This window comes from Arthrobacter sp. KNU-44, from assembly GCF_051843155.1.
Taxonomy (GTDB): Bacteria; Actinomycetota; Actinomycetes; order Actinomycetales; family Micrococcaceae; genus Arthrobacter.
In genome coordinates, this window is sequence record NZ_JBPXNG010000002.1 from 4597816 (window position 1) to 4655486 (window position 57671).

Annotated in this window: 49 protein-coding genes and 1 pseudogene (2 of these 50 only partly in view); 30 read left to right on the forward strand and 20 right to left on the reverse strand. The window is 64.3% G+C overall.

All coding sequences use genetic code 11. From position 1 onward, the window contains the following. Window positions 1-414 carry the 3' portion of an Hsp20/alpha crystallin family protein gene (locus ACSVHC_RS22585; RefSeq protein ID WP_437773839.1) on the forward strand. The gene continues 9 nt to the left of window position 1, outside the view, so 414 of the gene's 423 nt are visible here — the last part of the coding sequence; the start codon falls outside the window, past its left edge; the stop codon is at window positions 412-414. Window positions 415-558: 144 nt separating this feature from the next. Then, complete coding sequence (locus tag ACSVHC_RS22590) at window positions 559-777, forward strand: hypothetical protein (protein ID WP_437774015.1); 219 nt, start codon at window positions 559-561, stop codon at window positions 775-777. A 198-nt stretch (window positions 778-975) separates the two neighbouring features. Here ACSVHC_RS22590 and ACSVHC_RS22595 read toward each other — a convergent pair. From ACSVHC_RS22595 to ACSVHC_RS22615, 5 genes and pseudogenes are all read right to left on the reverse strand, one after another. Further along, window positions 976-1089 (reverse strand): annotated as a pseudogene (locus ACSVHC_RS22595) (universal stress protein); the annotation flags it as partial. An 83-nt stretch (window positions 1090-1172) separates the two neighbouring features. Continuing rightward, window positions 1173-1475: a universal stress protein gene (locus ACSVHC_RS22600; protein ID WP_437773838.1), complete on the reverse strand. Its 303-nt coding sequence runs from the start codon at window positions 1473-1475 to the stop codon at window positions 1173-1175. 123 nt (window positions 1476-1598) lie between these two features. Beyond that, window positions 1599-1919 carry a DUF3040 domain-containing protein gene (locus tag ACSVHC_RS22605; protein ID WP_437773837.1) on the reverse strand — a complete coding sequence of 107 codons (321 nt, stop codon included), beginning with the start codon at window positions 1917-1919 and terminating at the stop codon, window positions 1599-1601. 40 nt (window positions 1920-1959) lie between these two features. Beyond that, window positions 1960-3345: an MBL fold metallo-hydrolase RNA specificity domain-containing protein gene (locus ACSVHC_RS22610; protein WP_437773836.1), complete on the reverse strand. Its 1386-nt coding sequence runs from the start codon at window positions 3343-3345 to the stop codon at window positions 1960-1962. Window positions 3346-3613: 268 nt separating this feature from the next. Next, on the reverse strand, window positions 3614-4132 hold the full coding sequence (locus ACSVHC_RS22615; RefSeq protein WP_437773835.1) for a universal stress protein: 519 nt from the start codon (window positions 4130-4132) through the stop codon (window positions 3614-3616). 194 nt (window positions 4133-4326) lie between these two features. On the opposite strand from ACSVHC_RS22615, the gene ACSVHC_RS22620 reads away from it, so the two are divergent. Beyond that, window positions 4327-5025 (forward strand): response regulator, encoded by a 699-nt coding sequence (locus ACSVHC_RS22620; RefSeq protein WP_437773834.1) that lies wholly within the window; start codon window positions 4327-4329, stop codon window positions 5023-5025. Window positions 5026-5060: 35 nt separating this feature from the next. Here the strand turns inward: ACSVHC_RS22620 and ACSVHC_RS22625 are convergent, their stop codons facing one another. Then, complete coding sequence (locus ACSVHC_RS22625; protein ID WP_437773833.1) at window positions 5061-6776, reverse strand: sensor histidine kinase; 1716 nt, start codon at window positions 6774-6776, stop codon at window positions 5061-5063. Between the two features lie 167 nt (window positions 6777-6943). On the opposite strand from ACSVHC_RS22625, the gene ACSVHC_RS22630 reads away from it, so the two are divergent. The 4 genes from ACSVHC_RS22630 (at window position 6944) to ACSVHC_RS22645 (ending at window position 11041) form a co-directional block, all read left to right on the forward strand. Then, window positions 6944-7414 (forward strand): pyridoxamine 5'-phosphate oxidase family protein, encoded by a 471-nt coding sequence (locus ACSVHC_RS22630; RefSeq protein WP_437773832.1) that lies wholly within the window; start codon window positions 6944-6946, stop codon window positions 7412-7414. A 64-nt stretch (window positions 7415-7478) separates the two neighbouring features. Further along, window positions 7479-7943: a pyridoxamine 5'-phosphate oxidase family protein gene (locus ACSVHC_RS22635; protein ID WP_437773831.1), complete on the forward strand. Its 465-nt coding sequence runs from the start codon at window positions 7479-7481 to the stop codon at window positions 7941-7943. 53 nt (window positions 7944-7996) lie between these two features. Continuing rightward, window positions 7997-9064 (forward strand): zinc-dependent alcohol dehydrogenase family protein, encoded by a 1068-nt coding sequence (locus ACSVHC_RS22640; RefSeq protein WP_437773830.1) that lies wholly within the window; start codon window positions 7997-7999, stop codon window positions 9062-9064. A 75-nt stretch (window positions 9065-9139) separates the two neighbouring features. Beyond that, window positions 9140-11041, forward strand: coding sequence for a heavy metal translocating P-type ATPase (locus ACSVHC_RS22645; protein ID WP_437773829.1), 1902 nt, complete (start codon window positions 9140-9142; stop codon window positions 11039-11041). On the opposite strand, the gene ACSVHC_RS22650 is transcribed toward ACSVHC_RS22645, so the two are convergent. Next, entirely contained in the window at window positions 11038-11946 is a 909-nt protein-coding gene (locus ACSVHC_RS22650; RefSeq protein WP_437773828.1) for a universal stress protein, read from the reverse strand. The two genes, ACSVHC_RS22645 and ACSVHC_RS22650, sit on opposite strands and share 4 nt — an antisense overlap. A 176-nt stretch (window positions 11947-12122) precedes the next feature. Here ACSVHC_RS22650 and ACSVHC_RS22655 point away from each other — a divergent pair, with 176 nt between their 5' ends. After that, window positions 12123-13280, forward strand: coding sequence for an acetate/propionate family kinase (locus ACSVHC_RS22655; protein WP_437773827.1), 1158 nt, complete (start codon window positions 12123-12125; stop codon window positions 13278-13280). Window positions 13281-13284: 4 nt separating this feature from the next. On the opposite strand, the gene mgtA is transcribed toward ACSVHC_RS22655, so the two are convergent. Further along, window positions 13285-15963: a magnesium-translocating P-type ATPase gene (mgtA, locus tag ACSVHC_RS22660; RefSeq protein WP_437773826.1), complete on the reverse strand. Its 2679-nt coding sequence runs from the start codon at window positions 15961-15963 to the stop codon at window positions 13285-13287. A gap of 294 nt (window positions 15964-16257) precedes the next feature. On the opposite strand from mgtA, the gene ACSVHC_RS22665 reads away from it, so the two are divergent. Further along, window positions 16258-18666, forward strand: coding sequence for a phosphoketolase family protein (locus ACSVHC_RS22665; protein ID WP_437773825.1), 2409 nt, complete (start codon window positions 16258-16260; stop codon window positions 18664-18666). Between the two features lie 410 nt (window positions 18667-19076). On the opposite strand, the gene ACSVHC_RS22670 is transcribed toward ACSVHC_RS22665, so the two are convergent. Continuing rightward, window positions 19077-19325, reverse strand: a complete 249-nt coding sequence (locus ACSVHC_RS22670) for an SHOCT domain-containing protein (protein ID WP_437773824.1) — start codon at window positions 19323-19325, stop codon at window positions 19077-19079. Between the two features lie 209 nt (window positions 19326-19534). Between ACSVHC_RS22670 and ACSVHC_RS22675 the strand changes: the two genes are divergently transcribed. Both ACSVHC_RS22675 and ACSVHC_RS22680 read left to right on the forward strand, forming a co-directional pair. Further along, entirely contained in the window at window positions 19535-19978 is a 444-nt protein-coding gene (locus tag ACSVHC_RS22675; protein WP_437773823.1) for a pyridoxamine 5'-phosphate oxidase family protein, read from the forward strand. A gap of 63 nt (window positions 19979-20041) precedes the next feature. Continuing rightward, complete coding sequence (locus ACSVHC_RS22680; RefSeq protein ID WP_439181326.1) at window positions 20042-20920, forward strand: universal stress protein; 879 nt, start codon at window positions 20042-20044, stop codon at window positions 20918-20920. A 30-nt stretch (window positions 20921-20950) separates the two neighbouring features. Here the strand turns inward: ACSVHC_RS22680 and ACSVHC_RS22685 are convergent, their stop codons facing one another. Beyond that, the gene (locus ACSVHC_RS22685) at window positions 20951-21394 is read right to left on the reverse strand and encodes a pyridoxamine 5'-phosphate oxidase family protein (RefSeq protein ID WP_437773821.1); all 444 of its coding nucleotides are present in this window, start codon (window positions 21392-21394) and stop codon (window positions 20951-20953) included. Between the two features lie 312 nt (window positions 21395-21706). Here ACSVHC_RS22685 and ACSVHC_RS22690 point away from each other — a divergent pair, with 312 nt between their 5' ends. From ACSVHC_RS22690 to ACSVHC_RS22710, 5 genes are all read left to right on the forward strand, one after another. Then, complete coding sequence (locus ACSVHC_RS22690) at window positions 21707-22414, forward strand: cytochrome b N-terminal domain-containing protein (protein WP_437773820.1); 708 nt, start codon at window positions 21707-21709, stop codon at window positions 22412-22414. Continuing rightward, window positions 22411-23364, forward strand: a complete 954-nt coding sequence (locus ACSVHC_RS22695) for a hypothetical protein (RefSeq protein WP_437773819.1) — start codon at window positions 22411-22413, stop codon at window positions 23362-23364. The genes ACSVHC_RS22690 and ACSVHC_RS22695 overlap by 4 nt, the downstream gene beginning before the upstream one ends. 79 nt (window positions 23365-23443) lie before the next feature. Further along, a complete protein-coding gene (locus ACSVHC_RS22700; protein ID WP_437773818.1) occupies window positions 23444-24424 on the forward strand; it encodes an ABC transporter ATP-binding protein in 981 nt (326 codons plus the stop codon). 1 nt (window position 24425) lies between these two features. Next, window positions 24426-26048: an ABC transporter permease gene (locus ACSVHC_RS22705; protein ID WP_437773817.1), complete on the forward strand. Its 1623-nt coding sequence runs from the start codon at window positions 24426-24428 to the stop codon at window positions 26046-26048. Between the two features lie 20 nt (window positions 26049-26068). Then, complete coding sequence (locus ACSVHC_RS22710) at window positions 26069-26515, forward strand: GbsR/MarR family transcriptional regulator (RefSeq protein WP_439181327.1); 447 nt, start codon at window positions 26069-26071, stop codon at window positions 26513-26515. A gap of 23 nt (window positions 26516-26538) precedes the next feature. Here the strand turns inward: ACSVHC_RS22710 and ACSVHC_RS22715 are convergent, their stop codons facing one another. Further along, window positions 26539-27021 carry a DUF805 domain-containing protein gene (locus tag ACSVHC_RS22715; RefSeq protein ID WP_437773815.1) on the reverse strand — a complete coding sequence of 161 codons (483 nt, stop codon included), beginning with the start codon at window positions 27019-27021 and terminating at the stop codon, window positions 26539-26541. Window positions 27022-27278: 257 nt separating this feature from the next. Here ACSVHC_RS22715 and ACSVHC_RS22720 point away from each other — a divergent pair, with 257 nt between their 5' ends. Next, entirely contained in the window at window positions 27279-28139 is an 861-nt protein-coding gene (locus tag ACSVHC_RS22720) for a universal stress protein (protein WP_437773814.1), read from the forward strand. 191 nt (window positions 28140-28330) lie between these two features. Here ACSVHC_RS22720 and ACSVHC_RS22725 read toward each other — a convergent pair whose 3' ends face one another. Continuing rightward, window positions 28331-28987, reverse strand: coding sequence for a peroxiredoxin (locus ACSVHC_RS22725; RefSeq protein ID WP_437773813.1), 657 nt, complete (start codon window positions 28985-28987; stop codon window positions 28331-28333). A 109-nt stretch (window positions 28988-29096) separates the two neighbouring features. Between ACSVHC_RS22725 and ACSVHC_RS22730 the strand changes: the two genes are divergently transcribed. Further along, window positions 29097-30818 carry an AfsR/SARP family transcriptional regulator gene (locus ACSVHC_RS22730; RefSeq protein WP_437773812.1) on the forward strand — a complete coding sequence of 574 codons (1722 nt, stop codon included), beginning with the start codon at window positions 29097-29099 and terminating at the stop codon, window positions 30816-30818. 160 nt (window positions 30819-30978) lie between these two features. Here the strand turns inward: ACSVHC_RS22730 and ACSVHC_RS22735 are convergent, their stop codons facing one another. The 6 genes from ACSVHC_RS22735 to ACSVHC_RS22760 form a co-directional block, all read right to left on the reverse strand. After that, on the reverse strand, window positions 30979-31680 hold the full coding sequence (locus ACSVHC_RS22735) for an HAD family hydrolase (RefSeq protein WP_437773811.1): 702 nt from the start codon (window positions 31678-31680) through the stop codon (window positions 30979-30981). 111 nt (window positions 31681-31791) lie between these two features. After that, window positions 31792-32430 (reverse strand): bifunctional 4-hydroxy-2-oxoglutarate aldolase/2-dehydro-3-deoxy-phosphogluconate aldolase, encoded by a 639-nt coding sequence (locus ACSVHC_RS22740; protein WP_437773810.1) that lies wholly within the window; start codon window positions 32428-32430, stop codon window positions 31792-31794. A 53-nt stretch (window positions 32431-32483) separates the two neighbouring features. Further along, entirely contained in the window at window positions 32484-33446 is a 963-nt protein-coding gene (locus tag ACSVHC_RS22745) for a sugar kinase (protein ID WP_439181328.1), read from the reverse strand. Continuing rightward, window positions 33443-34345, reverse strand: a complete 903-nt coding sequence (locus tag ACSVHC_RS22750; protein ID WP_439181329.1) for a carbohydrate ABC transporter permease — start codon at window positions 34343-34345, stop codon at window positions 33443-33445. Before ACSVHC_RS22750 ends, ACSVHC_RS22745 begins: the two co-directional genes overlap by 4 nt. A gap of 2 nt (window positions 34346-34347) precedes the next feature. Further along, entirely contained in the window at window positions 34348-35352 is a 1005-nt protein-coding gene (locus ACSVHC_RS22755; RefSeq protein WP_439181330.1) for a carbohydrate ABC transporter permease, read from the reverse strand. 77 nt (window positions 35353-35429) lie between these two features. After that, window positions 35430-36725 carry an ABC transporter substrate-binding protein gene (locus ACSVHC_RS22760; protein WP_439181331.1) on the reverse strand — a complete coding sequence of 432 codons (1296 nt, stop codon included), beginning with the start codon at window positions 36723-36725 and terminating at the stop codon, window positions 35430-35432. A 270-nt stretch (window positions 36726-36995) separates the two neighbouring features. Here ACSVHC_RS22760 and ACSVHC_RS22765 point away from each other — a divergent pair, with 270 nt between their 5' ends. The 11 genes from ACSVHC_RS22765 (at window position 36996) to ACSVHC_RS22815 (ending at window position 51401) form a co-directional block, all read left to right on the forward strand. Then, window positions 36996-38018: a LacI family DNA-binding transcriptional regulator gene (locus ACSVHC_RS22765; RefSeq protein WP_439181332.1), complete on the forward strand. Its 1023-nt coding sequence runs from the start codon at window positions 36996-36998 to the stop codon at window positions 38016-38018. A gap of 10 nt (window positions 38019-38028) precedes the next feature. Then, window positions 38029-39039 (forward strand): Gfo/Idh/MocA family protein, encoded by a 1011-nt coding sequence (locus ACSVHC_RS22770; protein WP_439181333.1) that lies wholly within the window; start codon window positions 38029-38031, stop codon window positions 39037-39039. A gap of 18 nt (window positions 39040-39057) precedes the next feature. Next, entirely contained in the window at window positions 39058-40692 is a 1635-nt protein-coding gene (locus tag ACSVHC_RS22775) for an acyl CoA:acetate/3-ketoacid CoA transferase (RefSeq protein ID WP_439181334.1), read from the forward strand. Window positions 40693-40725: 33 nt separating this feature from the next. Then, window positions 40726-42993: a gluconate 2-dehydrogenase subunit 3 family protein gene (locus ACSVHC_RS22780; RefSeq protein WP_439181335.1), complete on the forward strand. Its 2268-nt coding sequence runs from the start codon at window positions 40726-40728 to the stop codon at window positions 42991-42993. Continuing rightward, window positions 42990-43802, forward strand: coding sequence for an enoyl-CoA hydratase/isomerase family protein (locus tag ACSVHC_RS22785; protein WP_439181336.1), 813 nt, complete (start codon window positions 42990-42992; stop codon window positions 43800-43802). The genes ACSVHC_RS22780 and ACSVHC_RS22785 overlap by 4 nt, the downstream gene beginning before the upstream one ends. A 44-nt stretch (window positions 43803-43846) precedes the next feature. Then, window positions 43847-45364 carry an aldehyde dehydrogenase family protein gene (locus tag ACSVHC_RS22790; RefSeq protein ID WP_439181337.1) on the forward strand — a complete coding sequence of 506 codons (1518 nt, stop codon included), beginning with the start codon at window positions 43847-43849 and terminating at the stop codon, window positions 45362-45364. Between the two features lie 28 nt (window positions 45365-45392). Next, window positions 45393-46607, forward strand: a complete 1215-nt coding sequence (locus ACSVHC_RS22795; protein ID WP_439181339.1) for a glycoside hydrolase family 88 protein — start codon at window positions 45393-45395, stop codon at window positions 46605-46607. 5 nt (window positions 46608-46612) lie between these two features. Next, window positions 46613-48250 (forward strand): GMC oxidoreductase, encoded by a 1638-nt coding sequence (locus ACSVHC_RS22800; RefSeq protein WP_439181340.1) that lies wholly within the window; start codon window positions 46613-46615, stop codon window positions 48248-48250. Next, the gene (locus ACSVHC_RS22805; RefSeq protein WP_439181341.1) at window positions 48240-49688 is read left to right on the forward strand and encodes an MFS transporter; all 1449 of its coding nucleotides are present in this window, start codon (window positions 48240-48242) and stop codon (window positions 49686-49688) included. Before ACSVHC_RS22800 ends, ACSVHC_RS22805 begins: the two co-directional genes overlap by 11 nt. Window positions 49689-49762: 74 nt before the next feature. Next, window positions 49763-50785 (forward strand): LacI family DNA-binding transcriptional regulator, encoded by a 1023-nt coding sequence (locus ACSVHC_RS22810; RefSeq protein WP_439181342.1) that lies wholly within the window; start codon window positions 49763-49765, stop codon window positions 50783-50785. Between the two features lie 64 nt (window positions 50786-50849). Further along, the gene (locus tag ACSVHC_RS22815; RefSeq protein WP_437773805.1) at window positions 50850-51401 is read left to right on the forward strand and encodes a heme-degrading domain-containing protein; all 552 of its coding nucleotides are present in this window, start codon (window positions 50850-50852) and stop codon (window positions 51399-51401) included. Between the two features lie 316 nt (window positions 51402-51717). On the opposite strand, the gene ACSVHC_RS22820 is transcribed toward ACSVHC_RS22815, so the two are convergent. Next, complete coding sequence (locus tag ACSVHC_RS22820) at window positions 51718-52386, reverse strand: TetR/AcrR family transcriptional regulator (protein WP_437773804.1); 669 nt, start codon at window positions 52384-52386, stop codon at window positions 51718-51720. Window positions 52387-52483: 97 nt separating this feature from the next. Between ACSVHC_RS22820 and ACSVHC_RS22825 the strand changes: the two genes are divergently transcribed. Continuing rightward, window positions 52484-53230: a maleylpyruvate isomerase family mycothiol-dependent enzyme gene (locus ACSVHC_RS22825; RefSeq protein WP_437773803.1), complete on the forward strand. Its 747-nt coding sequence runs from the start codon at window positions 52484-52486 to the stop codon at window positions 53228-53230. Window positions 53231-53666: 436 nt separating this feature from the next. Here ACSVHC_RS22825 and ACSVHC_RS22830 read toward each other — a convergent pair whose 3' ends face one another. Then, on the reverse strand, window positions 53667-57671 hold the 3' portion of the coding sequence (locus ACSVHC_RS22830; RefSeq protein WP_439181343.1) for a choice-of-anchor D domain-containing protein. The gene runs 30 nt beyond the window's last position; only the last 4005 of its 4035 coding nucleotides appear in the window; its start codon lies off the right edge, out of view — the gene reads right to left on this strand; the stop codon is at window positions 53667-53669.

The window sequence follows — 57671 nt, forward strand, 5'->3', positions numbered from 1 at the left end:
TTAATCAGGTGGTTCGATAACCGTCGCTCACCCATTGAGATGATCGAACGGCTTTTCGAAGGTGATGTGGCAGCATCCGGGATCCGGGTCGAACAATTGGTTGAAGGCACTACCTTGGTCGTTCGCGCCGAACTGCCGGGGATCGATCCGGAGAAAGATGTTGAAATCACGCTTGGGGACGGGTTCCTTGAAATAAAGGCTGAGCGGCAGGAGAAGACGGAACAAAAGGACAAGGGCAGCTACCGCTCGGAATTTCGTTACGGCTCCTTTGTCCGTAGGCTGCCTCTGCCGGACACTGTCCAACGGGACAACGTCTCCGCTTCGTACAAGGACGGTGTCCTCGAAGTGAGGGCTCCGATTCCGGAAAGGGTGCAACCCTCCTCCGCGCACAAAATTCCGATAACACGGGAGTAAGACACACGGTCCGGCCGCCCGGCTGGACCGTGCCTTTCCGGGGGGCGGGTCACGGACCGGGCCGTGACTTTCGGCCCTACAAACCGGAATCGCAACGGGTCACGCTAGCGGGTAGGGAATCCCCTTATCGCGGAAAGGAAAGTCATGGGCGGGGAAGCATCCAGGGCAAGGATCGTTGTTGGTGTTGATGGATCGGAAGCCTCTTTGGAGGCACTGAGGCAGGCCCAGAGCCTTGCGGTGCCTTTGGAACCTAGCCGGGAAGCCGACATGATCGATCTCGGCAGGCGTGGCCACGGAGGATTTGGCGGGCTGTTGCCCGGATCGCGCGCTATGTGCTGTTCTTGCGCTACGTGCTGTTCTTGACCCGGCGTACGCGGGTGATGATCGTCGGACAGGGCAACTGGGAAAGAACGGCATGGGCAGTTGACCGGCCACCGTTTCCGAAAGTGTGATCCGTTCTTCTTCCAGCAATTGCTCGGCTAAGTTGCCCTCCGACCGTGCCAATTTCACCCAGGGTCGAAACGCGCGGAAAACGTGCAGCACCGTCAACTCCTGCCCTTCACGGTCTGCTTCCGCGGCTGCGAATGCCACCGCTTGCGTCGACTCCTCCGAACCGTCAACCCCGACGAGAACCCCCTTACGGTTGGTCACCCCGCCCTCTCCGACGACGGCCACAGGGCACAGTGCTACTGCAGCGATCTGCAGCGCCCGGTCGGTGAGCCGACCTCCGGGCCTGACACGCGTGCCGGAACCAATAACTAAGAGCGACGCCTTCTTGGACCGCTTGCGGAGGGCATACCCGGGCTCCCCGAGATCAATAGTGTTTGGACATCAACACCAGGTTCCACGCCGGCGGCGTGGGCTTTTGCCTTGCCCAAGAGCTCGTTCGCCTCCTTCTTGGCCATCTCGTTGTAAGCAAGGGACTGTGACGTCCACCGGTCGTCCACCGCGTGCACGAGGTCCACGGGCAACTTCATTGCCGCGGCCCGGTGCATCGCCCAGGCCACAGCGGCCTCGTTCGCCCCGGAATCGTCAACACAGACAACTATTGGTACCTTCATGGCATGTCCGTTCTTCGCTGAGGTCGTCTCCGGCCAGTGCCCGGCCGTTGCACGTTCAGTGTCCGTCCGCTCGCCCCCGGCTGTTAGGGCCGGAAGTCCTGCAGGCTCATTCGGGCCACCCCGCTACCCCATTTCCGCCGACCCCATGGACGGGGAAGAGCTCGGACGCCGTCGGATCGCCAGGGAACCGACGCATTTAGATGCCAGGTACGCCCCCGTGCCCATGATGGCGAACCCGATGATTCCCAAAGCCGGGGCGCGGGCCGCGACGCCGGTCAGCAGGACAAGGCATCCGGCGAGTGCGGTGAAGATGCCGGACGCCAGGCGCCTCCCGTTAGCCGGCTGGGTCATCGACCTCATCTTTGACGCGAATTTCGGGTCATCGCGTTCGAGTTCCTGGGCCATCTGTTCCAGGGCCCTCTTTTCGTATTCGGAGAGAGCCATCACGGGCCTCCTTTGCCGGGGTGGGTGGAATTTATTGCTGCTAGAGCGGGTTGTCGAGCGGGACTGCTTCAAGATGTTCGGGGACTCTGGCGTTCCAGCCCAGTTCGCGCTTGATGCGGTGGCGCAAGGCATCGGAGGCCGTGGGTTCGCCGTGGGTGATGTACGTCATGAACGGTGCCTGGTTTGCCGTGTGCATCCAACGGATGATTTCGTCGGCATCGGCGTGCGCTGAGAATCCCTCAATGTGTATGACCTCGGCCTGGATGGGGACGTCCTGCCCGTAGATTCTGAGTTCCTTCGCTCCGGCGGCAAGATCGGCGCCGCGTGTTCCTCCGGCCTGGTAGCCACTGAGGACGATGGCGTTTTTCGGATCCGGACCGTAGGCCTCGAGGTGGTGAAGGATCCTTCCCCCTGTGAGCATGCCACTCGCCGAGATGATGATCATGGGCCCTCCCCTCAGGTTGAGAAGTTTGGAATCGTCGGCGGTACGCGTCATGGTGGCCAGCTTGTACATGTCTTCAAACTCGTCAACGAGGAGTCGGTGTTCGTCGGGGTGTTGCCGGTACATGTAGGAAGCGTCAATGGCCATGGGGCTGTTGAGATAGATCGGAATGTCCGGAATGAGGCCCTTGCGGCGAAGCCGGGAAAGATGGAGCATCAGAGTTTCTGCCCGGCCGACGGCGAATGCGGCGATCATGATGACTCCCCCACGTTTGGCGACACGGGACACGACCGCAGCAAGCGAAGCCGCCGGGTCCTGGTCCGGGTGGCTCCGGTTTCCGTAAGTGGATTCCGTGACAAGAATGTCGGCCTCCTCCAGTTCCCGGGGCGGGTACATGAGCGGATCGTCGGCACGGCCCAGGTCTCCGGTGAAGTGTATGGAATGCCCATCGACGTTAACATGGATCTGGGCGGCACCGAGAATGTGTCCGGCCGGAAGGAAGGTGGCCTCGATGCCATCTCCAACTTCAAGCGGAACGTCAAAGTCACGGGGCTCGAATGCGTTCAAGGACCTGACCGCATCGGCCGCCGTGTAGACCGGAAGCGCGGGAACATGCACCGAGGAACCCCGATGATCGGCGTAGCGGGCTTCCTCTTCCTGGAGGTGGCCACTGTCCGGTAGCAGTAGCTTGCATAGCTCACTGGTCCCGTGGGTGGCGTAGACCGGCCCGGTGAAGCCGTCGCGCACAAGCGCGGGAACGTATCCGGTATGGTCCAAATGCGCGTGGGTGAGCAGCACAGCATCGATCGAACCGGGCGGAACGGGAAACGGGATCCTGTTGCGGTCGCGGATATGTTTGAAGCCTTGGAAGAGACCGCAGTCGACCAGGATCCGCGTGTCCCGGGTTGCGAGGAGATAGCGGGACCCTGTGACAGTGTCCGTCGCCCCCAAAAACCGCAGACGGGCCGGGTGCGTGTTGTTCATCCTGGTCTCCTCGATATCGGCAGTGCCGGGCATCCGGCGGTTGCCGGATGCCCGTTCCGGGAATTGCACGGCTAAGGGGCCGGCATCACGTGGTGGTGACGGTGTTCCTCGGTGCTGGGCTTGATCGCAAAGGCCGTGACGACCAGGGCGACCGCGCCCGGAATCCACGCACTCCAAGCAGCCCCTGTCATGGAGGTGAAGCCTCAAGCCATGGCGCAAGGAGGAGGACCACAGCGAACGCGGCTTGCGCCCGGGTCCACTTCTTCATCTAGATTGTGCTCCTTTGATCGGTTTGGGTATTTCGGATGGCCGTCCCCGCTGCGCCGGGAAGGGGCTCGGGGTGCCTGGCGGCTTCGAGCTCGTGGACGACGAGAACGGGACAATGGGCATGCGCGACGCAGGCCGCGCTGACCGAACCAAGCAGCAGGCCTTTGAATCCGCCGTGGCCGCGCCGTCCGACGACCAGCAAAGACGCGAACCTGCTGGCGTCGACGAGCAACTGCCGGGCGGCGCCGAGGACAAGCCTGGTCCGGACGTTCCGGGGAAGGTCCGGCCCGAAGGCCCGGGCCATAGCGTCATGGAGTATCTCGGATGCCTGGTGGCTGAATCCATCCCGCCCCATCATTTCGTAGGCCTCATGACCCACGGGAAAGTCCCAACAGGTCCAGGCCTCGACGTTCGATCCCAGTGCCGATGCGAGGCGGTGCGCTTGGCGAAGGGCCTCGACGGAGGCATCCGAGCCGTCGACGCCGACGATGATCTTTTCGTGCCCGGTTCGCGTGGCCATGGGGTTCCTTTCCGTTCCCGCAGTTTCTCTAAGAATGGGCAGAAAGTGGGGCGGCCAAACAGGGCCGAAAGTCATGGCCCCGGATTGGGTCCTTCGGCCCTTGTTTGCCGTTGGCTGGCAATGAACAATGACATAGCCGGGCAAGCATGACGAACCGGCGGGACAGCGGCCACGGGCTGCCGGACAGGAGGATCATGGAACGCCCACTATCGCCCCCAAGCGACGCCCGGGTCCCTGGCGCGCCGCCAATCCGCGTCTATGTCCTTGACGATCATGAGCTTGTCCGCCGGGGGCTGCAGGAACTACTGGAAAGCGAAGGCTTTGTGGTGGTGGGCATGTCCGGTTCCGCGGAGGAAGCGGCCCGGCGCATTCCCGCTTTGCGCCCGGACGTATCAGTCTTGGACGCCCGGCTGCCCGACGGCACCGGCATTGAAGTCTGCCGTGACGTGCGCTCCGTCGATCCCACGCTGAATTGCCTGATCCTGACCAGTTACGACGACGAACAAGCCCTGCGGGGAGCCGTCCTTGCCGGCGCGGCGGGGTACGTCCTGAAGGAAATCGGCGGAACCGACCTGATAGGTGCGCTTCGCCGGGCCGCGCGGGGCGAATCCCTGTTTGACTCGTCAGTGAAGGCGAAAATCATCCAGGGACTCACGGAACCGCAGCGAGTGGACCCTAGGGTCGCCTCATTGACGCCCCAGGAGCGGCGGGTCCTTGACCTTGTAGGCCAGGGCCTGACAAACCGGCAGATCGGTGAAGTAATGCAGCTCGCCGAAAAAACCGTAAAGAACTACGTGTCCTCTATGTTGGCGAAGCTGGGATTCGAACGACGCACCCAGGCCGCTGTCTATGTTGCCCATGGAACAGAGATGCCGAGAGGACCGGTTCGCTGACGCACCGGCGGACGCAGCCTCGGCGGACGGCAATTTCAGCAGACCGGCACAGACCACAGCACGGTTGTCCCCTTCGTCGGGGCGCTGGTCACCTCAAACGAACCACGCAATTCCGACGCCCGCTGTTGCATGTTCACCAGGCCATTTCCGGGGACCGTATCCCTGAAGCCCTTGCCGTCGTCTTCGATGATCAAGGTCAGCATGCCGTCTTCCACCGACACTGAAACGCTGATTGTTTGCGCTTCGGAATGACGGACCGCATTGCTAAGGCCTTCGGAGATTACCGCGAGCGCGTTGGTGACTGTTTCGTCGTCGAGCACTGAATCGACCGCCCCAGTGAGCGTCAGGTGAGGGGCGAAGTGCAGTGACCTGGTGGCGGTGCGGACAGTCTGAAGTATCCGGCTGCTCAGCAACTCCTGCTCCCCGGAAGAATGTAGCGAGTAGATGGTGTTTCGGAGGTCCCTGATGGTTTCATCAAGTTCCGCCGTGACCGCATCGATCCGGGTCAGGGCAGGTTCGCCGGTGGTGAACCGCCGCAGGCTCTGGATACTGAGTCCGCAAGCGAAAAGGCGTTGGATGACGAGGTCGTGCAGGTCCCGGGCAATGCGGTCCCGGTCTGAGAAAACCACCAGCTGTTCACGGAGCCGGTGAATCCGGTCAAGCTCCAGGCCCAAGGCCACGTGTGAGCCAAAGACGGCGCCCATCTCCACATCCGTCTTCGCGAACGGCCCCGTTCCGGGGGCTCGAACCAGAATCAGAAGCCCATGATGGGCGCCTTGGGCGCTGAGATCGATCGCCAGGAGCTTTCCGAGAGACAAGCCGTCAGCCGGTCCCAGGATGTCTCCGGCCTCGTCGAAGCAGGCTGGCATCCCGGTCGCGGCGACTGACCTGATGACGCCGGAATCCATCGGCAGGATACTCCCGGCGAAATTTGCGCTGTCCGTTCCCGCGGCACCTGCGACGCCGTACGAACCTGCGCCTCCATCTGGAACAAGGATCAGGGCCAACTGGGAACCCGACTCCCGGAGCGCCCTGTCGGCAATCAGGTCAAGCCCCACATTCTCCGGCTCCGCCGCCCGGTCGTCGCCGAGCATCCGGCCGGTCACATCCATGCATGCTTCAAGCCAGGACGCACGGCGGCGGGCGTCCTCATAAAGGCGGGCATTCTCGATGGCCACGCCGGCGGCAGCCGCCAAGGCCACGGCAAGATCCTCGTCTTCCGGGGTGAAATCGCCACCGCCCTCTTTTTCCGTCAAGTACAGATTGCCGAAGACGACGTCCCGGACCCTCACCGGGACACCAAGAAAAGACTTCATCGGTGGATGGTTTTCGGGGAATCCGTAAGACTTCGGGTGCTCGCGCAAATCATGAAGGCGAAGAGGCGCCGGTTCGCTGATCAGCAGACCGAGAACCCCGTGTCCTGTAGGTAACGGTCCGATGCGGCTTGCAAGGTCCTCGTCGATGCCGACCGTGACGAAGTGGCTCAGCGATTTGTTTTCACCGATGACACCCAACGCGCCGTAGCGGGCATGCAGCAGCCGACACGCGGAATTGACCACTCGGTCCAGCACGGCTTCCAGGCTCAAGTCTTCGGCGACCGCCACAACCGCTTCCAGAAGTGCCCGCATCTGTTCCTGGGCATCCAAGAGTTCTCCGGCCCTGGCCAGAAAGTCCCTGAGCAGGTCTTCGATCCGGGTTCCCGTGACATGAAGACGATCAGGCCGCACAGGATCTGGAAGAGAGCCGTTCATTTACTGCCTTTCGAGCGGTGCAGCCCAGACGGGGCAGGTACCCGTGTCGTGGCAGCTGGCGTATCCGATGCCAGACTACTCCCGAGTCACGCGTTCGCCCAGCCGCCTCTGAGGCGAGGGCCTTTATGCCCTGTTTCCTGCTCGCGCCCGGGCGTAGCCTCTCCGACATGACGAAGAAACCATCAACACCGGAGCCAGAAGTCCTGCAACCTCAGCAATGCTGGGAACTGATGCGAGGCGTCTCGGTGGGACGCCTCGCAGTCTGGGTAACAGACCACCCCGACATCTTCCCGATCAACTACATGGTTGACCATGGCACCCTCGTTTTCCGGACCGGAGAAGGAACCAAGCTCCACTCGGCCCTCGGCGAAACACCTGTTGCGCTCGAGGCTGACGGCGTCAACCCGGACACCGGGGTGGCGTGGAGCGTGGTCGTGAAAGGTCACGCTGTTGCCATCAAGCTGACCCAGGAGGTGCTCGATACGGTCGGGCTGCTCCTTTTCCCTTGGCAAGCGGGCCGCAAAGACCACTTCGTCCGCATTGTCCCGACGTCGATCACCGGGCGCCGCTTCACGGTGACCCCTCCCCTGACGTGGTGGAGTCCCCTGGACGACGCCACCCGCGCCGGACTCGAATGATCGGGGCGCCCGGCGGGTCTAAAGCCCCTAACGACGGCGGACGGCCGCCAGTAGCGTCAGGGTCATGAACCCTCAATCAGCGGATGCGATCGAAAGACTGAGCCCTGACGAATGCTTTGAATTGCTTGGCCAAACCACTGTTGGGAGGCTGGCCGTGATTGTCGAGAACCATCCGGACGTTTTCCCCGTGAACTACGTCGTGGACCACGGATCCATCGTCTTCCGCACAGGCACCGGCACGAAATTCTGGAACACGATGCGCCATCCCTGCGCGCTCGAAATCGATGGTTTCGATGCGGGCACCACGAAGGCCTGGAGCGTCGTCGCCAGAGGGCAGGCGCACCTCATCGTCGACCTGCAGGAAAAGGCCGCAGCCGATGCCCTCCACCTGGATCCCTGGCAGCCGGGCAGCAAGAGCCACTATCTGCGTTTGAGCTTGGACGCTCTCACTGGTCGACGGTTCAAGGCCACCCGGCCCGATATCTGGAACACTCCCCTGTGGGATGCCCGGTCCGAGCTGTTCCACTGACTTTGCTGTCGGCATCGCCGACGGTACCTCTTGCAATACTTTGATGGAGCATCATGAAAGCACTCGTCTACGGCGGACCCGGACAAAAGTCCTGGACGGACGTCCCGGATCCCCACATCGTCAACCCCACCGACGCGATCGTCCGCATCGATACCACCACGATCTGCGGGACGGACCTTCATATCCTCAAAGGCGACGTTCCGGCCGTCCAGGAGGGACGGGTTCTCGGGCATGAGGGCGTCGGAACGGTCACCGAAGTGGGCTCCTCCGTCACCGGGCTCAGGACCGGAGACCGCGTCCTCATCTCCTGCATCAAGTCCTGCGGGCACTGCGCCAACTGCAAGAAGGGCCTCTACTCGCACTGCTCCGGGGAGGAAGGCCAGGCCGGAACAGGTTGGATATTCGGGCATCTCATTGACGGCACCCAATCCGAGTACGTACGCGTCCCCTACGCGGATAACTCGCTCTACAAACTGCCCCACGGGGTCACCGACGACCAAGCCGTCATGCTCTCCGACATTCTGCCCACGGCGTTCGAAATCGGCGTCCAAGCCGGTCACATCAAACCGGGTGACGTCGTCGCCGTCATCGGAGCAGGCCCCATCGGCCTCGCCGCAATAGCAACATCAGGCCTCCACGGCGCCGCCACGATCATCGCCATCGACCCGGACGAAGGGCGCCTTGCGCGGGCCCGGGAGTTCGGCGCAACAGGGGTCGTGAACCCCTCCGGTCCTGCTTGGATCAGCGACGTCATGTCTTACACCGACGGCGCAGGCGTGGATGTCGCCATCGAAGCAGTCGGAATCCCCGATACTTTCGACATGGCCTTGCGGCTCGTGCGCCCCGGCGGGAATGTGGCCAATATCGGCGTGCACGGAAAATCCGTTGAACTGCGCCTCCAGGACCTCTGGATCCGCAACATCAACATCAGCATGGGCCTCGTCAACACCAACACGACCCCGATGCTGCTACGTCTGGTGGCCCAGCACAAGATCCCCGCCGAGAAATTCGCGACCCACCACTTCACCCTCGCGCAGATCATCGACGCCTACGACACCTTCTCCAGGGCAGCTGAAACACATGCCCTGAAGGTCATCCTCAGCCGGGAATCCCACCACTAGGCAACCCCCAACACCTTCACTTCAACCTCCCTGACGCTCCTTCCCTGGAGAGGCACACCCAAGCGGGCAGCTCCCATGGCCTTGATCCTTCGTTTTCCCCTTGTAGCCTCCACGCTCCTCGCTGGAGCGTGCGTCGGGGTACTGCTGGGCCTCGGTCTAATGCCAGCGGCACAGGCAACAGCGACTATCTATGCACTGGCCGTGGCCGCGTACCGGGCCCTATCCATGCTGAGGGACCTCTTTCGGGGTCGGTGGGGCATCGACCTGCTGGCGGTGACGGCCATCGCCAGCACCCTCGTGGTCGGGGAATACCTTGCCTCCCTCATCATCGTCCTCATGCTCACGGGAGGAGACGCTTTGGAGGAATTTGCCCACGGCCGGGCTACGCACGAGCTGAAAGCCCTCCTGGAGCGGGCTCCCCGGACGGCGCACCGCGAGACCCCGGGCAACCCTGTGGAAGAGGTCCCCGTGGGGAGGGTCCGTTCCGGAGACACACTGTTGGTCAAACCGTCCGAAATCGTCCCGGTAGACGGTCTCTTGCTCTCCCCCGTCGGGACTTTCGATGAATCCTCCCTGACTGGCGAAAGCCTGCCGGTCGAGCACGGCAAGGGCGACACCGTTATGAGTGGATCAGTCAACGGCGAAGAAGCCATTCGCATGGTTGCAAGCGCCACCGCCGCAGACTCCCAGTACAGCCGGATCGTGGCCCTGGTCCAAGAAGCCGCGGCGAGCCGCGCCCCCACCGTCAGGCTTGCGGACCGATACGCCGTTCGCTTCACGATATTCGCCTTTCTGCTGGCCGGAATCGCTTGGTACTTCAGTCACGATCCAGAACGGTTTGCCCAGGTGCTCGTCGTTGCGACACCGTGTCCCTTGTTGATTGCAGCACCTGTGGCGTTCCTTGCCGGCACCAGCCGGGCAGCCCGCTCGGGGATCATCATCAAGAATGCCGGCACCCTCGAACAACTCGCCCGCGTCAGGACGGCGGTCTTCGACAAGACCGGGACACTCACGCACGGCCGCCCCGCCCTGCACGCGATACAGGTTTCCGCGACAGCCGCGCACGGCATGTCAGCCGATCGGATACTGCAACTCGCAGCGTCCGCTGAACAGTCGTCCTCCCATGTGCTGGCAGCCTCCGTGATTGATGCCGCACGGTCCCGCGGCCTCCATCTGTTGCCCGTCACCAGCGCCAACGAGCACGCAACCCAGGGGGTCACGGCTGTCTGCGGAAGCCAGACTGTAAAGGTGGGCAAAGCTGCCTTCGTCGGCCGAGCCACGAGCGGCTTCGAGACGGCAGACGTGGCCAGCGGACAACTTGGGATCTCCGTCGGCGTGGACGGGCGTTTCGCCGGCACGCTCATCATGAGCGACCCTTTGCGGGAAAACGCGGTGGCCACCCTGGCCCAGCTGCGACGCCTCGGCGTGCGGGAAACCATGCTCCTGACCGGTGACACCCGTTCCATCGCGTCACATATCGCGGCCGAAGCCGGGATAACCCGGGTCCTGGCCGATTGCCTGCCTGCCGACAAGGTGGCCGCCGTCGCCGAATTGAACGACCGCCCGGTCTTGATGGTCGGTGATGGAGTCAACGACGCCCCCGTCCTCGCCGCGTCCGACGTCGGGATAGCAATGGGTGCCAGGGGAGCAACCGCGGCCAGCGAATCGGCCGACGTCGTCATCATGCTCGATGACCTATCCAAGGTGGCCGCTGCCGTTGACATCGGCCGGCACACCGTCCACATCGCCCGAACCAGCATCTGGACAGGCATTCTCCTCAGCGTGGGGTTGATGGCCGCGGCGGCATGCGGCTTCGTCCCGGCAGTGGCCGGGGCTCTCCTGCAGGAGCTGGTGGATCTCGCGACGATCCTGAATGCGCTCCGGGCTTTGGGGCACAGCCGAAAGCCGGGGGTCGATTCGCCAGGGCGAGTCCCTCTTGACCGGCTCCGAAAATTGGACCGTGACTTTCGGCCCTAGCCTGTTTGAAGGTGCCGCTTCCTTCCCTGCTCAGGCCCGCCCGGTGCATCCCCTGGCAAGGCGGGGCGGGTTATCAGCGTCGGGCACTGGACGTTGAGCAGCACATGCTGAGCCACGGAGCCGACGAGCACGCGGGCACCCCCTCTTCCTTTGCAGCCCATGACCAGCAGCCGTGCACGTGTACTGGCGTCCAGGAGCGCTTCGGCCGGCGCGCGCTCAAGGTCCAGGATCTTGAGTATGACCAATCCCGGGTGCCGCCCCTCCAGTCCGTGGACCGATTTGGACAACAGCGCGTGCCCATCGAGTCCAGGTTCTGCAGGCCCGGTCCCGCGCCCCGATCTCCCGGACGGGGCAGGATCGCGGCCGCTACCGGCATGGACGATCACGAGTTCCTGCCCCATTCGCCGCGCCTCGTCAGCTGCACACTCGACGGCGAGTTCGGAGTCCCGGGAACCATCGACACCAACCACTACGCCGGATGACTCGCGCGTTGAGCGGGCTGGCACAATCGCGACGGCGCAATGGCTGATGACCGCGATCTGAAAGCTGACCGAACCAAATCCTTCGCCGTGGTTGCCAGGGCGTCTATCGGTTCCCACAACGACCATTTCCGCATCCGCAGAAAGCTTGCGCATGGTCTCGGCGGGCTCTCCGGAACTCAGTGTCGTCACTACCTCCAGGGAGGGGAACCGTGCGGTGACCCGCGCTGTCTCGCCTTTAAGCAGGTCCTTTGCTTGTGCAGTCGCACCGTCGTGGAGGGCCTTCCCCGGGAACGCCCATGGCTCAGGAACGGCATGGACGAGGTTGAGCTGAAGACCAAGATCACGTGCCCGTTCGGCAGCCCAGTCCGCGGCAGCACTGCCGACCACGGACCCATCGACACCAACGAGGATCTTGTTCTTCACGAGCACACGTGCCTTCCTGGAACCAGCAGCAATCTCTTCCCAGTTTCGTCGGCTGCATCGGTGACTCGCAAGGGCCGGAAGACCCTCCCAGCGAACCCAGTAGCAGGGTTATGGTCTTCGAGGGGTATCGCGTCCCAAAGCCCGGTACCGCGCGGTCTGCGTGAAAGGACATCGGCGTGCTGATCCTTGTATTGAATCCAGGTTCCTCATCCTTGAAGTATCAGCTGCGTCGAATCGGGCCATCTGAAGCCAAGCCCGTGATCCTGCTGGAACGGGCCATCGACGGCCCGCAAGGGGGCACGCTGGATCCCGGCTTCCTTGGCAACGTGTTCGACGAGATCGATGCGGCCGTCCGGGACATCACGGGCGGGGAACGCCCTGACGCAATCGGGCTCAGGGTGGTCCACGGCGGGGATCGCTTCAGTTCTCCGGTCCGCGTCACCGCGGACGTCATGGGGACCGTCGAGGAACTAGGCGAGTTTGCGCCGCTCCACAACGCGGCAAGCGTGGCGTGCATGCGTGCCGCGGCCGCCCGTTGGCCGCGCACGCCCCAGGTAGCCGTTTTCGACACGGCCTTTCACCGCACGATTCCCGACCATGCCTCCCGCTACGCCGTTCCGGAGGAGCTATATACGAAATACGGGATCAGGCGCTACGGCTTCCACGGGATCTCCGTCGAGATGGTTTGCCGCGATACGGGGACGTATCTCGGCGTCCCGCCGGGCTCCTTGAATGCGGTGGTGGCGCACCTTGGCAATGGCGCCTCGGTTACCGCTGTACGGGAGGGCCGCAGCGTCGACACGTCCATGGGCATGACCCCTCTGGAGGGGTTGGTCATGGGTACACGCTCCGGTGATCTGGATCCGTCCATTGTCACGCTGTTGCAGCGCCGAGGCCTTGGACCGGACGAAATCGATGACCTCCTCAACCATCAGGCAGGCCTGCTGGGCCTGGTCGGATCAGCCGATATGCGCGCAATCCAGGACGCTGTGCGGCAGGGGAACCCCCGTGCGATCCTCGCCTCGGACATGGCCACTTACCGGCTGGCCAAGTACATCGCGGCCTACAACATGGTGATCGGCGGGGCCGGAGCCTTGGTCTTCACCGGCGGCATCGGCGAACATTCCGGTGAGTTCAGATCCCAGGTCATCTCGCTGCTCGGACCGCTCGGCCTCTTCATCGACGAAGTGAGGAACCGCTCCGACGAAAGCGGCGTCCGCATCATCAGCACCGACGCATCGGCTTTTCCGGTCCTGGTGGTCCCGAGCGACGAGGAACGCGCCATCGCCGAGGCGACAGCCGCCGTCGTATTTTCGGAGGAATCAGCGATTTGAAGCCTCAGCGAAGAGTGACGGATGGACGCCTTGGCACAATCCCGACAACCGGTGCGCTGAAGCGGGCGGCGCGGCGGGAGATGTGGTGGGTATCCGGCCGACGGCGGACAGGCGTCGGAAGCTCCGGCAGCTGCTGCGCGGCCCGGGCGAAGAACCATTGCTTGGCGAATTCCACCAAGACCATGTAGACCACGATCATTCCCAGTAGTGACAGGAAGAACGGCACCGGCAATGGATCGAAGCCCAGCAGGCCCGCCATTGGAGACAGCGGCAGGAAGATCCCCGCGGCCACCACGCCCAAGGATGCACTCAATAGTCCAAGCGAGGGGCGGCTTCGCAGGAACGGAACCCGTCGGGTCCGGATGGCGAAAATGATGAGGGTCTGCGTGGCGATGGATTCGATGAACCAGCCTGCCCGGAACTCCCCCGGGACGGCGTTGAAGACGAAAAGCATGAGCGCGAAGGTCGCAAAGTCGAAGATTGAGCTGATTGGCCCGAAAAGGAACATGAAGCGCCGGATGAAGGCGATGTTCCAGTGCGAGGGTGCCAGCAACTGTTCCTTGTCCACGCGGTCGCCCGGGATGGCCAACTGACCGCTGTCGTAGAGCAGGTTGTTGAGCAGGATCTGCCCCGGCAGCATAGGCAGGAAGCTCAACACCACCGACGCCGTGGCGGCGCTGAACATATTTCCGAAGTTGCTGGACGTTCCCATCAGCACGTATTTGATGGTGTTCGCGAAGATCCTCCGGCCCTCCATCACGCCCTCGGCCAGGACGCCAAGGTCCTTTTCCAAAAGCACTATGTCGGCGGCGTCCTTGGCGACGTCGGTGGCGCTGTCCACGGAGATCCCGATGTCGGCTTTGTGAAGGGCCAGGGCGTCGTTGACACCGTCGCCCATGAATCCCACGGCTCCGCCGCTCTGGCGCAGCAGGGTGATGATCCGCGCCTTCTGCTCGGGCGAGACGCGGGCAAAGATGGTGGCTTCCCGGGCGGCGGCGGCCAGCTCGGTGTCGGACAGTGCGTCCACGTCCGCGCCGGTGAGGGTTCCGTCCGAAATGACGCCGAGTTCGGAGCATACTTTTTCGGCGACTTTGGCGTTGTCTCCGGTGGCGATCTTCACGGAGATACCCAGCGTGGCCAATTGTTCCAGAGACGCTTTCGCGTTTGCCTTGGGCCGGTCGAGGAAGACGAGGAAGCCTGCCAGGACGAGGTCCCTTTCGTCAGCAGGCGTGATCTTACTCAGCACCGCGGCTGGGCGGGTAGCCACCGCGACGACGCGCGATCCGGCGTCGAACTGTTCGTCAAGCATGGCCTGCACGTCGGGCGAAGTCGGCCCGCAGAGGGCGAGCACGTCCTCAGGGGCACCCTTGGTGACCAGGCGTGCGGGGCCGCCGGCTTCCCGCACCAGCACGCTGGTGCGGCGGCGTTGGTGGTCGAAGTCGATTAGGTCGAGGCGCTCAAAGTGCGCCGGATCAAAGGCTGCGGCCCCGGTGCTCTCCCACAGTGCGGCATCCAGCGGGTTCTGCCCGGCCGTGGATTGTTTGGCCTCGGAGTAGTCGGTTTCGGTGGCCAGCAGACCCAAGGTGAGGAGTTCGGCGTCGGACACTTCCGGGGAGGCGGGCAGCGCGCCGGTGAAGCTGATGCGCCCCTCGGTGAGGGTGCCGGTCTTGTCGGTAACCAGGATGTCCATGTCGCCCAGGTCCTCGATGCAGACCAGTCGTTTGACCAGGACTTTCCGCCGGGCCAGCTGGCGGGTGCCGGTAGCCAGGCTGGTGCTCACGACGGCGGGCAGCAGCTGGGGCGTAATGCCGACGGCGATTGCCAGGGAGAACAGCAGCGACTCGATGAGCGGGCGGTGCAGCAGCAGGTTCGCGATGAAGATCAGCGTGGTGAGCCCGATAGCCACCTGCAAAAGCAGGAACGAGAACCGCTTCAGCCCGAGCTGGAATTCGGTCTGGGGCTGCCGTTCTCCCAAGCCCAGCGCGATACGGCCGAATTCGGCGCGGCCGCCCGTGGCTACGACGACGCCGGTGCAGCCGCCGGACTGGATGACGGTTCCCATGAAGACGCAGGATGCGAGGTCGCCCAGGGACGAGCCGGGCGCCACGGGGGCCGGATCTTTGGCGGCTGGCAGGGACTCCCCCGTCAGGATGCTTTCGTCGCAGAGGAGGTTCTTGGTGCTGAGGAGACGGATGTCGGCGGGGATGATGGCGCCCAGACTCAGGTGTACGACGTCGCCCGGCACCAAGGCGGTGACGTTCACGTCCTGCGTGGTTCCGTTGCGCAGCACGACGGCGCGGTGGGTGACCCGGGAATGCAAGGCTTCGGAGGCACGTTCTGCGCGGAATTCGTTGGTGAAGCCCAAACCCACGCTGACCAGGAGGATCACGCCGATCACGATCGAATTCGTGGCATCGCCCAGGAAGAGGGAGAGCCCTGCCGTGATGATCAGCAGGATCAGGATGGGGCTGGCGAACTGCCGGCCCAACACTGCCCAGCCGTTGGCACGGTGCGTCCGCACGGCATTCGGGCCGAGTTCTGCAAGGCGTTCCGCGGCTTCTTGGTCTGTCAGTCCGGTCGGGCCGGAGCCGAGGTGTTCGAGCACTTGGTCCGGAGGAAGGCATGCGGCCTCGTTGATCGGCAGCTGGATGGAGTGCCGTTCCTTGACGTTGATATCTGACATGCCGTATCCGTTCGAATGCGTCGCCTGAGGGAGTCGCCCTGGGATAAGGGTAAGGCTTGGGGAGGGTGCCTTGAGCGGATGGGAAAGTGTTGTTTGCTGGGTTGTGTCGAGCGGTTGGAAATGGCTACGTGGAGTTGTGATAGCAGTGCCGTGGCGGCGCGGCCTAGGGCCCTATGGCCCTAACCGTCACGCCGCGTATCTGACACCGTGAAGACCAGCACGGTGAGGACCATGCAGTCCAGGTCCGGAAACGCGTGCATTCGGCACGCCGTCGAACCTGGAAGAGGCAAGCCCATGGAAACCGGAACCCCCGTCACCGCAGCGTCGGGCGAAGACTTGGAGCTGTTGAACCGGTATTGGTCCGCGGCCAATTACCTCACGGTGGCCCAGATTTACCTCCAGGAAAACCCGCTTCTGAGAGAGCCGCTGCTCCCGCGCCACATCAAGCCCCGGCTTCTGGGCCACTGGGGAACCAGCCCGGGGCTGTCGTTGATCTATGCCCATTTGAACCGCCTGATCAGGCGAACCTCGGCGGAAGTCTTGTTCGTCGCTGGTCCGGGCCACGGCGGTCCCGCCGTCGTCGCCAACGTCTATCTTGAGGGCACCTACTCGGAGATCTATCCCAAAGTGGGGATGGACCTCCAGGGACTCCGGCGCCTTGTCCGGCAATTTTCGACGCCGGGCGGGATCGCGAGCCATGTCGGCCCGGCCACTCCCGGATCCATCCACGAAGGCGGCGAGCTTGGCTACTCCTTGATGCACGCCACAGGCGCGGCCATGGACAACCCCGGACTGATTGTCGCCTGCGTCATCGGTGACGGCGAAGCCGAGACCGGCCCGCTTGAAGCATCATGGAAGGCGCCATCGTTCCTCAATCCTGCCCGGGACGGCGCCGTGCTGCCGATACTCCACCTGAACGGGCACAAGATCTCGGGCCCAACCGTCCTGGGCCGCAAATCCGACGAGAATGTGGAGGGGCTGCTCAGGGCCCATGGCTGGGATCCGGTGACAGTTTCCGGCGACGACCCGGTGCTTGTCCACCGCGCATTGGCCACCGCGATGGACGAGTCTTATGGGCGCATCCGCGAACTGCAATCCACGGCGCGTAGCCAGGGCGTGCACGGCCCGGCGCGATGGCCTGCCATCATCCTGCGGACGCCCAAAGGGTGGACCGGGCCAGCCATAGTGGACGGGCTTCCCATTGAAGGAACCTTTCGCTCCCACCAAGTGCCCCTGGCAAGCATTCGCGAGAATCCCGAACACCTGGCGCAGCTTGAGGCCTGGATGCGCTCCTACCAGCCGGAAACCCTCTTCGACAGCACAGGCCGGCTCGTCCCCGAATTGGCCGCACTCGCCCCGGAGGGCAGCCTCCGCATGGGCGCAACCCGTGCAGGACGCGGCGGGACCGGGACTGCCCTTGAGATCCCCGAGCTGGAACAATACGCGGTACCGGCGGCCCCGCGGGGGTCGGTCGTCCACGAAACCACCAGGCCGCTCGGGGAACTGCTCCGGGACATCTACGTCGCGACCATCCCGGATCCGCGGTTCCGGCTCTTCTGCCCGGACGAAACCAACAGCAATCGCCTCGGTGCTGTCTTCGAGGCCACCGACCGCTGCCTCCTGGAACCGGCCAGGGCCGGCGATCATGCCCGGGCCGAAGACCACGTATCGCCGGGAGGCAGGGTCATGGAAGTCCTGTCCGAACACCTGTGCCAGGGCTGGCTGGAGGGATACCTCCTCACAGGCCGCCACGGACTGTTCGCCAGCTATGAGGCCTTCGCAATGGTCAGCGCGTCGATGACCGTCCAACACGCCAAATGGCTCCAGCATGCGAGGGAACTTGAATGGCGAGCCCCCGTTCCGAGCCTGAACATTCTCCTGACCTCCACCTGCTGGCGCAACGACCACAACGGATTCAGCCACCAAGGGCCCGGACTGATCGACACGGTGTTGTCCCTGTCGGGCACCGTCACCCGTGTCTACCTGCCACCGGACGCAAATACCCTCCTCGTCACCGCCGACCACATCCTTCGCAGCAAGGACTACGTCAATCTGGTGGTCGTAGACAAACAGCCGCACCCGCAGTACCTCACCTTGGAGGAGGCGAGGCGCCACGCCGCGGCAGGAGCGTCCATCTGGTCTTGGGCAGGGAACGAGCAGCCCGACGGCGCCCGGGCAGTGCCCGACGTCGTCCTGGCCTGTGCAGGGGACATCCCCACTCAGGAGACACTGGCCGCAGCCTGGCTGCTGCAAGAGCATCTGCCCGGACTTGTGGTCCGCGTTGTCAACGTCATGGATGCCATGGTCCTCCCGCCCCGCGACACCCATCCCCACGGGCTGTCCGGTGAGAAGTTCGAAGAGCTGTTCACGGTAGACGGAGAAGTCATCATGGCCTGGCACGGCTACGCCCGGGCCCTGCACCAACTCCTGCATGGAAGACCCCGCCCGGAACGGTTCCATGTCCGCGGCTACAACGAACAAGGAACCACAACTACCCCCTTCGACATGGTGGTCCTGAACAAGATGAGCCGCTACCACCTGGTCCTCGAAGCGCTGCGTCGCGTCCACCGGCAAGTCAGGGGCGCAGATGAACTCGTCGACTACTGCCGCAGACAACTGGATGCACATGCGCGATACATCCGGGAGCATTTCGAAGACCTCCCGGAAATCCGGGACTGGGTCTGGACGCCGCACCTTCCCTAGCGGGCGGGAAAGGAAGGTGCCGTCGAGGAGGAGTGCGGAGAACTGTGACCCAACAGACGGGTCACCCCGGAACAGAAGAGGGATATGGTTCTTTCACTGCAGCGGGGAAGCCATACTGTCGCCATGACCGGGGACGGGGTCAACGACGCACTGGCGCTTAAGGAAGCGGACATCGCGCGCGCTCAACCTGCGACGCGCAGCCATCATCGGAGCGATGTATCTGGGCCTGGTCTTTGTGCTGACAATGCCCCTCCTCCAAGACTTCTTCGGCTTGGAATGGCCCCGGAACGATCTTCTTCTGACAGCGCTTGGAAGTGCCCTCGGCGGAATCCTCGTTGTCGAAGCCCTTCATCGGTTCCAGAGCCGGCGAAACGCCCGGAAAGTAGCCCCGGATCCTGCGGGAACAGTGCTCACTGCCGGCGCCGTAGAGCAGCGCGGCGCGCCGTGAGCTCCGTTTCGTCGATCTCGCCCCGGGCGAAGCGCTCATTGAGGATACGCTCGGAATCATCGGTTGGCCCCTGGAAACCCGATCCGCCCGCGCGGTTCCCGCGCAGTAGGAAGATCACCAAGGTGGCAATGCCAACCCAGAACAGAAACATCATCAGCCCCATGGCGATCCAGCCGCCGATGCCGATGTTTCCACCCCATCCCCACATCATGGCCGATCTCCCTTTGAATTCGGATTGTGAACCTGCGTCCAGTGTCGCCGGTTTCCGGACCCTTCCACAGGGTATTTAGTCACACCGCCGGGCCTTTCGGCCCTACAGCAGGAGAAGGGCGCTCAATAGGCTGCAGGAAGTTGCAGGTCTTCATACCCGCGATCGTGTGCCCGAAAAAGGAATAGACCTAGACGAACATAGGAGCAGACATGTCACTCCCCAGCATGGACGCAGGCCGCGTTGACGGCGGACTGCACGTCGCGGAAGAACTCAGCCAGGAACAGTGCTGGGATCTCCTGCGCTCAAACACCACCGGGCGTTTCGGCTTTGTCCAGCAAGGCAGGGTGGTGATCCTTCCGGTGAACTATCTGGTCGACGGCCAGTCCATTTACTTCCGCACGGCCGGGGATGGATCTATCGCTGAGGCAGTCCCCTCTCTCGGCTCGTCGTTTCAGATCGACGATTCACGTGCCGATCGCAGCGAGGGTTGGTCTGTGCTCGTCAGCGGGGCTTCGTCCCGTGTTGAGGATCAGGATCTGCTGACCAGGTTATGGGGAAAGGTCATGGCGGAGCCGTGGGCCGGCGGAGAACGGAATCTCTTTGTCCGGATCCAGGCTCACGAGGTCACCGGCCGCCACGTGCATCTGGAGTGAACCCACATCTGGCGTGAGCCCGAAGCCATTCCACGTTCAAGCACGCTCGCGGGTAGGGAGACCATGGACACCGCGGAAGAAATCATCATTGGCTACGACGGGTCCGCCGCAGCTGTCCCGGCAGTCCGATGGGCTGCCCTTCAGGCGGTTCGGCGGAACTGCGGACTTCATCTGGTCCACAGCACCCTGTGGCCGGCAATCACCCGCGATCTGGGTCCCGTGCCGGGCGTCGAAGGCAGCGGTTTGCGACGCGCGGCCGAGGACATTCTTGCCGAGGGCGTGGCACGGATCCACGATGCGGTTCCTGGATTGGCTGTCAAGACGACGCTGTTCTATGGGTGGCCGGCCGAACACCTCAGGACACTCTCTTCCGGCGCCGAATTGCTGGTCGTCGGAACCAGGGGCGCGGGGGGTTTCATGGGACTACTGATCGGCTCCGTCAGCTTGGAACTAGCGGCAACAGCCGATTGCCCCGTCGCTGTCATCCGTGGCGGAGAACACCTGGGCGGTCCAATTGTAGTCGGCGTCGACTTCGACGATTGGGAGCTACCGCTTCGGCAGGCGTGCAAGCTAGCCGCATTGGCCGGTGCAGCCCTTCGAATGGTGCACGTCCGGAAGAAGCACCGGATTCCGCGCCCCATCTCTGAAGCGGGCATCTCGACTCAAGGCCCACAGGAACCCCGGGTCCAGTCGCTTCTCGACGCCGCCGAGCGGAGCGCCCACGACACATTTCCGGGCCTCGATCTCGACATGAGATCACCGATCGGCACGTCCATCCCTGGCACAATTTTGGCGGAGGCTCAAGATGCCTCCATCATCGTCGTCGGGACCCAGGGACACGGACTCGTTCGGGGCACCATCGGTTCGACCGCCCATGCTGTGCTTCATCACGCAAGCTGCCCGGTCCTGCTGGTGCGTCGACCCAGCCCGGGCCGCCGGTGAATCAGATGTGTCCCGGTGAATCAGATGTGTTCAGTACAGGTCGCCAGGGGCCAACTCGTCGTTCTCCGGTCCCCGGTGAATGCGCCTCCCGGTGATTGACGTCGGGACGATCTCAACGAAAACCCGCTTCTTTGTAGAGGTCAATTGCTGGCGGGGAATCCTTTCGGCCGCTTCAATCTCGGCACCGGACTCAAGCTGCCGTGCGTTGCCTTTGACCACGACGCTCCAGACGGATTGGCTACCGACCCCGTCGGTCTCCAACGCAACTTTGTCATTGATCGTGAGTGCGAACAGCTTCTCCCCGGGATTCGTGCGGAGGAGGATTTTTCCGTCGTGGGCGACGAAGTTGATCGGATAGATCTCCGGTTCGTTGGCGATGCTTAGTGCCAACCGCCCCAACGTAGCACCCAAAAGGATATTCCAGCATTCTTCTTCGTTCAGGACTTCCACGGGGTTTGCGGTATCCGGTGACATGGTGGGTCCTTTCGATGGTCGGCATTCCAAGCCATTCCAGCATGCGCGCGGCCGGCGTCATCCAATAGGGTCCTTGGACCCGTGTCTACTGACCGGCAAGCTTGTAGCGTCATTCATAGGAAGGCTTCCCATAGAAGGTTCGCTTTCATCGAAAGAGGCCGTGATGCTCGGAATAAAACAGGCGGATACCGGAATCTATTTCCAGTGGGGTGACTTCCTGATCCAATTCGGCAATCTGGTGGTCATTGCCACGATGGTCGTGCTATTCATTCTCGCGTTGGTGATTCCATTTCCGCGCGGAAGGAAACGGAAATGACCGCGGACCACGGCCCGGTTTCGACTGCCGACGACGGTGAACCACGATTCTCCACCTGGACAGGAAAGGCCCGAGGCTGGGCGTTGCGCCGACTACCGCCGGACAAGCTGCTTCCAGAAGGCCAGCCGAGTTACGTGTCGTCCTGGATTTACGTCTTCGGCATGGGCGCCGTTGCCGCGTTCGTCTACGTCCTCGCTTCCGGCGCCGTGCTGGCCTTGAACGGACCCACGTGGTTCCATGCCTCGGCCTTTGGGCGTTTCATCAACAGCACCCATCTGTGGAGCGTTGAACTGTTCTTCATGTTCATGGTGATCCACCTCTGGGGCAAATTCTGGATGGCTGCATGGCGGGGCGGGCGCGTGCTGACCTGGATCACCGGGATGGTCGCGTTTGTCGTCTCGATCGTGACTGCCTTTACCGGCTATCTGCTTCAGACCAATTTCGACTCGCAGTGGATTGCCTTCCAAGCCAAAGACGCCCTCAATGCCGTCGGTGTGGGGGCGTGGTTCAACGTCGCCGATCTGGGCCAGATACTCATGTGGCACATCACGCTCCTCCCGCTGGCCGTCGCCGTCGTCGTCGCCCTCCATGTTGTTCTCGTGCGGATGCACGGTGTAGTGCCCCCGTTGGAGGCTGCGGAATCTGACGCCCAGCTGCGCCCAGCGGCGCCAAATGCGGCTGTCGAGAGCGAGGACACGAAGTGACAAAGTCCCTGGCGTCAACCTCGTGGCGCGCAAGAAACGACATCGCCAGCAGGCCATGGCCCGGCGCGACGCGCGAATACGACCTGTTCAAGGAACTTGCTGCGGGGCTGGTGGTTGTTTGCCTGCTTGTCCTGGGACTCTCGGCGGTTTTCAGCTCGCCGGACGAGCCGAGTGTGACCCTGAAGTCCTGGGCCATGGCCGACCCCGCGGACTTCGTTGCGACAGCCACCACGGAACTCGGGGGCACGAGCCGCACCGCAGGGTATGGACCGCCGTACAATTCGACGCCCGATGCCACTCAAAGGCTCGGCCCGGTCGACCTGCAGAGTCTTTCGGGCGTACGGCTTCCGATCGACACCGCCAACGACTTCGTCATCGGTCCACTCCAAACCTTACCGGCGCCTCCGGCGGCGATCGACGAATGGACGAAGGCAAGCGACGCCCAGCACGCTGCCTGGACCACCGCGTACGGGGACGCGCTCGGCAAAGCCCCGGACAACGACCCGGCGAAGGTTCCGCCCGGCGACTACGGCCCGGTACCGGCCCTCACCGGAGCCCTTCTGGCCATGGCGCAGCAAGGGACTCTTGATCCGGTCCTGAGCGCAAGAGGTTCGTTCTACAACACCGATTACAAAGCCAGCATCTTGTTCCTCGGCGACGGCAGCTACTTCCCTGGCCTCGCCGATGCCCAGCATCTGACCGGCGACCAGTGGGGCATGATGAATGAAACCGGCAACTACCCCGGCCAGTCATGGCTGTGGCTCTTCTCGGGCCTCTACCAAGTGGAACCCTTCAAATCAGCGCCGAACGCAGATGTCCTCGTCGTCTTCTCCATGGTGATCCTGACACTCCTCCTGACCTTCGTGCCCTTAATCCCCGGACTCAGGTCGTTGCCCCGCCGCATACCCGTGCACCGCCTGATCTGGAGGGACTACTACAAGCACCGCTAGGCCAACGCACGAACTGCACCGGAGCACAAGGGCCTTTCGACCATTCAATACTTTGTGAAAACTCCGTACGTTTGTGGTTATGGACACCGTCATTCAGACTGTCGACCTGCACAAGAACTTCGGGCGCGTCAAAGCGCTCGACGGCCTCGACCTTGAGGTCCACGAAGGCGAGATCCACGGCTTCCTCGGGCCGAATGGCGCGGGGAAGACCACCACGCTACGCATCCTTCTCGGCCTGGCCCGGCCGTCGTCGGGCAGCGCGACAGTCCTCGGCATGCATCCCTGGGCAGACGCCGTCGAACTCCACCGGCGCGTCGCGAGCATCCCGGGAGACGTGAGCCTCTGGCCCAACCTCTCTGGCGGCGAGGCCATCGACCTCCTCTCCCGCCTCCGTGGCAGCTCTGTGGGCCAAGTCACCTACAAGGAGCGCAAGCATCACCTCTGCGAACTCTTCGACTTCGACCCGGGCAAGAAGGGCCGCGCCTACTCGAAAGGAAACCGCCAGAAGGTCGCGCTCATCTCCGCCCTCGTCATGGACGCTGAGTTGTATCTCCTCGACGAGCCGACGAGCGGTCTTGACCCGCTCATGGAGGCAGTCTTCACGCGCGAGATCCGGCGGATCGTGCGCGAGAACGGCGCCACAGTCCTGCTCTCAAGCCACATCCTCTCCGAAGTCGAGCAGCTCGCCGACCGCGTAAGCATCATCCGCGCCGGCCGGATCGTCGACGGCGGCACACTCGACGCACTGCGCCACCTCACCCGCACGGAAATCTCGTTCGCCCAGGACAGTGTTGACACCCACGCACTGGACACGCTGTCGCAGGTCCACGATCTCACCGTGGCCGACGGGCGCGTCAAGTTCGGCGCCGATTCCGATCGCGTCCACGAGGTCCTGCCGCTTCTGGGCAGCCTCGGGGTCAAAGGCCTGCTCATCGCTCCGCCGTCGCTCGAAGAACTCTTCCTGCGCCACTACGGCGACACGGTCACCCCGCCTGCCCTGCAGGCAGCGGACGACGGCGGCAGCCACCATAGGCGCCACCGCGCCGCGGCGGGAGCCTGAGATGGGCGCACTGTGGATCCTGTACCGGCAGCGGTTACGCCGCGACCGCTGGCAGGTCATTGTCTGGGTCCTCTCGATCGGAGTGCTCGCACTATTCGCCGTCGCGGCCATAGCGAAGACCTTCGGCGACGACGCGACGCGCGCACAGGTGCTTCAGCTCGCGACCGCGGCTCCCGCGATCCTTGTGCTGCGCGGCCTCCCCCGCGGTCCGGCGCTCGATTCGTTCACGTTTTTCGAAATCTTCGCATTCCTGGGCGTCCTTGCCGGACTCATGAATACATTCATGGCCGTCCGGCACACCCGGGCAGAAGAGGAGTCAGGCCGGGCCGAGCTCGTGTCCGCGACGGCAGCCGGACGGTGGGCCCCGCTCGGCGCAACTGTCCTTCACGGCGCGGTGGCCAACGTGCTCGTGGCCGTCGCTACGGCACTCGGCTTCGCGGCCGGAGGGCTCGACCCGGCCGGCTCGCTTGTGGCAGGCTTCGCTACGGGCGCCGTGGGCTTCGCCTTCCTCGGCGTCGGCCTGCTGGCCTCCGAGTTCTTCAGCACATCACGGGGGGCCAACGGCATCTCGTCCGCTCTCGTGATGCTCGCGTACCTGCTGCGCGGCTTCGGCGACGCCACCGGACAGGTTGGTCCCGACGGGACGACTGTGACGGCCGCATGGCCGAGCTGGATCTCCCCCATTGGCTGGGGCCAACAAACCTTCGCCTACACAGGCAACCGATGGTGGCCATTGCTCCTTCCCCTCGCACTATGGGCGGCGTGCACCGTCTCCGTCGTAGCAATCATGGCGCGCCGGGACGTCGGGGCGAGCGTGCTCGCCGGGCGATCCGGACGCGCCGACGCCAGACCCTGGCTGCGAGGGAGCTTCTCCCTCGCGCTGCGCTTGCAGCAAGGCGCGATCATCGGCTGGTGCATCGGCGGCCTCGCGACCGGCCTGCTCACGGGCTCGCTCGGGTCCGCGATCCAGTCCTCAATCACCTCCAACCCCCAAATCACGGCCGTCCTTCGCGGCATGATCGAGGCACAGGGTACATCAATGACCCAGCTCCTCGTCGCCGCACTGTTCGAGGTAGCCGGAATACTTGCCGCCGTGTGCGGCCTCCAGGCCATCCTCCGCCTGCGCCAGGAGGAGGTAGCCGGAACCGCCGAGGCGGTCGTGGCGGGGCCGGTGAGCCGGATGCGCTGGCTCGGGAGCTTCCTCGGCCTCGGCGCCGTCTCGGTCGTGTTCGTCATGGCGTTCACGGCCCTTGGAGCGTGGCTCTCCCTCATTGCGTTCGGAGACACCTCAAGCGCCGTCGGCGATGTGTGGCAGACTGCCGTCGACCAGGTCCCAGCAGCACTCATCTACCTTGCACTTCCCGCCGCCGTTTTCGTCGTCTGGCCCCGTGCCACCATCCCTGCCGCGTGGGCGCTTCTGGGCGTCGGCGTCGTCCTCGGGATCTACGGCGGCATGCTCGGCCTTGACCAGACCCTCCGGGACCTCTCACCCTTTACCCACAGCCCCGTCACCACCAATATCGGGACCGACTGGAGCGGGGGCTTCTGGATGCTCGGCGTTGCCGCAGTCCTCACGGCATTCTCGCTCGTGGCCGTGCGCAGCCGGGAGGTAGGCACGGCGTGACAGTTCCAGGGAGCAAACGCATGCCCGACGCCGCCGAGACATCCGCGGCTGTACTCACGGCCGCGGGCTTCCCCAAGATGCCGGCCCGCGCCCTCATGGCCCTTGTGGTCTCCGACGACGGCTCCCTGACCGCAGCCGAGCTCGCCGAGATACTGGGCGCGAGCGCCGCCGCCGTCTCCGGAGCCGTGCGGTACCTGCAGACCGTCGGCTTCGTGCACCGGGTCTCGCAGCCCGGAAGCCGCCGCGACCGCTACGCCCTCCCCGACGACGCGTGGTACGTCGCCTCCCTCCGGCAGAACCCCGTGTACAAGCGCCTCGCGGACCTCGCCGACTCCACCGCGTCAAGCCTCCCGGAAGGGTCAGCGGCCAAGGCAAGGGTCACCGACATGGGCGCCTTCTACCGGTTCCTCATGACCCGGATGCCGGGGCTCCTCGATGAGTGGGAACACATGCGAACCGAAGCCTAGCCTCCTCCGACATTGCCTGAGCCTCAAGCCTGAGGCGGATACGGCTGCGGCGGGTTCGGCGGATATGGCGGCGGATATGCCTGCACCAGTCGGTCGAAGCGCTGCCCCCTGGGATTGGCTGGCAGCAGCACAAACACAAGCAGCGCGATCCATCCGAGCACAGGCACCAGGGCGAGCAACAAAAAGAGCGCACTCAGATTCGCATCGTGCAGGCGCCGTGCAGCCAAGGCGAGCGAAGGCACGATCGTCGCCAGGAACCACAGGCCGCCAAGGGCCGTCGAGGTGCTGGTGTTGCCGTTCGCTGTCGCACCGGCTGCATTGATGACCCCTGAGACGACGGCTGAGGCGAGGAACCACCACCAATACTCACTGCGGCTCGCCCGCCCGTGGAAGATTGCGTATTTCTTCCAGAATCGTTTGACGGCTTCGATCGGCGGGGCTCCATAGTATGGCAGCTCAAGCGGGACTCCACCCGGGGGAAAATTCTGAGGCTGATAGCTGGACATGATTCAAGCCCTTCCATGCGGACTTATTCGACACCGGCATGCTAGGCGCAGTCCGGCCTGTCAGAACAGGGCACAAAGCCCCTTCTTGGGCGAGTGACGATGTTGGGATCCCGAGTGCGTTCGGTCACTGGCCGCGGCGCCCGCAAAAGCTTCATTTGCGGGACTTCCGGCCCTGCCGGGCCGGGCCGAACGAGCAGAAAATGGTGCGGACAGCACCCGGACGGCGGGAGCCACATTTCATGGAGGCGGACAGAGTCATGAAAAAACCAATCGTTGTCGGCGTCGTTGACACCCGGGCGAGCCGGGCCTCGTTGGCTTGGGCGATGGGCCGGGCGGCACGACGGAAACTACCGGTGCTGCTCGTTCACGCGGTCGACAGTCGATGGCTTGACGAATCAGACAGTTCGAGCGAGGTGGTCAGATCCGCAGCAAACGAGCTGCTGAGCAAAACCGCAGCATATGCAGGCGAATTGGAGCCGTCGGTCCAGGTAAAGACTTTACTGTTCTCCGGTAGCCCCGGGCAGGCGCTCAGGAAGCACTCGAAAGGCGCCTCGATGGTTGTCATCGGAACCGGGCATAACTGGCCTGGAGGACCCGTGGCTGACAGGGCGCTGCAAATCGCCGCCGTCGCGCTGTGCCCTGTGGCAGTAGTCGGGGAGCAGGACATGACGGAGCGCCGCGGCATCGTGGTCGGCGCTGACGGTTCCGAAGAATCAACGCAGGCGGTTTCCTTCGCGGCCGAAGAAGCGGACAGGGACAAGGAGGAGCTGACAGTAGTTCACGCCGTCCTCGCCCCGCCGCTCATTCAGCGCGTCATGCCGGCGGCCGACGTTGCCGAGACCACCCTGGAAGAAGAACGAATCGTCCTCGCCGAGACCGTGGCCGGTCTGGCCGAAAACTACCCCGATATGGTTGTCCATCAGGTTCTGGTGTCCAACAACGAACCGGCGGAAGCACTCACGGATGCCGCCGCCAACGCCAGGTTGCTGGTGCTGGGAAGCCGTGGAAAGGGCAGCTTCAAACGCCTCCTCATGGGATCGACTGCCCACACGGTACTCAGGTCCCTGCCCTGCCCAACCGTCATTACCCGGGTGCGGCGGGTGAAACTTACGGGCTAACGGGTTCAGGACCTCCGGCCAAGCGGTGGACGTCTGCGCCGCCATCTCCTAAGGCATCGCACCAGAACGATTCCCTATACCGTCACCCCCTTCTCCCCCCGACCGCCACGAACACGACGGCGAGCGGGCGCTGGTCCACCCGCCGTGCTCGCGGTTCGACAGACCGTCACCGTCTATCGTCCGAGGTTCCATCACACGGGCTGCGGAACGACCCGAATGTATGGCTTGGGCTCTTTCCAATCGCCAAAGATCTCCCGGGCCTCGCTGTTCGGGACGGAGCCGGCGATGATGACGTCCTCGCCTTGCTTCCAATTGACCGGCGTCGCGACCCGGTGCTTTGCAGTGAGCTGAAGTGAGTCGACTACGCGAAGCACTTCATCGAAGTTGCGTCCAGTCGTCATGGGGTAGACAAGGATCAGCTTAATCTTCTTGTCCGGCCCAATGACGAACACGTTGCGGACGGTCTGGTTGTCCGCGGGCGTACGGCTCTTGGCGTCCCCAGACGTGGCTGCCGGGAGCATGCCGTAAAGCTTCGCCACGGTGTAATCCTCGTCGCCGATCAAGGGGTAATTGAGGCGAGTTCCCTGCGTCTCTTCGATGTCGGCGCTCCACCGCTCGTGATCGACTGTCGAGTCCACGGAGAGGCCGATGATCTTGACTCCGCGCTTGTCGAACTCGGGTTTGATCTTGGCCATGTACCCGAGTTCGGTTGTGCAGACCGGGGTGAAGTCTTTCGGGTGCGAGAACAGCACTCCCCATGCGTCTCCGAGCCAATCATGGAAGCGGATGTCTCCAGCAGTCGTCTTGGCGGAGAAATCGGGTGCGATCTCTCCGAGTTGCAGTCCCATCGTGTCCTCCTGTGCGTTGTGATGTGATGACGGAGCCAATTGGCTCGCCGTCATTTCTGACGGTAACGCAACCCTGTTCCCCCACCGTTCCCCCGGATACCATGAGGGCATGGAGACCTGCGCCGTCGTCATGCTGGGCGCGTTCCGTGTCGAGGTTGACGGCCGCACGGTTCCAGAGGACGCCTGGAAACGCACCAAAGCGGCCGGGCTCGTCAAGATCCTCGCGCTCGCCGAAGGGCACCGGCTGCACAGGGACGTCGTCGCCGACCTGCTCTGGCCCGATCTCAGGACACAAGCCGCTGCTTCGAACCTACGCAAGGCAATGCATTTCGCGCGGGCCGCCCTCGGATCGCCGGAGGCCGTGCAGGCGCGCGGAGACCTTCTGGTGTTGGTTCCCGATGCCGAGATCTCAATCGACGCGGAACGATTCGAGTCGGTCGGGCGCGCCGCGCTCGCCGCCTCGGCCGGCGCTGCCGAGGCGCTCGCCCTTTATCGAGGGGACCTGCTTCCTGATGATCGATTCGCGGTATGGGCCGAGGATCGCCGCGATCGGTTGCGCACGCTGCATCTGCGTCTACTCAAGGCCGCAGCGCGGTGGGACGACGTGGTACTGGCTGACCCAACGGACGAGGACGCCCACCGTGCACTCATGATTCGCGCACTCGACGCGGGCGACCGCCAAGGCGCGATCCGCCAGTTCGAGCGACTCTGCCGGCAGTTGCGGGCCGACTTGGGTGTCGGCCCAGGAGCGGCTACGGTCTCGGTCTACGAGAAGGCCATCGCCGGGGACAGCCGTCGTGCGGAGAATCGCGCGCGGGCCACGCTGGCCAGAGCCCTCATCGCTCTAAACACCGGCGACCCCATCGAAGCAACGTCATACGCGCGGCGTGCACGCGAGCTGGCCTTGGAAGCGAACCTGGACCGCGAGATCGGCGAGGCCAGCGCGGTGCTGGCGATCGCGGCGAACATGCAGAACCGCTGGCCCGAGGAGTTCGAGGCCGAGTTCGTGGAATTCACGCGACACGGCTCCGCGCGCTCCGGCTACATTCTCGACGCACAGTTGTGCCTCGCTGAGTTCTGCTTGTGTGGGCCGGACGGGTATCGGAACATTGCGCGGCGAGTAGCGCGTCTGCGCACGATTGCCGAGCGAGCAGGCTCGGTGCGTGGCCAGGCCATCGCGGACCTGTTGCTAGGCGAAGCGGCCCTGTTCTCCGGTGAACTCGGCGACGCGCGCAGCCTGCTCCAGTCCGCGTTCGAGCTGCACCGGGAGGCCGGGGCCCGGGCCGGCGAGATCGTCGCATTGCAACGACTGGCTGAGGTTGACCTCGCACAGGATCGGCCGGCGGAGGCCGCTCGGGCAGCAAGTCGCGCCTTGCCTGCCGCCGCGTCCACGTGGCTTGAGCCGCACCTCGTTGTTCGCTTGTACGAGGTGCTTACCGAGGCAGCCGGAACTCCGGAGCAAGCAGTCCACATCATCGAGCGAGCTGACGCCGTCCTGGCCGGTAGAAGCGTCTGTCCACCGTGCTCGATGGGTTATCAAGTCGCCGCATCGAGGAATTTTGCATTGGCAGGAAAGCTGGACGCCGCACGTCGTCGGCTTGCCAAAGCCGAACAGCTCGCCGGCATGTGGCCTGGCGGCCCATGGCACGCCGCCCTCTGGGAAGCACGAGCCATCCTGCGCCGCGCCGAGGGTCACGAGAATCAAGCCATCGCCCTGTTTCGGGAGGCGGCAGATAGTTTTGCCGCACTCGGCAGGTGCCAAGACGAGCAACGCTGTCTCGCCCGAGCAGAAAAGTCGCTAATGACCAGCGGAAAGTCTCTTGCCGGCTAAGCGGCATTCCGTGCGTTACTCAAGATCGCCGGCGGTTTCTCGTCGGTATTAGGGAAGCAACCGGCCCTCGCCAACCGACTGCACGCATATCCCCGAGGGCCATCGAACGTTGCGTAGCGTTGAGCCAGTGGGCGCGCACGCGGAGGGGTGCGCGTTTTGTTCAGGCTTCGGATGCAGGCCGGAGGTCGCCGGCGCCCGGATCACCAAGAATGCCGCGAAGACACTCCACTGTAAGGTCCTCGAGCGACGCGACGAAGTGACGCCCGGGTCCGGGTGGCGGCTGCACGATCCCGGGCACAACTACGACTTCCATGCCCGCGGCCTGGGCGCTGGTGGTGCCACTGACTGAGTCCTCCACCGCGACACAGTGCGCAGGGTCAACGCCCAGGAGGTCTGCTGCGGCGAGGTATGGGGCCGGGTGGGGTTTGCCTTGCGGGACCGAATCTCCGGCGACCACTGCGTGGAAGGTTCCGATGGGTGCGGCTGCGGCCACGCGGGTAGCGACGGGGCTGAAGGCCATGGTCACCAGCGCGGAAGGAATGTGCTGGGCGACGAGTTCGGCCAGGATCCGTTCCGCCCCCGGAAGCCAAGGGATTCCGCCCTGCAGTTTTGCGACAACGCGTTCGACGAGGTCATCGATGATCTCCGTGACGGAGAGGGCCACCCCGCTTTCCCTCAGTATTGCCGCCGTCACGGGCATTGCCTGCCCGACTGTGGCCCGGGCGTCGTGGGTGGTCCACGTGATTCCGTGTTCTTGCGCGAGCTCTGTTTGTGCAGCCAGCCAGTAGGGCTCCGTGTCCACGAGCGTGCCGTCCATATCCCACAGGACCGCCTGAAGGCGGTCCGTCTTGTCAGAAGTCATGGCAGTATCCGTTCTTGGCATGTCTGGCCCCCGGCCAACGAGACGTTGATGTGATGATAGTCCCGCGACCGGGCGGTTCGGGACCCTCGCTGGGCCCCCGGTTCGATGGGTTCAGTGTGGAGCGCTCGCGTCTGAGACGGATGCGAGGAGTTCGCGCACGGACGCTGCACCGGCGTCGGAGGAGAAGTCGGAGCTTAGCCCGACGACGCTGACTCCCGCAGAGAGGTACGAAGCGGCTGTCGCGGCTTTCATGCCTCCGGTTGCGACGAACTGCATGTCCGGGAAGGGTCCTTTCATGGCCCTGATCCATTCGGGTCCGAGCAGAGAGGCCGGGAACGCCTTGAGCCACGTCAAGCCGAGGGCCTTCGCGCGGAGTATCTCACTGGGGGTGGCCACTCCGGGCAGGTGTGGGAGGCCGCGTCGGATGCTTTCCTGGAGGACCGTTTCATCCAGGCCTGGCGAGACGGTGAACGATGCGTTGGCTGATGCGGCGGCGGCCAGTTGTTCGGGGCGGATGATGGTTCCGGCGCCGACGGCGAGCCCTCTTTCGGCGGCTTCGCTGGCGACGGCGGCCAGCGTCGGGACCGCGTCTGGTGTTTCGATGGTGACTTCGACGTGCTCGACGCCGGCGTCCCAGGCCCGCGTGGCAGACCTGACCGCCTCTGCGGGGGTGAGGCCGCGGAGCACGGCGATCACCGGGACTTTGAAGAAGTCATCGGCAAACCAGTTGTTGGGGTGTTTGTGTAGCAAGGTGTTCTCCTTGGGAGGTGGTGCCAGTGGGGGCAGGGTTCCGGCGGTGAGACTTACGTGGCGGCTGCCGGTGTCTCCTGGGGCTGGTACATCCGGGGCTTTGTTCCGTGACCTGGCCTGAAGTCCGCGCGGCTACCCAGGGTCCACGCGGCGAAGGAGTGGCCGAGGGCCAATCTCTCGACCGGTTCGTCTCCGCGGAGCAGCCCGGCGAGGTACCCGGCGGCGAACGCGTCGCCGGCGCCGACGGGTTCGACGACGTCCACCCGGTGTGCGGGGACACGGAAGACCGATTCTTCCTTGCCTGGTTCGCGGATGAATTCCACGGCTTCGGTTGCCGAGTCCTTGATGACCAGGTGCCGTGGCGCGGGAAGGAGTACCGAGACGTCTTCCGCGGTGGAGCAGCCCCACAGGGTTTGGGCTTCGTCGAGGCCGACGAGGACCACGGTAGCCATGGAGGCCAGTTCGAGGAGTCGCGGAGCTGCGACGTGAACGTTCCATAATGCCGGGCGGTAGTTGACGTCGAAGGACACTTTGTACCCTCCGGAGCGGGCCTGGCTGAGAAGGTGCTCGGTGAGTTCCGAGCAGCTGCCCGACAGGGCTGGGTTGATTCCGCTCGTGTGGATCCAGCCTGTCTGCTCCAGGATCCAAGCGCGGGAATCCTCCGGTGCCATGCGGGAGGCCGCGGAACCTGCCCTGTAATAGAGAGTGCGGGCTCCGTGGCCCAGATCCGGGTCTTTGAAATACACTCCCGTGCTGGACGCCGGGTCCCGGACCACCCTGCTGACATCCACTCCGCGGGCGGCCAGGCCCTCGGCGATGCGATCGCCGAACGGATCCATTCCTAACCGGCTGGCCCAGCCTGCACGGTACCCGAATTCGGCCAGGTGCGCGGCGACGTTGGACTCCGCTCCCCCGAAACCAAGTAGGCATTCCTCGGCTTCGCGTAGTGGTTCGGCTTTCGCAGGGGTGACGACGGCCATGGTTTCTCCGACACACAGGACATCAAGCACAGTCATTTCACGGCTCCCGCGGTGAGGCCGCTGACGAAGAACCTGCCCAGGACTAGGTAGAGCACGACAGTGGGGGCGGCGACCAGCACGGCGCCGGCCATCAGTTCGGAGTAGTTGACGGTCGTCGTGCCGATGAGGTTGTTCAGCGTGACGGTGGCCGGCCAAGCGGCCGGGGAAGCCAGGATGAAGCCGAAGAGGAAGTCGTTCCAGATGTTGGTGCATTGGAAGATTCCTGCGACGACGAACCCGGGAACGGAGAGCGGGAGCATCACCCTGAAGTAGGTCTTCCAGATCCCCGCGCCGTCGATGGCTGCCGCCTCGATGATAGCGCTGGGGATACCTTCGTAGTAGTTGCGGAAGATCAGCGTGGTGATCGGGATGCCGTAGATGATGTGGACCACGATCAGGCCGGCGATGCTGCCTTGGAGGTGCAGCATGTTCAGGAACTGGAAGACCGGGATGATGACAGCCTGGAACGGGATGAACATCCCCACCAGGAGGACCGTGAAAAGGGCGTTGGACCCTTTGAACGGAAACTTGGACAGGATGTATCCGTTGATTGAACCGAGCAGGCACGAAATCAATGCCGCCGGGACGGTGATCTGGAGTGAATTGATCAGGGATCCGTGAAGCTTTGTCCACGCGCCTTTGAAGGCATCCAGGCTGGGCGCGTCGGGGAATGCGAGGAAGAAGTTAGGTGCTCCGCTGCTTCCTGACAATGCCGTGGAGATGATGACATATACCGGCATGAACATGCCGAGGGTGGCTACGGCGCAGACTGCTAGGACGATCCAGCCGCCAGGGGTCTTGGGGATTTTCCACGAACGGGGCTTGCGGGCCTTGGCGCCGGGCCGACGGCGTTGTTCGCCGGCGGGCGTGCTCGGTTGAAGTGTTTCGACGGCCATTTCTATGCCTTCCGCTCTTTCCGGTAGCCGCGGATGAGGTAGGGGACGATCACCACGAGCGTCAGCAGGAGCAGGATGATCGCCATCGCTGAGGCTTTGTCGTAGCGGCTGGTGAGGTAGTTGTAGATGTAGATGCCGGGGACATCGGTGACGAATCCGGGGCCGGAGCCTGACATCGCGATGACGAGGTCGAAGATCTTCAACGCCACGTGAAGCAGGAGCACGAAGCAGGTGATGGTCGAGGGCCACAGCTGGGGAAGGACGATGTGGCGCAGGCGTTGCCAGGTGTTGGCACCGTCGACGCTTGCGGCTTCCAGGTGTTCCTCCGGGATGGAGGCAAGGCCGGCCAGGTACATGGCCATGGCGAAACCGACGAGCTGCCAGGCGGCGGCGAAGATGATGGGCAGCAGGGCGACGGGAATACCGAACTGGACCTTCAGGAAGTCAGTGCCGGTGGGGTCATTCAGGGCACCGAGGACGGTGGTGTCGGTTGTCCAGCCACGGGGATTCTGGATCCCCATGTTCCGCAGGATTTCGTTGATCCCGGTGGAGGGCGAGAAGATCCAGCGCCAGGCAACACCGGTGACGATGAAGGACAAGGCGTAGGGCAGGAGGAAAACCGTCCGGAACAGGCCTTTGCCTACCGCGACGTGGTGGATGAAGAGGGCTGCAACCAGTCCGCCGAGGATGGCCAGGACCAGGAAGACAATTGTGAAGATCACGACGTTGCGGATATCGGCCTGGAAGCGCTGTTCCTGGACGATCTCGCCGTAGGTCCCTCCGAATGGCTGGCGGATGCTCAGATCCGGACTTGTGCCGATCTTCCAGTTCGAAAGGGAGATATAGACGGTGACGCCGATGAAGACGTAGACGAAGACGAAGCTTACCAGGAGGCTGGGAGCGAAGATCCATGCGGCTCGTCGGGACGTCTTGACGTTGTGGGGTACCTGTTTCTTGGACCGGGGTGAGGGGCTTACCGGCGCTGGAGGTGCTGTTGAGGTTGTCATGAGTGAACTGATCCTGTCCGGGGGTGTGGCTGCGGATGCCCGCAGCCACACCCGTTACGACTTGGTTGGAGTGCCGGCTACTTCAGCTGGCTCTTCTGCGCCTGCGTCATGCTGGCGGTGAAGGCGGCAACGTTGCCGCTGCCGTTGAAGGTGGAGACGGCGTCGGCATAGGTCTGGGCGAACTCAGCCGGGGCTGCTTGCGCGTGTGCCAGGGAAGAGACCACTGCCGCGGACTTGAAGCTCTTGGCGGCGGATTGCTGGTACGGCGACAGCCCGGAGACGTCAGCGGTGCTCAGGGCTGGGATGGAGCCCTTCTTGGCCGCAAAGGCTGTCTGGATCTTTGGATCCATCAAGGTCTTCAGCCACTCCTTTGCCGCATCGGCGTGCGGGATGTTGCTGGCCGGGATGGAGAACCCGTCCCCGACGTAGTCGAAGATGTCTTCTTTCCCGGGGAACACCACCCATGCGAAGTCCGTCCCCGGCTTCTTGCCGGCGTTGAGAAGTTCTCCGTAGGCCCAGTCGCCCATGAGGTTGACGGCGCAAGCGCCGTTGGTCATCTTCTTGGCGGCCTCGTCCCAGGTGATGGCCGAGTGGTCCTTGTTGGCCAGGGAGAGGATCGTTTTGTAGTCTTCCAGCGCCTGTTTCACTTCGGGGGCGTCGAAGGAGTACTGGTTGGTGAAGAGTTTCTTCCAGTTATCCGCGCCTGCCCTGGACATGATGAGGGACTCCAGCAGTTCCGCGGAGGCGAAGATGTCCTTGTCCCCCAGGCACACCGGCGTTACACCCGTTGCTTGGACCTGCTTGAGGCTGCTGATCAGGCCGTCGACGCCGGCAGCCGGGTCGATTGTGACGTTTGCCTTGGCGAGCACTGCGGGATTGGTCCATAGAACATTGCCGCGGTGCACCCCGATGGGGACCGTGTAGTACTTGCCGTTGACCTGTTGTGCTTCGGCGACGTCCTTGGGCATCTGGGAAGCCCAGTTCCCCTCTGTCCACAGCGCCGTCAAATCGGCGGCCTGGCCCCCATCGACGTAGCTCTTGAGCTGCCCTGCCGGGTGCACTTGCCACGTGTCAGGCGGGCTGCCGGCCTGGAGTCGTGCCGCCAGTGCCTGCCTTGCGTTGGATCCGCCGCCGCCGGACACTGCGGCGTTGTCGACAGAAAGGCCAGGCGAGGCCTTTTTCACCCCGTCAATGAGCACATTGAGCGCGTCCGCCTCTGAACCGGAAGTCCACCAGGACGTGATCTCGAGTTTGTCGGTGCCGGCCCCGCTCGAGCTTCCGGCGGGAGTGTTGGCGGCGCATCCGGTGACGGCGATGAGGCTTGCCGCGGCCGTTGCGGCCAGTGAGATCTTGAGTTTGTTGGAAGAACGCATGACTACTCTCCTTTGGGTTGTCAGACGCCGGACAAGGCCGGCTTCAGCCTGCGTTGTGGTTCAGGTTACATATTTAAGTAGATCGATGCAATACTTTTGTTCGCAAGTCGCGCACGGCGACCTAGGTCGGCGGATTCCGATGATGGTAGGACACCGTCCACCGCGAATTTGTGCAGATTATCGGCGGTAGATTTTCAGTAGATCGATCTATCGTTGCACATAGAAACGTGATAGAAATGTGAGACCAAGCACGAAAGGAGGTGCGGATTGATGAATAAAGTGACCCTGAACGATGTCAGCCGAGCGGCTGGAGTATCTCGATCTACCGCTTCGCTGGTGCTGAGAGGGAGTTCCCGCATTCCGGAAGCGACCTCGGACCGCGTCCGGCTGGCGATGGCAGAGCTGGGCTACGTCTATAACCGGCACGCGGCCAACATGCGCCGCAGCCAGTCCATGACTCTCGGACTGATCGTGACGGACATCCGCAACCCCTACTTTGCCGGGCTCACCATGACCATCGAGGAAGCCGCGCATGAAGCCGGCTACACGCTACTGGTCGGCTACAGCCGGGATGACGTCGAACGGCAAGCCACCCAGCTCGAGACGATGGTCCAGCAACAAGTCGATGGAATCTTTCTCCTCCCCGCTGAGGGAACCGAGCTGGCCCCGGTCTGCCAGATCGTTGACCGCTCCTCGGTACCGGTCCTGCAGCTGGCGCGCTACTTTTCCGAAGAAATGGACTACGTCGGCCCGGACAACATTGTGGCCGGGCAGCAGCTGGCCAGGCACGTGTCCTCCCTCGGCGCCGCGTCGGCGGTGCTGATTGGGGGCCCTGAACATTCTTCGGCGCGTACCGAACGGATCCAGGGCCTGGAAACCGGCTTTGCGGGAAGCAGCGTGGCTTTCGACGCATCGTTGTCCGCCGCTACCACCACGAACAATGCTGCCGGCGGGTCCGAGGGCGTGGCCCGGGTGCTTGACCAGGGGATCTGGCCGGACTGCATCATCGCCTACAGCGACGCGGTGGCGCTCGGGATCTATGCCGAGCTGCGCCGGCGGAACCTGGAACCGGGACGGGATGTGTCCGTGGCGAGCTTCGACGACATCGCCATGGCCGAACTGCTGCTCCCGCCGCTGACTTCCGTGGCCACCTACCCGGAACTCATCGCCCGCAAAGCAGCGGAGATGCTGTTGAACCGCATAAGGGACTCTTCGCTGGATCCCCAACGATCCCTCATCGAACCGGCGCTGAAGATCCGCGCTTCCACCGCCCAATGGCGACCTAGAACCTAAGGAGAAACCAATGCCAGCACTGAAATGGGGCCTCATCGGCGCCAGCGACATCGCTGCGACCCGGGTCATCGGCGCCATCCGCGCAAGTGGAGGCGACGCCGTCGGGATCTACAGCGGATCCGGAGACCGGGCGCGGGACTTCGCGGCCAGCCACGGAATGCCCAATGTCACCACCGCTCTGGACGAGCTCCTGGGCTGGGACATTGACGCGGTCTACATCTCCTCCACCAACGACAAGCATTTCGACCAGGCCACCAAGGCACTTCGGGCCGGCAAGCACGTGCTGTGCGAGAAACCACTGGCCCTGAACGTCGACGACGCAACGGCGATGGTGGATTTGGCGGAGCAACAGGACCTGATCCTGGCTGCGAACCACCACCTGCCAGGCAGCCCGCTGCACGCCAAAGTCCGCGAGCTCGTGAGCGCCGGAACCATCGGTTCCGTCCTCTCGGCAAAGGTTGCCCACGCCGTCCTCCTGCCGGAACGCCTTCGCGGCTGGCGGCTCGGGCAAGGCACCCCCGGAAGCGGAGTAATCCTGGACATCACCTGCCACGACGCCTCGGTCCTCAACCCGCTGCTCGGCACTCCGGTGGCGGTCAGCGCCGTCGCCGTCCAGCAAGCAGCCTGGAACACGGGCGGCCAGGAAGACGCCGCCATGACCGTGATCCGGTACGAGCGGGACGGCCAGCCTACCGTCCTCGCCCAGACCCATGATTCCTTCACGGTCGGATACGCGAAGACTTCCCTGGAAGTCCACGGCACCGACGGCACCCTCATTGTCACCGACGCCATGACACAGGACACCGAAGGCCAACTGGTCCTGACCACCAAGTCAGGAAGCCAAACCATCGACGTCGACTGCACCGAGGATCTTTATGTCATCAACCTGCGTGCCTTCACGTCCGCCGTCCAGGGCACGGGCATCCCGACGGCGAGCGGCAAGGACGGGCTGCTGGCCCTCAAAGTCGCCCTCGCAGCCCAGGAATCCGCAAACACCGGACGCACCGTCCACATCAACTAAGACCCCAGAAAGAACACCATGCAGAAGGTACAGATCCTCACGGCCCGCGAAGCAGCGGAGCTCATCAACGACGACGACGTCATCACCGTCAGTTCCTCCAGCGCCCTCGGGTGCCCGGATAGCGTCCTGGCCGGGATCGGCCAGCGGTTCGAGGAAACCTCCCACCCGACGAACCTCACATCCGTGCATCCCATTGCCGCAGGCGACATGTACGGCGTCAAAGGCATCGACCACATCGCCCGCCCCGGTCTTCTACGCAAAGTCATTGCCGGGTCCTACCCGTCCGGTCCCTCCAGCGCGGAGCCCCCCCTGATCTGGCAGATGATCGAACGGGAGGAAGTGGAGGCCTACAACTTCCCCTCGGGCGTCATCTACCAGATGCACCGCACCGCGGCAGCGAAACAACCGGGCGTCTTCACGCAGGTAGGCCTGGACACCTTCATCGATCCCCGCCTTCAAGGCGGACGGATGAACAACACCACCCAGGCCGCACACGTCGAGACAACTACACTGGCCGGGCAGGAATGGCTGTTCTTCCCCTCAGTCATCCCCAACGTCGCTATCATTCGCGCCACCACCGCCGATGAATACGGCAACCTCACCTTCGAAGACGAAGGATCACCCCTCGGGGCCCTGGACCTTGCCTACGCTGCCCACAACAACGGTGGCGTCGTTATCGCCCAGGTCAAACGCCTGGCGGAAGCAGGAAGCCTGCACCCCCAGCACGTGAAAGTTCCCGGGATCCTCGTGGACGCCATTGTCATCGCCGAGGACCAGCTCCAGACCACCCTGACAGCGAACGACCCCGCCATCTCGGGGCAACTGCGCAGGCCCCTGAGCTCGCTCCCCCACGTCGCCTTCTCCATCGAGAAGATCACCGCACGTCGCGCCGCCCAGGAACTCAGGGCCGGCGAGATCGTCAACCTCGGCTTCGGCGTCTCCGCCCTCGTTCCGCACATCCTCGTCGAAGAAGACCAGGGACGGGAAGTCAGCTGGGTCATCGAACAGGGCGCCGTGGGCGGAATCCCCCTGCTGGACTTCGCGTTCGGATGCGCCCAGAACCCTGACGCAATCATGCCCAGCATCGACCAATTCACCCTCCTGCAAGGCGGCGGCTTCCACCGCTCTTTGCTGTCCTTCCTGGAGATCGACCGGCTCGGCAATGTCAACGTCCACCACTTGCCCAAGAAGCGCCACGTCACCGCGGGCGTCGGCGGCTTCGCCGACATCACCTCCTCGGCTCCCGAGATCATCTTCATGGGCGCCTTCACCGCCGGACGCCGCGACATCGTGGCCGGCGGGGACGGCTTGGACATCCGCGCCGATGGCCCCTTCACCAAGCTCGTCAACGACGTTTCGGCCATCACCTTCTCCGGACCCCGTGCCTTGGCGCGCGGCCAGAAGGTCAAATACATCACCGAGCGCGCAGTGCTGGAGCTCACCAGCAAAGGACTCGTCGTCACCGAAATCGCCCCCGGCGTGGACCTCCAAAAGGACGTCCTGGACCGCAGCGAGTTCCCGCTGATCGTCTCCGACAATCTACGGACCATGGACCTCGCCCTCTTTGCCGACGCACCGGTCGGCATCCACCTCCCGACGCTGCCGCTGCACGAGCGGATCGAACAGCGCACCCCTTCACTGGCCGCGCACTGACGCACGGCCGAAACACTTGAAAGGACTCCCGCGATGAAAAGCTTCCGCATTCTTACCCCCTACGAAACCGAACTTGCCGACGCGCTGTTCGAAGCCATGTTCCCTTCCGACGGGGAAAGCCCCGACGTCCGCGACGCCGGAGTCACCACCTATCTGGATCTGACCCTGGAAGGCTACGGACGGAAGGAACTGCCCCGGTACCAATGGCTCTTTGGTGCCTTGGACCGGTACGCGGAGGACAAGCACGGCCGGAACTTCGCCGCGCTCACAATGGATGAACGCACCGACGTGCTGGTCTTGCTCGAACAAGGCGAACTGACCGATCAGCTTCCTGCGAAGGAACAGCAGGAGCTCTTCGGCCTGGTCGTCGCGCACTTGCAGGAAGGCCTTTTCGCGGATCCTGCCCACGGCGGAAACAAGGACGGTGTCGGCTGGAAGTTCCTCAAGCACCCCGGCGTCTGGTTGGAAAACTCCGCCGAGGAAAACCTCAGCACCGAGCACGTGACCAAGGGCGGTGTCATCAAGACCCTCGCGGACGCCATGCAGGAAATCCCCCGCGACACCGAAGGACACAAGCTCAAGCAGCTCGGCTACGAAAACGCTGTCAACCCGCAGATGACGGACGAGGTCGACGTTCTGCTCGTCGGCGTCGGCGCCATGGGCGGGCTGAGCGCCCAGGTCTTCGCCGAGGCCGGCCTGAGCGTGGTGGGCCTGGAAGCCGGACCGTTCCGTCCCCTGGACGAATTCCTCCCCGACGAACTCGAACACGCCTACTACACGCGCGGCGGCCTGGGACCGAAGTTCCAGCAGGAGACCCCCCGCTGGCGCGAAACCGCGGAAGAGGAAGGCACCCGCGAAGCCACCTTCTCCCTGGGCCGGATGGTCAACGGCGTTGGCGGCTCTGCAGGACACTACGGATCCTGGCTACGGCGCTTCCACCCCTGGCAATTCGCCCCCAAGAGCCACTACGACGGCCTCTACGGACCGGAAGCGCTCCCCGAAGACTGCACCCTGGCCGACTGGCCGGTCAGTTACGAAGATCTGGAACCCTTCTACACAAAGCTCGAACACCTGATCGGCATCGCCGGCGACGAATCCAACCCCTTCGTCCGGCGCAGCAAGCCCCTCCCGCTGCCGCCCACCCGGCCGTTCATCCTGGGCAACAAGTTCAGCGAAACCACCCGCGCCGCCGGACTGCACCCGCACCCCGTTCCCGTCGGATTCACCACTGAGTCCTACGGCGGCAGGGCTGCCACCGGTTACAGTGCGTGGAACAACGGCCTTGGATCCTTCCGCGGCGACCGCTGGCACCCGGGCCTAGGCCCGGTGCCCGCCGCCATCGCCACCGGCAACTTCGAACTGCGCACCCACTCCCGTGTCACCCGGATCATCATGGATGAGTCAGGTGCCGCCCGCGGCGTCGAGTGGGTCGATCCCCTGGGCAGGGTCCGCCGCCAGTACGCCCGGGCCGTCATTCTCTCTGCCTACACCTACGAAAACCTGCGCCTGATGTTCCTTTCGGCCGACTCCCGTCACGAAAACGGCCTCGGCAACAACACCGGCCAATTGGGGCTGCATTACATGACCAAGATGTTCGGCCACGTGGATGCCCTCTTCCCGGGTATCGAATTCAATCGCCACACCGGCCCTGCCGCCCAGGGCGTGGTCCTGGACGACTACCTCTCCCCCGAATTCAGGTCCCTGGACCACGGCTTCATCGGCGGCGCCACCCTCGGCGCCGAACAGCAGGCCCTGCCCCTGCAGATCGCGCGCGAAACCCTCCCTGGGGACGTCCGCCGCTGGGGCGCCGGCTACCGTGACCATTTGAAGCTCTGGTCCCAGCAAGGGGTCATCCGAATCCAGCCCGACGCCTTGCCCTACGCCTCGCACCGCCTGGAAATCGACCCACGGCACCGGGACTCCTCCGGACTCGGCATGCCTTTGGTCCGGGTGACGTACAGGCTGCGCGAGAATGAGCGCCGTCTGGCCGCCTGGATGGCAGACCGCGCAACCGGACTCCTGAAAGATATGGGAGCAACCAAGACCTGGCAAGGCCCCTACTTCACTGGGGTCGGCTCCAGCCACGACCTCGGCGGTGCCCGCTTCGGCCACGACCCTGCCGGTTCGGCCCTGGACGAGCACCTCGCGGTCCACGACACCCCCAACCTCTACATGTACTCCGGTGCGGCGTTCCCCAGCTGCCCCGGCATCAACCCCACCCTGACCATCTGGGCTATCGTCATGCGCGCCGCCGAGCACCTGGCCGGCGAACTCGGTGGCCAGCGAAAGGAGCAGCCATGAGCACCGAAACAGCACCGGCCACGAAAGAGGCCACCGAACAGGTGACCGTGGAGTACTCGGCTGACCGGTACACCGCGACGATCCTGATCGACCGCTCCGCCAAGCTCAACGCACTTACCCTGGGCCTTTTGGAGGACCTCGCCGCGGCAACCCGCGAAGTCGCCGCCTCCACAGCCCGGCTCGTCATCGTCCGCACTGGCGGTAAGAAGGTCTTCTGCGTCGGCGCGGACATCAACCACTTCGCCGATCTCTCCGCCGCCGGCATGTGGCGGGACTGGATCGCCACCGGCCACCGGGCCTTCGATGCCCTCGCCGGACTACGCCAGCCCAGTATCGCCGTCGTCGACGGCCTCGCGTTCGGCGGCGGGCTGGAACTGGCCCTGGCCTGCGACTTCCGCGTCATTGCCGCCGAAGCACGCGTTGCCCTTCCCGAAACCGGACTCGGCACCGTACCCGGCTGGGGTGGCACCGAACGCGCCACGGAGCTGGTGGGCCGGGCACGGGCCAAGGAACTTGTCCTGACCCGCAGGCAACTCTCGGGGGAGGAAGCCGTCGGCTGGGGCCTGGCCACCGCCGTCGCGCCCCAAACGGAGCTTGAACAGGCGGTCGCAAAGCTCAGCGATGACTTGCTGGCCGGAGCCCCGCTGGCCGTGCAACTGGGCAAGCAACTCATCGACGCGGCTGCCGACGGCGCTCCGTCCCGCGTGCTCGAGGCGCTGGCCGGCGGCCTTGCGGCCGCCACCGACGACCTGGCCGAGGGTGTCGCAGCCTTCCGGGAAAAGCGCGCCGCGCACTTCACGGACAACTGACACCACGAGCCGGACACCCACAACATCTTCTAAGGACACCCGAAATGGAAACCAGGAACTACACGCTCGACGACGTCGAGCCCACCTACCGGCCGATGATCATCGACGGTGAAGACGTCCAGGCCCGCAGCGGCGAGACCTTCACGCGGCTGAGCCCGGCACACGAGGTCGAGGTGACCTCATTCCCCCAAGGCGGGAAGGACGACGTCGACCGTGCCGTTCTCGCTGCACGAAAGGCGCTGGAGGGCGGCTGGCGGAAGTCCAGCGGGTCCGAGCGCTCCAAGCTGCTGCTGAAAGTCGCCGACCTTGTCCGCCGCGACGCGGAAGAACTGGCATTGGCGGAAACCCTCGAAACAGGCAAGCCCATCACCCAGTCCCGCAACGAAGTCGCCGGCACCGCCGAGTTGTGGGAATACGCCGCCAGCCTGGCCCGGAACACCCAGGGTGACGCCCACAACGCCCTGGGGCCCGACACCCTGGCGCTCGTGGTCCACGAACCGATCGGCGTCGTCGGGATGATCACGCCATGGAACTTCCCTCTGCTGATCATCAGCCAGAAGCTCCCGTTCGCCCTCGCCGCCGGAAACACCGCCGTCATCAAGCCGAGCGAAAGCACCTCCGCCACCACCGTGATGCTGGGCCGCCTCATCCGCGAAGCCGGCTTCCCCGCAGGCGTCGTGAACATCGTCACCGGCGACCGTGTGGTGGGTTCGGCCATCGCCGAACACCCCGGCATCGACATGGTCAGCTTCACGGGCTCAACGGGTGTCGGCAAGAGCATCGCCGCCACGGCCGGCCGGGACCTGAAGAAGGTCGAACTCGAACTGGGCGGTAAGAACCCGCAGATCATCACGCCCAACGCCGACTTCACGGCCGCGGTGGACGCGGGCGTGTTCGGCGGGTACTTCAACGTGGGGCAGTGCTGCAACTCCGGCAGCCGCCTCATCGTGCACCGTTCCATCGCCGACGAGTTCGCCGCCGCCGTCGTCGAACGGGCACGGCACATGCGCGTGGGCGATCCGCTCAAGTCGGACACGCTGGTAGGCTCCCTCGTCAACGATGCGCAGCTCGCCGTCGTCGAACGCTATGTGGCCGAGGGCCGCGCAGCCGGGGCCCACCTGCTCACTGGCGGCGGTCGCCTCGACACCGGCCTGGACGGCCGTTTCTACCAGCCCACCGTCTTCACGGACGTCACGGCACAGATGTCCATCGCCACCGATGAAATCTTCGGCCCTGTCCTTTCCGTACTGCCCTACGACACGCTCGAGGAAGCGATTGGCATCGCGAACTCCACCTCGTTCGGGCTGTCCGCCGGGATCTGGAGCAACGACATCAACGAGGCCCTCACGGCTGCCCGCGACCTCCGGGCCGGAACCGTCTGGGTCAACCGCTGGATGGACGGCTACCCCGAAGTGCCGTTCGGCGGTTACGGCCAGAGCGGGATCGGGCGTGAGCTCGGCCGCCAGGCCCTCGCCGAATTCAGCGAACTCAAGACCATCCAGTTGCAGGTCGGCACCCGGCACACCCGGTGGGTCGACGCCCCCGACGCGCCACGCGACTGACCCCCAGAACCGTCCAAAGGAAACGAACATGACCGCCACCACCTCCACGGCACCATCGCACGCACCCGCTGTGCTGCCCGCCATCCTGCCGCTCACGCTCCCGACAGGCTACGAAGTCCCCGCAGAGTTCGCCGAGGCCGCAGCCAAAGCCTGGAAAACCGCCTCAACCAAACTGACCGGACTCATCACCGCCCACCCTGACCGGTTTCCGCTCTACACCGAGGAAGGCAAGTGGGTGGTGGACGGTGAAGCCTGGACCAACTGGTGCGAAGGCTTCCTCGGCGGCCAGCTCTGGATGCTCTCCCGCCGCGCCGACGAAGCAGACCAGGCACGCTTCCGCGCCGCAGCCGAGCACTACTCCAAACTCATCGAAGAACGAAAGAGCGATGACACCGTCCACGACCTCGGATTCCTGTTCTGGTCCACGTACCGTCGCTGGTTCGAAGCCACCGGTGACACCACCAAGCGCGACGTTGTGGTCGAGGCCGGACGCACCACCGCAAGCCGCTACCGCGAAGCCGGAAAGTACATGCCCAGCTTCCGCCAGCCAGACAGCCTGTTCATCGACATCATGATGAACATCCACATGGCCCTCTACGCGGCCCAGCAAACCGGCGACCAGGACATGGCCCGCAAAGCCGTTGACCACTGCCTTACCACCCGGCGCTTCCTGATGCGCGGCGACGGTTCCGCTTCCCACGAAGGCATGTTCGACGTCGAAACCGGCGCGTTCCTGAAGCAGACCACCCAACAGGGCTACTCCGACGACGGCTCCTGGGCACGCGGGCAGGCCTGGGCCCTCTATGGTTTCGGCACCGTTTACCGCTTCACGGGCGACCGCCGCTTCCTCGAAACCGCCATCGCCGCAGCCGACTTCTACCTCGAAAAGACCGGCGACCGCCTCGTGCCGCCGAACGACTGGGAAGAACCCAACCCCGTCCGCCCCTACGAGACCTCCGCAGCAGCCGCGGCGGCAGGCGGTTTCTGGCAGCTCGCAGGCCTCGTCCAGGACGCCACCAAAGCCACAATCTATGCCGACTACGCGGTGAACATCCTGCAGCGGCTGAGCGAGGACGACTTCCTGGCCAGTCCGGACGAGGGCTGGGAAGGCGTACTCAAGCACGGCAGCTACCACGAAGGCAAGGACCTGGGCGTCGACGAATCCGTCATGTGGGGTGATTACTGGTTCCTGGACACCGTGGACCAGATCCAGCAGTACGCCGAGGCACGGCAGGGCCGGTAAGCACCGTGTCCTGGCAAACCATCGACGAGGCACCTCGTCCGGGGACACCGGCAGAACCGGCGTCCCCGGACGAGGTGATCCGTACCGACATCGCCATCATCGGATCCGGCATGGGCGGCGGCACCATGGCCTACGCCCTGAAGGACTCCGGTGCCAAGGTCCTGCTGATCGAACGTGGCCGCCGCCTGCCAGCTGAGCCGCAAAACTCCGATCTGGACGAGGTCTATCTCAAGGGCCGCTACAAGAATGCCGAGGCCTGGTTCAATGGTCGCACCGGCGAATCCTTCAAACCCGGCGTCTATTACTGGGTCGGAGGCAACACGAAGGTCTACGGCGCCTGCCTGCCGAGGTTCCGTGCCAGCGACTTCGAGGAAACCCGGCATGCAGACGGTGTGTCTCCTGCGTGGCCTTTCAGCTATGCGGACCTTGAACCGTATTACGCGCGGGCCGAAAAGCTCTTCAAGGTCCGGGGCCAGATCGGCGAAGATCCCACCGAACCGGTTCACTCCGAGGGCTATCCGTATCCTGCGCTTGACCACGAACCCGCCATTCAGAGTCTGGCGGATTCCCTGCGGAGCCAAGGGCTCCATCCCTTCAGGATGGCTAACGGGCTCGACGCTGACACTCCGGAGAAGCGTGCTTTGTGCGCCACGAGCGACGGCGCGCCGAATGAAGCGGGACTGAAGTCCGACGCCGAGAAGATCGCTATCGATCCCGCGGTGGAAGCCGGCGTCGCGCTGATGACTGACACCAAGGTCACCCGGCTGGTTCTCGGGGCCGACGGACGCACGATCGTCGCCGCCTTGGCAGAACGCAACGACCAAGTCATCCGCATCGAGGCCGCCAGGTTCATTCTCGCTGCCGGGGCAGTCAACTCCGCGGCCGTGCTGTTGGGTTCCGTGACCACTGAACATCCGGGAGGACTGGCAAATTCCTCAGGGCTTGTGGGCAGGAACTACATGGTCCACAACAGCACCTTCTTCATCGGAGTCAACCCGTTCAAGATCAACCGAACCCTGTGGCAGAAGACCCTCGGTCTCAACGATTGGTATGAGGCCGGTCCCACCACCCCGTACCCGCTGGGCAACCTGCAGATGCTCGGGAAGCTGCGGGCGAGCATGCTGAAAATGGCCCGCAGCTGGGCGCCCACCCCGATGCTGAAGGCGGTATCGGACCGCAGCATCGACATCTACCTCACCACCGAAGACCTGCCGCGGCGAAGCAACGGTATCAGCGTCGTCGATGGCAAGATCCACGTGTGGTGGGAGCCGAACAACCTTGAGCCGCATGCAGAGCTGGTGCGGCGCGTCCGCCGGGCCGTCCGCAAGGCAGGTTACCCGCTGATCTTCACCGAACGCATGGGCATCGAGACCAACTCCCATCAATGCGGCACGGCCGTCGCCGGCGACGACCCCCGCACGAGTGTCCTCAACCCTGACTGCAGGGCACACGATCTGGACAACCTCTGGATCGTCGACAGCTCCTTCTTCCCCTCCTCGGCAGCCCTCAACCCGGCCCTGACCATCGCAGCCAACGCACTGCGCGTCGCGGACACCATCCTCAAGGACCTCAAGCCCCGAACAGGTTCCGTTCATCAACCACATCCCACCCCACAGTTAGGTGCACTCCGTCGTGAGCCTTAATCCCCCAACAACCCACCCGCAGGCGCCAGCCGCCAGTATTTCGACCAGGGACCTCGCCAGGGCAGCCTGGGCGAGCTCGCTCGGCAGCGCCCTGGAATACTACGACTTCGCCCTGTACAGCCTGGCCTCCGCCCTGGTGTTCAGCCCGCTGTTCTTCCCCGGGAACAACCCCGCGACCGGCCTGATCCTCAGCTTCGGCACCTACTTCCTCGGCTTTGCCATCAGGCCGCTCGGCGGTGTCGTCTTCGGCCGCCTCGGCGACCGGCTTGGGCGGAAGTTCGTGCTGCTCACCACCGTCCTCCTCATGGGAGGGGCCAGCACTCTCATCGGCGTCCTGCCCACCTACAACGGCTCGGCCGGCGACTGGTACGGCACCGGCGCTGGAATCCTGGCACCGATCCTGCTCATCGTGTTGCGCCTGATGCAGGGCCTGGGGGCCGGGGCTGAAATGGCCGGGGCGTCCATCCTGATGACCGAATACGCTCCCGCACGCCGACGCGGCTTCGTCGCCTCCCTGCCCTTCCTGGGCGTCCAAATGGGCACCGTCGCCGCGGCGCTCGTGTACTTCCTGCTGTTGAACACCAACCAGGCCATCAAAATCACCGACACGTGGCTGTGGCGGGTACCGTTCCTCGCCAGCGTCGTGATCCTCGGCGTCGCCATCTACATCCGGCTGCGCCTCAAGGAATCCCCCACCTTCGCCAAGCTGGAACCGCACGAGCAGGTCACCGAAAAGCCCCTCAGGACCCTCATCAACCGCTCCGGGAAGACGCTTCTGCTGGGAATCGGACTGCGCATGGCCGAAAACGGCGGCTCGTCCATCTACCAGGCACTTGCGATTGCGTACGTTTCGAGTGCCGCGATCGGCATGAAGGGACCCATCGGGGCACTCTCCCTCGTCTTCGCTGCCGCGGTGGGCGCCGCCGTCGTGCCCCTCGCCGGCTGGCTGACCGACAAATACGGCCGTGTCCGCACCTACCGTGCCTTCGCCATCTTCCAACTACTGGCCGCATTCCCGATCTGGTACGCGCTGAGCTTCGGTGACACCGTGCTGACCATCGTCGTGGTCTCCATCGGACTCGGCGTTGGCACATGGGGAATGTTCGGTGCGCAGAGCGCGCTCATGTGCGAACTCTTCGGCTCCCGGCAGCGTTACCTAGGTGTCTCGGTAGCGAGGGAGGCCTCGGCTGTCATCGCCGGAGGCATCGCTCCCCTGATTGGCGCCTGGCTGATGGCACTCGCGGTCACCGCCGAAGGCGGAAGCACGGTCCATGGGGCAGGCGCTGGAGCCTGGCTCCCCATCGCCGGATACCTGGCACTCCTGACGGCCATTACCGTCGCAGCCACCTTCGCAGTCCCCGAAACCAAAGGCCGAAGCCTGGAGGACCCCCGGGACGCAATCCACGAAAAGCACGCCGTGCAGCTACAAGGTTCCTAGACCGCGGATTGGTAAGGTCGATAGGCGGGCAGCACCGCTATCCCGCCTATCGACCTCACCGGCAGGAATCTGGAATGACCCCGCGCATCACCCTCGAAGACGTCAGCAAAGCCGCCGGAGTCTCAAAATCGACCGCGTCCCTTGTTGTTCGGGGCAGCTCGCGCATCCCGGAGAGCACGGCCGCCAAAGTGCGCGAGGCCATGGATCAACTCGGCTATGTATACAACCGGTCTGCCGCGAACCTGAGGCAAAGCCGGTCCATGACCATCGGATTGGTCGTCACCGAGATCATCAACCCTTACTTCGCCGAGCTTGCGATGGCCGTCGACGAGATCACCCACGACGCCGGATACACGATCTTCATCGGCTACAGCCGTGACCTTGCCGACCGTCAACACGAAATCATCGCCTCCATGATCGAACGGCAGGTCGATGGGCTCCTGCTGCTCCCGGCCCCGGACACCGACCCCGAAAAGCTCGCCAAACAGGTCAACGCGGCAGGAGTCCCGCTCGCACTGCTCGCCCGGCGATTCCCTGGATTCGACTACGTCGGCAGCAACAACGTCAAGGGCGCCACGCTACTCGGGGAGCACCTGGCCGCTTTGGGCTGCAGAACTGTCGCTTTCCTCGGAGGCCGCAGCGCTTCCTCCCTGACGGAACGGGAAGAAGGACTCCGCAAGTCACTGGAACTTAACGGTTGCGAAGTTTGGAGCCCGGATGCATTGCGCAGCCCCATCACCCCCGAGGGTGGCTCGGCCGCCGTCGCCCGGCTCTTTGACCTGGGCAGGCTTCCGGACGCGATCGTCGCGTACAACGACATCGTCGCCCAAGGAATCTACGACGAAATGCGCCGGCGTGGCCTCGAACCTGGTCGCGACATCGCCGTCGCATCCTTTGATGACACCCGCATCGCCGCCGGCCAAGTCCCTCCTCTGACGTCCGTGGCGGGATTCCCGCAACAGGTCGGCGCGAAAGGCGCCGAGATGCTCATGACCCGCCTGGCTGATGGCAATGCGGACATCCCCACCCAACTGACCCTCATCGAGCCGCAGCTCAAGATCCGGTCCTCAACCGCGACCTGGCGCACCCGCACATAGGCACACCCGGGGCAGCGCTGCTGCGAGGGCGGCAAACCGTTCCAACAGAGAGGAACAACCCATCATGGTCCAAGACACTGTCGTCGCCTCCGAGCAGGAATTCGACCCGGACTCCCGTGCCGAACAGCCCGAAGCCGCACTGAAAGCGCTGATCAAACGCCTCGAAAACGAAGTCAGCGACCTGCACCTGCACAGCTTCGACCAAGCTGACGCCCTGGCCCTGGGTCTGTTGCTGGTAAAGCTCGCCACCCGGCGGAACCTCCCGGTCGCCATCGACATCCGCCGAAACGGACACGTCCTCTTCCACGTCTCCCTCCCCGGCGCGACGCCCGACAACGAGCTTTGGGTCCAGAGAAAGAGCAGAACAACTGAGCGGTACGCCGAACCATCCCTGCTGGTCGGGCTCAAAGGCCGGCTCGGCGGAGGCAGACTCGAAGACAACGGATGGTTCGACGAGATGCGCTACGCCTCCCACGGAGGGGCCTTCCCGATATTCGTCAAAGGCACCGGACACATTGCCACCGTCACGGTCTCGGGGCTCCCGCAAAAAGCCGACCACGACCTCGTCGTCGAAGGACTGACCACATTCCTGGCTTCAATCGAGGACGGGCGCTAGCCCCGACTGAGGGGTGGTACCGCTTTTCTGCGCACACCACCCCTCGGCCGCCGTGCCGGGCCGCGCCTGCAGGGAGTGAACGTAGGCCCATAGCCGCCTGCTCGCATTTGTCGTGATCGGACTCCTCATCCCATTACCCCGCCCCGACGGTCAGAGGCCGTCCCCCAAGCCGGTCGATCGGCATCGGTAGTTAGGGAGGTGGATTACCGCCTGGGCCGTCGAATATCGAGTGTCGGCCAGGTCTGGGAATTGTCCGGGCCACCTACGGGCGTCTAGCGGTTGAAACGGGACGGTTGAGTTCGCAAACGGTTCCGGCTCAACGCAGACCAGGATCAGGTCCATCTTCCTCGCCAGCCTGCGGGTAGTGCCGGGTGATGTGCGCAAGGAACATGTCGACGGCATCCCCAAGAAGTTGCCGCCAGCGGTCTCCTCCCGGGTCGTTGGAGAGCTGTTGGCTGACCAGACCAGTGATGAGCGCTGTCCAGAGGTCGACAGCATCGGGCGTGTCGGCTCCGACGCCGGCGAGGAAGGCGGAGGCCTCCTCGAGGGCGCGGACGGCGCTGGAGTAGGATTCCGGACTCGGCCTAAAGCCCGGGACGGGGCGTTCGAACAGTAACTGGTAGCGGGCAATGTCGGCGGTGCAAAAATCGAAGAACATCCGTGCCGCTGCCAGAAGCGTGGCCCGGGGGGCTCCTGAAGGGCCGGACTGGAGAACAACTGTCAGGAATTCCCGGGCCGCCTGGTCGAACATCGCATCGTAGATGGCCGCCTTTCCGGGAAAGTAGACGTAGAGCGACGGCGGGCGCATGCCGACCTCGTCGGCGACTTCGCGCAGCGACAGGGCGGCGACTCCTCGCTTCCGGACGTTTTCCCACGCAGCGCTCAGGATTTCACTGCGCGTGTCCTGATGCCTGCGGGCGCGCCGGTCCTGTCGCCGCGCAGGCGCTGGCTCCCGAGGCGGTGCAGCCGGCTGCTGGGACTTCATCATCATTCTCCTACGCACATTAGGTAAACCTATTGACTTCAGTCTAGCGCGGGTGTCCTATTCATATTAGGAAAAACAAATACCAGGAGGCAATGCCATGCGGGGAATTCAGCCGGAGGATTCGGCAACGTTCACGCTTAGCCACGCGGAATGGATGGACAGGGCAACAGAGGAATACGGGCGCATCCTGGCCCTTCTGACCGCGTTGCCGAAGGACGCCTGGTCCGCCACCACGGACTGTCCCGAATGGGACGTCCGCAGACTGGTGGCGCATCTGGTCGGAGCCGCGGAGGCATCGGCGAGTCCCCGCGAAAGTATGCATCAGGTGCGGGCCGGAAAGAAGCTGCACCCAGGCGGCCCCGTCGTCGACCGGATGAATGCGCTCCAGGTCCACGAGCGTGCCAGCCATGCCCCGGCAAGGCTCCTCACGGACCTCGCCGAGGCGTCAATTCGTGCGGTGGCGGCGCGCCGAAAGATTCCAATTGCCGTCCGGGCGATACCGGTGCCTTGGGGGCCTCCGCTAGGCGTGCGGTCCGTCGGATACCTGATGGACCGCATCTACACGCGTGATGCCTGGATGCACCGGATTGACATCAGCCGGGCCACCGGCGCCAGCCTGGCCACGACTGCGGCCCATGACGGGCGGATTGTCGGGGACATCGTCCACGAGTGGGCAGCCAAGCACCGGAAGCCGTTCCAGCTGGAACTCACCGGCACCGCAGGCGGTCGCTGGTCCTCCGGTATCGGCGGGCAGCAGATCTGTCTGGAGGCGATCGAGTTCGCCCGGGTTCTGTCCGGACGCGTCAAAGCCACCGGGCTGCTCACCATCGGGGTACCTTTCTAGTCGCGGCCACCACTGACACGCTGCGAACCGCAAGAATCGTAGGAAACCATGCCTCTGCAAAGTACACGGAACGGTGCCGCTCACCACCCCATGATGCTTGTTGCGGGGATTCTTTTGAGCGTGGGATTGCTGCACCTGCCCGGCGAACCGATACGTGCCCATCTTGAAATCACGACCGACAAGGCACTTCCTCAGGGCTGGACGCAAGTCAAGATGGATGAGCCCTGGAGCAGCTTCCCGCTCGATTCACGCGAACTTTGGAAGTTCCGGCTGACGGCCAGACATTGAGGCGTTCCAGCGTTGCCTGCTCTCTCGAAGGCGGCGTAGGCTCGTGCTCCGGCCCGGCCGGACTGCACCCTGCTGGCTCGTGCCGCGCGACCCGTGGTTGCAGAACCGTTAAGCCTGCAGCCCGACGGGGCGCTCTTCGAGCAAGTAGCTAGCCGCTGACCGTTCCTGTTTGCGAGTTCCATGTCAGCCGGCCGCCGCCGAAATCCGACTCCCGACCGAGGGGAACTGCGTACTCGTCGGTCAGCGGGTAGCCCAGCCGTCCCTGTTCCCAGCCCAGCGCGGCCCACTTCGCCTGGATGGCCCCCTGGACCTCGTGCGCCCCCGTCGCCGGCGACCAGTAAATCGAAGAGCCCCCGGAACCGGTGAAATGGGTGTACTGACCCACCCCGTCAGGAGTGCCCATGACGTCGGTGGTCGGGAAGCCAAGGCTCCCGGCCGCCCCGCCGGCAGCCTGATACCGGGTATAGACCGCACCATGGACCTCATGCGCCCCCGTCGCCGGGGACCAATACACCGAAGCGCCCCCGGAACCAGAGAAATCGTTGTACCGGCCCGCCCCGTCAGCCGTTGCCAGTTCATCGGTCAGCGGGTAGCCCAGCCGTCCCTGTTCCCAGCCCAGCGCGGCCCACTTCGCCTGGATGGCCCCCTGGACCTCGTGCGCCCCCGTCGCCGGCGACCAGTAAATCGAAGAGCCCCCGGAACCGGTGAAATGGGTGTACTGACCCACCCCGTCAGGAGTGCCCATGACGTCGGTGGTCGGGAAGCCAAGGCTCCCGGCCGCCCCGCCGGCAGCCTGATACCGGGTATAGACCGCACCATGGACCTCATGCGCCCCCGTCGCCGGGGACCAATACACCGAAGCGCCCCCGGAACCAGAGAAATCGTTGTACCGGCCCGCCCCGTCAGCCGTTGCCAGTTCATCGGTCAGCGGGTAGCCCAGCCGTCCCTGTTCCCAGCCCAGCGCGGCCCACTTCGCCCGGATGGCCCCCTGGACCTCGTGCGCCCCCGTCGCCGGCGACCAGTAAATCGAAGAGCCCCCGGAACCGGTGAAATGGGTGTACTGACCCACCCCGTCAGGAGTGCCCATGACGTCGGTGGTCGGGAAGCCAAGGCTCCCGGCCGCCCCGCCGGCAGCCTGATACCGGGTATAGACCGCACCATGGACCTCATGCGCCCCCGTCGCCGGGGACCAATACACCGAAGCGCCCCCGGAACCAGAGAAATCGTTGTACCGGCCCGCCCCGTCAGCCGTTGCCAGTTCATCGGTCAGCGGGTAGCCCAGCCGTCCCTGTTCCCAGCCCAGCGCGGCCCACTTCGCCTGGATGGCCCCCTGGACCTCGTGCGCCCCCGTCGCCGGCGACCAGTAAATCGAAGAGCCCCCGGAACCGGTGAAATGGGTGTACTGACCCACCCCGTCAGGAGTGCCCATGACGTCGGTGGTCGGGAAGCCAAGGCTCCCGGCCGCCCCGCCGGCAGCCTGATACCGGGTATAGACCGCACCATGGACCTCATGCGCCCCCGTCGCCGGGGACCAGCAGACCACGCCACGGACGAAATCCTGACATTTCCCTGACGCCACGGGGTATTGCAAAGAAAGCGCGCTCCCAAGATTCGATTGCAGCTGGCCGGCACCGACCTGCTGGGCCTTGACCGCGATTGGGTCGTCCACGCCGTTGCCGGTGAGCATCACAGTGAGTGGCCCTTGGCCGTCGTCGGCGGTGATCAGGTAGAAGGTGTTCTGAGTTCCAGCGGGCCCGACGGCGGTCGGCGCGAAGGTCACGCTTTGGAATGCGGAGCCACCCGCGGGAATCGTCAGGCCCTCAGCGATGGGTGCGGTCGTTGAGAAAAGTCCTAGCGGCGCCTTCGCCTTGGTGATGGTCATCGGGATGTTGCCGGTATTGAGTATCTTGAAGTCCCGGGTTGTCGATGTCCCCACCGGTATGTCACCGAAATCCAGCGTGGGCGGCAGTTGCAGGTGCGCAGCCCCTGAGATGGCGGTCGCGGTGATCGGCACGGTCACCGCGCCGTAGTCGCTGACGACAACGAGCTGGTCGCTCACAGGATTTGCTGTGGCGGGGCTGAACGTCAGGGACACCGGGACCGAGGCGAGGGGCTGGATTTGTTGACCTACGACCGGCGCTGTGCCGGTGTCCACGCTGAGCTCTGCATTGGCCGGGAGGGTGATTCCGGTGATCGTGACAACCGTTGTGCCTGTATTGACGATGCTGACGGTCCGCCGGCTGATCGTCTGGGTCGGCACGCTCGTGTACTGCAACGCGGGCGGTGTCGAGCCCAAGCCGTCCTTCGTGCCGACGCCGTGGACGCCGAGGATGTCGGTCTCGCCGTCGGCCGTGGTGACGGTCAGCGTGCCGTCGGCCTGGCCGGCAGCCGACGGCGAGAAGGTCACCGGGACAGCGAGACTGCCGCCGCCGGCCAGAGTCTGAGGCAGCGTGAGGGAGGTTCCGATTTGGAACGGAGCACTCGCCGTGACGGAGCTGATCGATACCGGCCTGGACGCGGTGATCGTCACTACACCCGTCTGCGCGGCACCTACCGGGACCTGGCCTAGGTCGGTGCCCGTCGCACCTACTGCGGCGGTTGTCGGGGAGCCGAAGGCTAGCACGTGCCCGTCGCGGGTGCCCACGAACACGCGACCGCCGTCGGTGGCCACGGAGGAGAACTTGGAACCTACGCCCAGTGGGCTGCTGAACACCTGCTGGAGGTGACCGGTGCTGTCCGGAAGCGCGCTGTAGGCGCGCAGTTCTGCGTTGGCACCGGTGGGTCCAGAGACATAGACAACCCAGACAAGGGCGGAAGACCCGTCCGTACCGTTAGAGGTCACTGCCGGCGCACCGGAGGTGTACCCGAAGGTGCCGGGGGACGTCGCGACGGACGCGAGGGTAACCCCGCCCGCACTGTTCGGCATGAGCTTGAAAGCACGTAAGTAGCCGTTGTTCTCGACGTCGTAAAGGTAGCCGCCGCCGCTGGTCCCGAGGAATGCCGGCCGCCCCCAAACTCCGGCGTACGGACCGGCCTCGTCGAGGACGGCGTCGGTTCCGCCGGGGCCCTGCGCCATGCCACCCAAACGGTCGCGGTCCAGAAGGTAGACGTGGCCGTCTTTTCCGACCTGGGCCATTAGGTGCGGGTGCTGCGCCGTGCCGTAACCGTCCGGAATGGCGACAGGGGCCCCGGAACCGAGGTCGGCGTCGTTTTGGTTCAGCCTGGCGTTGGCGGCGGGGCTGAAGAAGTCGGTCGGCGTCAGGTTGCCGTCGCCACCCACTTGGAGCCGGACCACGGACTCCGCCAGCGTCGCTGGTGGAGTGGTGCCCACACCCGGTGCCGGGGAAATGCCGTTCCCGGTGGTGACTATGATCTGGCCCGCGCCATCGGACACCAGGCCGCCGCCGGACTGCCAGATCCCGCCCTCCGCGTTGCTGTTGCCCGATTCGGTGGCCCACATCGTCGTCTGCCGGCCGTTTGTAGACACCCCGACGATGTACCCGACGAAGGGAACGTAGTCGCAGTGGCCGCCGAAGCCGGCGTAGACGACCCCGTTCATGAGCAGCAGTCCTGGCCGCTGCATCGCGGTCATGGCGTTGAATGGATGGGTCGGATCATTGCTCGGGGCTCCGCCAATGAGGACAGGGAACCCCGCCCTCTCGGCCCCGGTCACCGGATCGAGGGAGTGCATGTACCAGTGCGGGAGCTGCGGGCTCGATCCGTCGTTCGTCTTGGCCATCAGGAAAACGGACTTTGTCGCCGGGTCGAAGACCGGAGTGGACGTGATGCCGATGGAAGGCGTGAGGTCGCCGCAGCTCACTGTCGACGCCGGCCAGGCCGGACCGAGGGTACGTACCCACTTCGCCGTCCCTGTGGTGCTGTCCAACCCGTAAACGGCATTGTTCTCCGTCGCTGCGATGACGGTACTGTCGACGACGAGCGGCTGGGCGTACACCTGCCCGTCCACAGCCGTGGAGAACAGTTTGCCGAAGGTTGAGGACGCAACTGACGACGGCGAAAGCGCGCTCTCGGTGCTGTCCCACCCCGTCCGCAGCGCATCGTGGGCGACTGTCCCTACGTCCGCAACGGCGGTGTCGCAAATGGACAGCCCTGTGAGTACGAGCAGTGTTGACACGAATGCCGCCCAGACGTG

Excerpts from the sequence above, each read along its gene's own strand:
- ACSVHC_RS22590 (WP_437774015.1), top strand. The coding sequence starts at position 559 with ATGGGCGGGGAAGCATCCAGGGCAAGGATCGTTGTTGGTGTTGATGGA.
- ACSVHC_RS22600 (WP_437773838.1), bottom strand. The coding sequence starts at position 1,475 with ATGAAGGTACCAATAGTTGTCTGTGTTGACGATTCCGGGGCGAACGAG.
- ACSVHC_RS22605 (WP_437773837.1), bottom strand. The coding sequence starts at position 1,919 with ATGGCTCTCTCCGAATACGAAAAGAGGGCCCTGGAACAGATGGCCCAG.
- ACSVHC_RS22610 (WP_437773836.1), bottom strand. The coding sequence starts at position 3,345 with ATGAACAACACGCACCCGGCCCGTCTGCGGTTTTTGGGGGCGACGGAC.
- ACSVHC_RS22615 (WP_437773835.1), bottom strand. The coding sequence starts at position 4,132 with ATGGCCACGCGAACCGGGCACGAAAAGATCATCGTCGGCGTCGACGGC.
- ACSVHC_RS22620 (WP_437773834.1), top strand. The coding sequence starts at position 4,327 with ATGGAACGCCCACTATCGCCCCCAAGCGACGCCCGGGTCCCTGGCGCG.
- ACSVHC_RS22625 (WP_437773833.1), bottom strand. The coding sequence starts at position 6,776 with ATGAACGGCTCTCTTCCAGATCCTGTGCGGCCTGATCGTCTTCATGTC.
- ACSVHC_RS22630 (WP_437773832.1), top strand. The coding sequence starts at position 6,944 with ATGACGAAGAAACCATCAACACCGGAGCCAGAAGTCCTGCAACCTCAG.
- ACSVHC_RS22635 (WP_437773831.1), top strand. The coding sequence starts at position 7,479 with ATGAACCCTCAATCAGCGGATGCGATCGAAAGACTGAGCCCTGACGAA.
- ACSVHC_RS22640 (WP_437773830.1), top strand. The coding sequence starts at position 7,997 with ATGAAAGCACTCGTCTACGGCGGACCCGGACAAAAGTCCTGGACGGAC.
- ACSVHC_RS22645 (WP_437773829.1), top strand. The coding sequence starts at position 9,140 with ATGGCCTTGATCCTTCGTTTTCCCCTTGTAGCCTCCACGCTCCTCGCT.
- mgtA (WP_437773826.1), bottom strand. The coding sequence starts at position 15,963 with ATGTCAGATATCAACGTCAAGGAACGGCACTCCATCCAGCTGCCGATC.
- ACSVHC_RS22665 (WP_437773825.1), top strand. The coding sequence starts at position 16,258 with ATGGAAACCGGAACCCCCGTCACCGCAGCGTCGGGCGAAGACTTGGAG.
- ACSVHC_RS22670 (WP_437773824.1), bottom strand. The coding sequence starts at position 19,325 with ATGATGTGGGGATGGGGTGGAAACATCGGCATCGGCGGCTGGATCGCC.
- ACSVHC_RS22675 (WP_437773823.1), top strand. The coding sequence starts at position 19,535 with ATGTCACTCCCCAGCATGGACGCAGGCCGCGTTGACGGCGGACTGCAC.
- ACSVHC_RS22680 (WP_439181326.1), top strand. The coding sequence starts at position 20,042 with ATGGACACCGCGGAAGAAATCATCATTGGCTACGACGGGTCCGCCGCA.
- ACSVHC_RS22685 (WP_437773821.1), bottom strand. The coding sequence starts at position 21,394 with ATGTCACCGGATACCGCAAACCCCGTGGAAGTCCTGAACGAAGAAGAA.
- ACSVHC_RS22690 (WP_437773820.1), top strand. The coding sequence starts at position 21,707 with ATGACCGCGGACCACGGCCCGGTTTCGACTGCCGACGACGGTGAACCA.
- ACSVHC_RS22700 (WP_437773818.1), top strand. The coding sequence starts at position 23,444 with ATGGACACCGTCATTCAGACTGTCGACCTGCACAAGAACTTCGGGCGC.
- ACSVHC_RS22705 (WP_437773817.1), top strand. The coding sequence starts at position 24,426 with ATGGGCGCACTGTGGATCCTGTACCGGCAGCGGTTACGCCGCGACCGC.
- ACSVHC_RS22710 (WP_439181327.1), top strand. The coding sequence starts at position 26,069 with ATGCCCGACGCCGCCGAGACATCCGCGGCTGTACTCACGGCCGCGGGC.
- ACSVHC_RS22715 (WP_437773815.1), bottom strand. The coding sequence starts at position 27,021 with ATGTCCAGCTATCAGCCTCAGAATTTTCCCCCGGGTGGAGTCCCGCTT.
- ACSVHC_RS22720 (WP_437773814.1), top strand. The coding sequence starts at position 27,279 with ATGAAAAAACCAATCGTTGTCGGCGTCGTTGACACCCGGGCGAGCCGG.
- ACSVHC_RS22725 (WP_437773813.1), bottom strand. The coding sequence starts at position 28,987 with ATGGGACTGCAACTCGGAGAGATCGCACCCGATTTCTCCGCCAAGACG.
- ACSVHC_RS22730 (WP_437773812.1), top strand. The coding sequence starts at position 29,097 with ATGGAGACCTGCGCCGTCGTCATGCTGGGCGCGTTCCGTGTCGAGGTT.
- ACSVHC_RS22735 (WP_437773811.1), bottom strand. The coding sequence starts at position 31,680 with ATGACTTCTGACAAGACGGACCGCCTTCAGGCGGTCCTGTGGGATATG.
- ACSVHC_RS22745 (WP_439181328.1), bottom strand. The coding sequence starts at position 33,446 with ATGACTGTGCTTGATGTCCTGTGTGTCGGAGAAACCATGGCCGTCGTC.
- ACSVHC_RS22750 (WP_439181329.1), bottom strand. The coding sequence starts at position 34,345 with ATGGCCGTCGAAACACTTCAACCGAGCACGCCCGCCGGCGAACAACGC.
- ACSVHC_RS22755 (WP_439181330.1), bottom strand. The coding sequence starts at position 35,352 with ATGACAACCTCAACAGCACCTCCAGCGCCGGTAAGCCCCTCACCCCGG.
- ACSVHC_RS22760 (WP_439181331.1), bottom strand. The coding sequence starts at position 36,725 with ATGCGTTCTTCCAACAAACTCAAGATCTCACTGGCCGCAACGGCCGCG.
- ACSVHC_RS22765 (WP_439181332.1), top strand. The coding sequence starts at position 36,996 with ATGAATAAAGTGACCCTGAACGATGTCAGCCGAGCGGCTGGAGTATCT.
- ACSVHC_RS22770 (WP_439181333.1), top strand. The coding sequence starts at position 38,029 with ATGCCAGCACTGAAATGGGGCCTCATCGGCGCCAGCGACATCGCTGCG.
- ACSVHC_RS22775 (WP_439181334.1), top strand. The coding sequence starts at position 39,058 with ATGCAGAAGGTACAGATCCTCACGGCCCGCGAAGCAGCGGAGCTCATC.
- ACSVHC_RS22780 (WP_439181335.1), top strand. The coding sequence starts at position 40,726 with ATGAAAAGCTTCCGCATTCTTACCCCCTACGAAACCGAACTTGCCGAC.
- ACSVHC_RS22785 (WP_439181336.1), top strand. The coding sequence starts at position 42,990 with ATGAGCACCGAAACAGCACCGGCCACGAAAGAGGCCACCGAACAGGTG.
- ACSVHC_RS22790 (WP_439181337.1), top strand. The coding sequence starts at position 43,847 with ATGGAAACCAGGAACTACACGCTCGACGACGTCGAGCCCACCTACCGG.
- ACSVHC_RS22795 (WP_439181339.1), top strand. The coding sequence starts at position 45,393 with ATGACCGCCACCACCTCCACGGCACCATCGCACGCACCCGCTGTGCTG.
- ACSVHC_RS22810 (WP_439181342.1), top strand. The coding sequence starts at position 49,763 with ATGACCCCGCGCATCACCCTCGAAGACGTCAGCAAAGCCGCCGGAGTC.
- ACSVHC_RS22815 (WP_437773805.1), top strand. The coding sequence starts at position 50,850 with ATGGTCCAAGACACTGTCGTCGCCTCCGAGCAGGAATTCGACCCGGAC.
- ACSVHC_RS22820 (WP_437773804.1), bottom strand. The coding sequence starts at position 52,386 with ATGAAGTCCCAGCAGCCGGCTGCACCGCCTCGGGAGCCAGCGCCTGCG.
- ACSVHC_RS22825 (WP_437773803.1), top strand. The coding sequence starts at position 52,484 with ATGCGGGGAATTCAGCCGGAGGATTCGGCAACGTTCACGCTTAGCCAC.